We start from the raw sequence: 57,139 nt of genomic DNA on the forward strand, positions 1-57,139 counted from the left end.
TGAACCAGTGCTGGATGAAATGGATGCGCAGCATGCGCTCCAGACCAATCGGCGGGCGACCATTGCCGCGCTTCGGGTAATGCGGCTCGACCACCGCGCACAACTCAGCCCACGGCGTAATTGCATTCATCGTATCGAGAAACTCATCGCGCCGCGTCCGTTTGCGGTGCGTCTCGAAACCCGCACCTTCATCAGCTGCCATTGCCAGCGTCTGCTGCTTCATCCTGTTCTGCCTTCCTTATCCACTCCGAGCTATAACGCTCGGAGTAGCTCTGCGGTGGACTTGATCAGCTTTGCCTTAGAGAAGCCGCCGTCGCGTCACGAGGGATCATTGGTACCTGGATGGGCGACCCCATGGAAGGTCGCCGTCGTCCGGCTGGATTGGCTAGTCGTTCGTAGAATTCTGTCACGACGCCTGTTAGCCAACAAGGTCCTCTTCGCCGAGCTTTGCCGGATGTTCGTTGAGGTGCTTTCGGCATCAAGAGCCCGTGGCGAACTCGGTTCTATCAGCTTCGTGATGGGGAATCGCGCAAAGATTTACGAGCGCAATCAGATGGGCTAGTGTCGGCCAGTTGGTACTGACGCCGAGCGACGTGCTGACTGTGCCGATCGAAGAGACCGAAGTGGATTTTGTTCTCCAATGAAAATACGTGGGGTGCGTTCTGCTTCGCCCTCATCAAACGGGGCGATGTTCCCGTGCGGTTTGCCGCACCTGCAAGACAGACGTATCTGCATGGTCGCAACCGCATTTGTCGCAGTGCGTCATTCCCGATCAGCTAAATATGCAGGACGACCCTAGATGCCGCGACGCTGGGGTAATCATCCTTTTTGTGCTGGATAAGGCTGTTAGTGACCTGTCAGGGCCCGCTCGGACGAGTGAGGTATGGAATTCGTGGCTGCGCTGTCAATGAATCTGACCGTCGTTGCTCTCCAGCCACGCCGGAATATCACGTTTTCCGGTGAGGACGCGCCAGATTTCCACATGAGCCTCGCGCTCAATGTAGAAGATCAGATGCGGATAGCGATCAAGCGGCCACGAGCGCAGACCCGGTATGTCCAGCTCATACGCGTAGCGGGGAGAACCGATGTTGGGGTGCTTGGAGAGACGCTCGTATGCCTGCTCGATCTCCGTGATGAATCCTAGCGCTGCCTGCTCCGAGCCTTCGTCTACTAGGTAGTGCGTCACCTCGTCCTCTACGTCCTGCCTGGCCAGTTTTGTCGGGCTAATTGTGCGGATTCAACCGGTCGACGCAACACAACGAAGTTGCGTAAGCAGCGGGAGTGTTGCAGATGAAGTACAGAACCCGGACCGTTTATAGCGAAAGCCAGAAAGCGTTAATGTCGGAGCTCTGGCAGAAAGGCGAGTCGCTTCAGCATATTGCGCAACTGTTGGATCGGAATCACTCGTCGGTGCAGGGAATCCTGGCGCAGACAGGTCGAATACGGCCGGCACTACGACGTCGTTCCAGACTGGCGCTGACGTTGGCCGATGCGCGACGCGCGCTTGTCTTAAGGTTTGTTCGACGCCTGCCCATGTCCGCAGGCTCGCAAGCACGCGTCAGCGCATGCGGGCAGGCGTTGGACAAACCCAAAGAACTACCTTCTTTGAGACGCCGGTCGGGATGTCCGCGCTGCTCCGTTAGCTGCGCTTCCTGCCATCGTGTGCCTGGCTTTGCAGCGCGGACGCAAGTCAGGGGGTCCTGTGCGCCGTGACCGTTTTCGGGCAACCCGGCCATTCATTGCGTCCCTGTGGTATTTCGCAGTGAGAAGTCCGATGACGCCATTCAAATGGCCGTAAAAATTTGAACCTTGTGCTAAAAATCATGAGCAGGCAACAACACAGCGGAGCAACGCGCAATCTGCACGGCTGAACGGATTGCCGCAGCAGCGGCGGACACTATTTTTTTCGATGTAATCGGCCTTAGCGCGGTTTGGGTCCTTGGAAAGAACTGTTGGTCCACGTGTCAGTGTGAAGCCGCCGGTGCACGCACGAGCGAACGCATAGGACGGTGTCCTCGCGGTTGAAGTAGCGGCCATTGAACAAACGATGTTGTCTATGCAAGTGACGGCGAACCATTCCTTGTCCATTACCAAACTTGGCGCGTCCCACTTTCCAGGAAGCGGCGGTGTCCCGGAAGCGAAGATGTTCCGGAAGCGCCAAATTCAGGGTTCGCCGATGCGCGATTATTTCTGACCCAAGACCCGTGCCACGGAGCACTGAGGTCATCATCGGCTCCGCAGACCCATCTGTCAGCGCGATCGGTGTGCCTGATCGCCGACTCAGGGCATACCCCAGGTAAGACCGGGTTTTTGGAATTCAGCTTGCATCCAGGTTTTTTTTTCAGCATCCTGTCTAGACAAGATGCGATGCGAAGAGAGTCGCGCGCTCATTCCAGAGGTTTCGCAATCACAGGAGAGTCGAGATGCACGCGAAGTACAGCGGGTTGGCGAAGGGATTGATCGGTGCTGCAGTCGGTGCCGCCATGCTCTGCGGGGGTGTCGCGCAGGCAAAAGAATGGAAGACGGTGACGATCGCGCTCGAAGGGGGCTACGCGCCCTGGAACCTGACGCTGCCGGGCGGCAAGCTGGGCGGTTTCGAGCCTGAACTGGTCGCGAACCTGTGCGCTCGCGCGCAGCTGCAGTGCAATCTCGTGTCGCAGGACTGGGACGGCATGATTCCGGGCCTTCAGGCCGGCAAGTTCGATGTGCTGATGGACGCGATCTCGATCACGCCCGAACGCGAGAAGATCATTGCATTCTCGAAGCCCTATGCGGCGACGCCCGCGACCTTCGCTGTGACCGACACGAAGATCGTGCCGAAGACGGCCGCCAGCGCCCCCCCGCTGAAGCTCGATAATGACGCGCGGTCCCAAGCCCCCGCTGTGGACGCGCTGCGCACCGCATTCAAGGGCAAGACGATCGGCATCCAGTCAGGCACGGTCTATACACGCTTCATCAACGAGAACTTCAAGGATGTCGCGTCGATCCGCGTGTACAAGACTTCGCCGGAGCGCGATCTCGATCTGGCCAACGGCCGCATCGACGCCTCGTTTGACGACGTGACCTACTACGCCGCCAATGCCGACAAGAAGGAAACGTCCTCCACGGTGACGGTCGGCCCGAAGATCGGCGGCCCGATCTGGGGGCCGGGCGAAGGGCTCGCTTTCCGCAAGCAGGACGCCGACCTCAAGGCGAAGTTCGACACGGCGATTGCTGCCGCGCTCGCCGACGGCACGGTGAAAAAGCTCTCGCAGAAGTGGTTCAAGACCGACGTGACGCCCTGAGCGGCGCCTACAGACTGGCCGCGCGCCGCGCAGCACCTGGTTGAGGGCGCGCGGCCCCGTTCGCAAGCTTGCGTGGGGTAGGAAAATGTCTCTGCTCGAAATGCTTGGATTTGGTCCTGATGGGTGGGCCGGCGTGCTGTTGCTCGGTGCGCTCATGACTGTTGTCCTGACGCTCGCTGCGCTGGCGATCGGTGCCGTATTCGGCGCGCTCATCGCCGCCGCGAAGCTCTCGCGCTATCGCACGGTGCGCGTGATCGGTGACTGCTACACCACCGTCTTTCGCGGCGTGCCTGAGTTGCTCGTCATCTATCTGTTCTACTTCGGCGGCTCGACGCTGGTTTCGTCGATCGGCCAGTGGTTCGGCGCGGACGGCTTCATCGGCGTGCCGCCTTTTGCAATCGGTGCGTTCGCGGTAGGCATGATTTCCGGCGCTTACCAGGCAGAGGTGTATCGCGCTGCGGTATTGGCCGTCTCGCGCGGCGAACTGGAAGCGGCGCGGGCGATCGGCATGCCTACGCTCACCATGGCGCGCCGCATCCTGATTCCCCAGGTACTGCGATTCGCGCTCACTGGCATCGGAAACGTCTGGCAACTGAGCCTCAAGGATTCCGCACTGATTTCCGTCACCGGACTGGTCGAACTGCTGCGCGCAAGCCAGGTGGCCGCCGGTTCCACACACCAGTACTTCCTCTTCTTCGTGGTAGGCGGGGCTCTCTATCTCGTGATGACGGGCATGTCGAACCGCGTTTTCGGCCGCGCGGAAGCGATCGTCGCACGGTCCTTCAAGCGCAATTTCGCACGTAACTGACACTACGGCGCCCCATCATGCATATCGATTTCGACTTCCTTCTCGACACGATGCGCCAGTTGATCGCGGCTGTCCCGATCACGCTGGGCCTGTTCTTCGCATCGCTGGTGCTGGGCGGCCTGCTCTCGCTCGTGATCGTGACGATGCGCGTGTCGCCGCACTGGTTGCCCAACCGTTTCGCGCGTGCCTACATTCTGGTGTTTCGCGGCTCGCCGCTGCTGATCCAGATGTTTCTCGTGTACTACGGACTCGGCCAGTTCGGTGTGATCCGCGAGAGTTTCCTGTGGCCGGTGCTGCGCGAGCCGTACATCTGCGCCGTGCTGTCACTGGCACTGTGCACGGCGGGCTACACCGCCGAAATCATCCGCGGCGGGCTGATGGCCGTGCCGGTGGGGCAGATCGAGGCGGGCTATGCGATCGGTCTGTCGGGCTTCGCGCTGCTGCGTCGGGTGATCGGGCCGATCGCGCTGCGCCAGTGCCTGCCCGCCTATTCGACCGAGGCCGTATTGCTCGTGAAGTCGACGGCGCTGGCGAGCCTCGTCACCGTGTGGGAAGTGACCGGCGTCGCGCAGCAGATCATCCAGCAGACCTACCGCACGACCGAGGTCTTCACCTGCGCCGCGCTGATTTACCTGTTTCTCAATTTCGTCGTTGTGCGGATTCTCGGACTCCTCGAACGCCGCCTCTCGCACCATTTGCGCCCCGCGCCGTCGGTCGTCCGCCGCCCCGCAGCGAAACTCGAAACCCATCGCGCAGCCTCGTGAGCGGCCGCCCCATCCGGAGAAACTTATGAATGCAGCTGCACCGGTCGCCCTTTCCGTGAGAAACATCCACAAGTCCTTCGGTGACCATCATGTCCTCAAGGGCATTTCGCTCGACGCCCACGAAGGCGACGTGATTTCCATTCTCGGCGCGAGCGGCTCGGGCAAGAGCACCTTCCTGCGCTGCCTGAACCTGCTCGAGATTCCCGACGATGGCTCGGTTGCGCTCGGCGGCGAGGAGCTCAAAATGAAGCGCCGCCGCGACGGCAAGCTGCACCCGGACGACCGCCGCCAGGTGGACCGCGTGCGTTCGCAACTCGGTATGGTGTTCCAGAACTTCAACCTGTGGTCTCACATGACCGTGATCGAGAACCTGATCGAAGGTCCGATGCGGGTGCAAAAGCGCAGCCGCGCGGAGGCCGTCGAGGAGGCCGAGGCGCTGCTCGCCAAGGTGGGGCTCGCGGACAAGCGCGGCCACTACCCGGCCCACCTCTCGGGCGGCCAGCAGCAGCGCGTGGCGATCGCACGGGCGCTCGCCATGCATCCGAAGGTAATGCTGTTCGACGAGCCCACCTCGGCGCTCGACCCGGAACTGGTCGGCGAAGTGCTGCGCGTGATGCGCGCGCTGGCCGACGAAGGTCGCACGATGCTCGTGGTGACACACGAAATGGGATTCGCCAGGCACGTGTCCAATCGCGTGATGTTTCTGCATCAGGGCCAGGTGGACTCGGACGGCACGCCCGAGGAGGTCTTCGGCGATCTGAAATCGCAGCGTTTCCGCCAATTCGTGTCGAGCCATGAAGACCGCAACACCCAATAATCCACCGGCAGGCCGCGTTATGTCAGTTACCCGTTCCGAGCAGCCTCTCGACTGGCGCGACGTTTGCGCAGTCGCGGCGGGCGCCACGCTCGAGCTTTCCGCGCACGCGCGCGGACGGATCCGTGCCGCTCGCGAACTCATCGATCAGATCGTTGCGCGCGGTATTCGCGCTTATGGCGTGAATACGGGCGTGGGCGCGCTGTGCGATGTGGTGGTGTCGCCAGCCGAGCAGCACGATCTGTCGCACAACATCCTGATGAGCCACGCGGTGGGCGTTGGTGCGCCGCTCGGCGCCGAGGAGACGCGCGCGATCATGGCGGCCGCCATCAACAACTACGCGCATGGACACTCGGGTGTGCGTATTGAAGTCGTCGAGCGTCTGCTCGCGCTGCTCGAAGCGGACTGCCTGCCCGAGGTGCCCGCCTTTGGCTCCGTCGGCTACCTGAGCCACATGGCGCACATCGCGCTGGTCTGCGTGGGTGCGGGGCACGTGAAGTGGCGCGGCGAACGCATGAGCGGCGCCGAGGCGCTGCGGCGGCTCGGGCTCGAACCACTGTCGCTCGAAGCGAAAGAGGGTTTGAGCCTCGTGAACGGCACGCCCTGCGTGACCGGCCTCGCGGCACTTGCACTCCGGCGCGCGCAGCGGCTGCTAGACTGGGCCGACGTGGTGTCCGCGATGAGCTTCGAAAATCTTGGCGGGCAGATGGCGGCCTTCGACGCGGGATCGCTGGCGTTTCGCGTATCGCCCGGGCTTGCCCAGGTGGGCGCGCGCATGCGGGCGGCGCTTGCCGGTAGCGGCTTGTTGGGGGCGTCGATCGGACGTCGCACGCAGGATCCGCTCAGCATGCGCACGATTCCGCACGTTCACGGCGCGGCGCGCGACGTACTGGCCGCCACGGCGGAAGTGGTGAATCGCGAGCTGGCCTCGACGACCGACAATCCGATCGTCGCGGGTACACCGCAAGAGCCTCAGGTGTATTCGCAGGCGCATGCAGTGGGCGCTTCGATCGCGCTCGCCATGGACAGTCTCGCCGCCGCGCTGGCTCAGGTCGCCGCGATGGCCGAACGCCGTCTCGACCGGCTCGTGAATCCACTGGTGAGCGGCTTGCCCGCCTTCCTGGCGCAAGCAAGCGGCACGCGCTCGGGCTTCATGATTGCGCAGTACACGGCAGCCTCGCTGGTTGCCCAGAACCGGCGCGAGGCCGCGCCCGCAAGCCTCGATGGTGGCGTGACCTCGGGGCTGCAGGAGGATCATCTCTGCCACGCGACGCCGGCTGCGCTCAAGGCGCTCGCGGTGCTCGAAAACAGCAGCCGCATCCTCGGCATCGAGCTGCTCGCGGCGGTGCAGGCGTACGACCTGCAGCCGGTCAAGGCCGAGCGCGCGCCATACACCGAGGGGCTGCACGCACAAATTCGCGCCATTGTGCCGACCTATCGCGATGACCGCCCGCTTGCCGACGATATGACGCTGGCCTTCCACATGATCGCCGATCGCGATCCGCCGCCGGTGCCCGACCCGTTGCCCGCGAGGTCGGCGCCTGTCTTGTGGACTGCTGCGGCGATGGAGCCCGCGGCGCGCAGTACCGCGCAGCCCGCCAACGACGCCATGCCTGGCGCAGTGGGCAGTTGAGGCACTCGAGTGGACTCCAGCGAAGTGTTGCGCAGCGCCAGCAAGAAATAGATCATGTTGGGAAAATGACGCGCATGAACTCTACCGTGCAGGCAGTGGCAGAAACAGGACGGACGCAGCGCAAGCTTGCGCCCGCATATGAGCAGATCAAGCGCTACGTGATAGAGCGCATCGCGAACGGCACGTGGAAGCCGGGGGACGCGATTCCTTCGGAGACCATGCTCGTCAAGGAATTCGGGGTGGCTCGCATGACGGTCTCCCGCGCCTTGCGCGAATTGACCACCGAGCGCGTCCTGACGCGCGTGCAGGGCTTGGGCACCTTTGTGGCGCCGCGCGAGTACGAGTCCACGGTGCTCGAAATCCGCAATATCGCCGATGAGATTGCCTCGCGAGGCCATCGACACGCCGCGCGCGTGATCGGGCTCGAGACGAGCAACCTGCAGACGGCGATCAGCGAACTCGATCTCGCCAGCGGTCCGGTGTTCCACTCCACCATCGTGCATCTGGAGGAGGGGGAGCCGATCCAGTATGAAGACCGCTACGTCAATCCAAAGGTGTTCCCGCATTATCTGGAGCGGGATTTCTCGTTGGAAACGCCCAATCGTTACATGGTGCGGCTGGCACCGATCCAGCGCGCGGAATTCCGCATCTATGCGCACAAGCCCGACGCGCAGATCCGCCGGCAACTGGAGATGGACATTGGTGAGCCCTGCCTCATGGTGTGGCGGCGCACATGGGTCGGTGAGGCGGTCGCGACAGCGGTCAGGCTATGGCATCCCGCGTCACGCTTTCATTTGGCTGGGCATGTATGAAGCGAGTGGGCTCGTGGACCCCCAAGTGCTTGTTGATCCGGAAGGGGGAAGTACACGAGCGCCATTCGCGTTGAGGGACCACTGGCTAATGTAGCTGGTCGGCGAGCGCGACTGGTCAATCGTCGTGGGCAAGATCAGTGACGACTTGCCAGAGACAATGGCGTCGCGGTCTCACATCGCGGCGAATGTACCCTCGAAAAGGTGAGCCCTGCCGGTGAGAGACCCGGTTCAAGCAGTAGCTGATGCGCGGCCACGTCTTCCAGTGTCCCACGCAGTCGCCATGAATATGTCGTTCATAGAACGGACCGAGGTATCTCCGGAACAGGCGCATTGGATGACCGGAGAAGTCCGTTACCCGCCCTTGAGCCGCTGACAGGGCGACCGGCGAGATTGGGTCGTGTGACGTCTGTTGCATCGCGCAGACGCCGGACACGATCGTGGCACTCGGTCGTCGGGCGCTGATCGGCCCAGAAATGGCCGGTCGACAAGGTTACCCGGATCGTCGAATGTCCCTCCCTTTACGCGTGGGACTCTTCGGTTGCAGGCACCAAGATGCCTAATTCCGTCACCAAACGACGCCCACCCGTGGCGCACGCTTTCCGCCGCTTCCCGATGAACTTGACCGAGCGTTTCTGCAATGAACGTTCGTCGCACGCTCAAGTTTCTCTCTGATGAGCCGTTTAATTTGATACGACTGTCTTTCACATGTGCCTTGAAAAAAAGGTTATGTGAGGCAACGCGTAACTCCGTCTGAGCGACGTTCATTTGGACAGCAATTAACCCTACATTGACACAACATGAAGGCGATCGTCGCGGTTCTCACCTTAAGCGTTGTTCTATGCGGATGCGCTTCGGCAGTCAGCGAACGGGTGGCCACCAATTACACTGCGGTTGGTGCGGCAGCCGAGCGGCGCGGCGATTGGGACACCGCACGGCGAGCTTTTGCCCGTGCAACGCTGAACGCTGATCAGGCGGACTTGCCTCCAGCGAGAAGGGCTATCGCACACTACGAATATGGGCGTTCGTTGGGCGTCACCTGCTTCTTTGACGAATCCGAACGCGAACTTAACGCGGCTTATCAGCTTGACAAACAAGCAGGCCAACCTCTTTTTCTGTCTTTGATCGAACTAGCTCGGTTGAATCTGGACCAGAGGAAGTTTTCACAATCCGCCGCATACTTCGAACGCGCAATGCCGTTCCTGGACGAAGCGAATGCCGCCGACAAAGCACCTGTTGCGTATTCCGACATTCTGAACGAGTACGCACGCGCCCTTGCTGGAGAAGGACGCTCCGCGGAAGCCAAACCGCTGACCGACCGCGCGACGGCGCTTCGAGACGCCGTGCTCAACAAGCGCTCGATTACCGATCGGACGCCGTACGGCAAGTTCTGCAGCAATTCCTAACAGCTGGCACCTCTGCGCCTACGCGGGACACTTCCGAACGTCCGCTTCGGAGAGTGATGAACGGCTCCTCCGGGTCGCCAGATGCGTTTTGCATGAGTCGCGTCCAAGACGATCATCCTGCTCGGTCGTGGGGCGCGGTTCAGCCATCAAGAGGCGTTCGCCATTCCTACAGCCGGGACGTTCCAACGTCGGCGCCGCCGTTGAGATAGGCCACGCGACCGCGCGTCCCGGGCGCAAAATGGGACCTTGGAAAGCAAACGGCTACGACGGTACGGCAACCGGTCAACGCAGTACCGCAGCAGACGTGTCCGTTCAATGGTTCGAACCGGAGGCGAAAGATGATCCCGAGCCGCAAAGCCGCCGCGCTGGTGTTACTCGCGGCATTGTCGCTGCGCATGTATGACGTACACGCGCAACACTCTGACCAGCAAATCGCCGCCATCCTCATGGTCGCGAATCGAGCCGAAATCGAGGCGGGCAACCTCGCGCTAAGCCGAAGCCAGACAAGAAGCATCCGGAATTTCGCTGGAAAAATGATCGCAGAACACAGGGACTTGTATCAGTCAGCCGTCGAATTGACGCAGAGGCTGATGCTCTACCCCGAAAATAGTAGGATGAGCGAGGCGTTTCGGAACGAAGGGGATGACAACCTCGCCAGGTTGAATGCGGCCGATGAGTATGCGTTCGACGGAGACTACCTCTATCAAGAGATCACATATCACCAGCAATTGGTTCACGCGGTGGACAACACGCTGCTTCCGGCCGCGAAGAACGCGGAACTAAAGGCGCTGCTCGTCAGAGCGCGCGTGATTTTCATCTTGCATCTCGACTATGCGATTCGACTGCAATCGGCACGGGTGCGGTAATCCCAGCGGATTCGGGTGAACCAGCCTCGCTTGCGGGTGCACCTTCGTTGATGCCGACAATGCCGGCTTCATGCTGATGTGCGACGCGCTCGATCGCTTGATGCAACTGTCGGGGCCCCACCCCGATGCTGTCGTTCGCCTATGCCAGCCGCCCGCGTTTGCCAGACAAGGTGCTCTGGCCCGCAGCGCTGCAATCGGACGAGCGTGTCGTAAAGAACTGCAACGCTTCACGGCCGCGCGATCGGTAAACGGGGATCGATCTCGTCTCGCCGAAACCCTGGGCCTCACGCCGATTCCGGTACACCTTTCGCGATTGCATTTTGAAACACTTGCAACTGTAAGGCGGCCGCTTTTTTCATATCCTGAAAGGGCAGCGTGCCGTGGCGGATACTGCGGATCATGGGACGCGTGCAGGCATCACTTGGGGAAACCAAATGAAGAAGCTCGTCTCGCTGCTGGCCGTCGCTGCGCTTGGCGCAGGATTCGCCGCGACGGCGGAGGCGCACGTCTCGGTCGGTGTCGGCATCGGTGTGCCGGTCTATGGCGCGCCACCGGTCTATTACGCGCCGCCGCCAGTCTATTACGCACCGCCGCCCGTCTACTATGGCCATGGTTGGCCGGGGTACTACCGTGGGTACTACGGTCGTCCGTATTGGCCGGGGTACTACCGCGGGTACTACGGTCGTCCGTATTGGCCGGGGTACTACCGGGGGTACTATGGTCATCCGTGGGGGTGGCATCACCCTTACCGCCGGTGGTGATTCGAAAGTAGAAGGGTGTCCAACGCGAGGTACGTCACCGAGTAGTTCGGCGCGCGTCGTCTCGCGACGGCGCAACGCAGCTCCCGCAGCCGCGTTGCGCCGTTTCATTTCCGCCGCTCAGTCGAGTCCCCCGGCGCGGTGCGGCTGCGCGCGTGCGGACGCATCAGTCGAAAATCATCTCGATTCCGTTGAGGGGAAACTGACGACGACGAAATGGCACCGAGCCTGCCCGTGTCGGCGATTGACGTGTCGGGCATCACAACGGATGCCGTCGCTCGAACAAACGTGTTCACTGCTCGCTCCGATCAGCTCGTAGACCTTGCGTCCCACTATGATGTTCGCGATTCGCAATCGGTTCTACAGCGGCGCCCAATGCGATCAGCGAAAAGTGTCCAGCCGAAGAAGGCCGCATCGCGTGACGCGCAGGTCGTGCAGGCGGCGTCGATCCGGTCGTCGGGGCGAGGCACGGTGGACGGCATCGTGCGGAAGAGCAGGCGAGGTGATGCTCTGACTCACCTTCCGTCGAAAGCCGTCACCTTCGGCAACACGACTGCAAGATAGTCGACCATCCTCCGCACCGCAGGCAGAAGACCCGTACGATAAGGAATCAGCGCCGTTATGCGTGCGTCTGCGGCTATCCAGTCCGGCAGTATCGGCCGCAGCGCGCCGGCTCTCAGCTCAGCTTGGCAGATATAACCCGGTAGCGCCGCGATACCAACGTTTGCACAAGCAGCTTCCTTAAGTGATATCAGGCTGTTGCTCTGGAATCTCGGTTCAATCGGCACAGTGACGGTGCGGTTGTCCGGACCCTGCAACTGCCACTGTTGCGGCCCCTTGGTGGCCAACGCGATAATGGAATGCGACGCCAGTTCTTCCGGTTGTTCCGGCCGGGAGGTCCGTTCGAGATATTCCGGACCCGCGAACAGATACCACGGCGCCTTCGCGAGCGGATGCTGCACCAGATTCGAATCCTGAAGCTGTCCCGTGTGGCCCCTGATCGCCAGATCGAAGCCTTCTCCGACGATATCCACCATCCTGTCAGTCGCCGTTTCGATGATTCTTACTTTAGGGTGGTTCGAGAGAAAGGTGGGCAACACATGGCGCAGTGCGAACTGCGCAATCTCGGCAGCCACCGTGACGCGGATCACACCGCTCGGCTCCGCAAGACGCTGACGCATCGCTTCTTCCGCAACTTCCGCGCTTCGAAGCAAGGCTGTTGCGTACTGGTAAAACTCCTCGCCCACCTCGGTCACGGCAAACTGGCGCGACGTCCTGTTGATGAGCCGAACGCCAAGCGAGGTTTCCAGTTCCTTGACTCTATGGCTCAACGTCGACTTGGGAAGACGAAGCAGTTCGCCCGCGGAGGTGAACCCTCCACGGTCGACTACCTGAACGAAGTAAAAGACATCCTTCAGATCGAGCATTGCATTGGGTCGTGTGGAGCATTGCCAGCGATGGCAACGGTTTTGAAGATGGATCGGGTACCCGATGTTACTCCGTCAAAAATCCCCGCTGCCATTCGGACGAACCTTGGTGATATCAAGCGCAATCGTTCGAGTTTGCCGAACCCTGTGTACACGACAGAGCAGGTTCGCAATCGAATCGGAGCGCTTAAGCTGTATCAGACGGGCGGCTGTGTGCTGTCTTCGTCTGATAGTTCAACGCCTAATATGTGGAGCGGACAATGTCGATGATTAAGGGATTTCATCACCTGACTGCTGGTGTGAGCGGCGCTCAGGAGGATGTCGATTTTTACACCAAGCTGCTTGGACAGAGCCTCGTCAAGAAGACGGTTCTTCTAGACGGCGAGGACCCGATCTATCACCTTTACTACGGGAACGCGAACGGCGATCCGGGTACTTTGGTGACCTCGTTTCCATTCAGGCAGAAAGGCGTCAAGGCCCGTCAGGGCTCGGGCCAGGTACGTGTCATCAATTACTCTGTCCCCAAAGGCTCGCTCGATTTCTGGCGTAATCGGTTCAACGCGATGAATATCTCTTACAACGCCGCGATCACCGAGCGCTTCGACGAAAGGCGTCAGCGCTTCCATCATCCGTGTGGTATCGAATTCGATCTCGTCGAAACGGATATCGACACACGGCCGCCCTGCGTGACGAGTGACATCCCCGAAGCATGTGCCGTTCGTGGCGTCCACAGCATCACGCTGTCACTGCGTGAAGTCGACGAATCGATTCTCTTCATGAACGAAGCGCTCGGCTTCCGGCAAGTCGGCCAATCCGGACCGTACCACCGCTTCGAAACGCACACGGGTGGCCCCGGTATGGTCGTCGAGTTTCTTCACGAACCCGCCCGGCACCAGGGATCGTCGATCTATGGCGAAGGCACGATTCATCACGTGGCATTCGCGGTGGACAGCGTCAAAGAGCAGATGGTTCTCAAGGAACGTTTCATGGGAATGGGCTACATCGATACTTCGGAATCGGTCAACCGGAACTACTTCCGGTCGATGTACTTCAAGATGCCCGGGGGTGTGATCTTCGAAGCGGCCACGACAGATATCGGCTTCGCCATCGATGAAGAGCCCGGCCATTTCGGCGAGGAATTCCAGCTGCCGCCATGGCTGGTGAATCGCAAGGAGGAGCTGCTCGGACGGCTCGAGCCCATCTCCGTTTAACTGCGTCTCCTTGTCAGGACATGTCATGCAGAAACCCAAAGTACTCATCGTTTTCTATTCACGCAATTGCTCGACTGAGACGCTCGCACGCGCTGTCGCCGAAGGCGCCGTCGAGGCTGGCGCAGAGATCCGCATGCGGCGTGCGCGCGAGGTGGTCGGTCCGGAAGTCATGCAACAGGCGCCCGGCTGGCTCGAGAACGCCACGGCGATGAACAAAAAATACGAAGCACCGACGGAGGCGGATTCCGAGTGGGCCGACGCGATCGTGTTCGGCACGCCGACGCGGTTCGGATCGATCGCGACGGAACTGAAGGCTTACATCGATGGCCTTGGTGGTCTGTGGTTCCAAGGCAAGCTGAATGGCAAGGTCGGCTCGGTATTCGGTTCGACATCGTCGCGGCACGGCGGCAATGAAGCCACGCTGCTGTCGATCTATGCGCCGATGGCGCATCTGGGCCTCATCATCGTGCCGCTTGGCTACGCCGATGCAGTGATGTTCAAGGCGGGAACGCCCTATGGCGCGACCCATGTGTCGAACCTCGACGCCGTGAAGCCCGACGAGGATCACCTCGCGGTTGCGCGTTATCAGGGCCGCAGAGTGGCGACGGTCGCAAGGGCGTTGCACTACAAGCAAGATGCCGTGGCGGCCTGAGAAAATGGCTCGGTAATGAACAAAGGAACAAAGGCGGAGTCTCGTGGCTCCGCCTTTTTCCTTTCGTCCCGTTCATTCCATTCAGTCATCCGGCACCGGCCAACGCCGGTGCCGGCGATACCCGCATCACAGCGCACTACGCAGTGAGCACCGCCTCGCCGCCTGCAATGTCATCCATGTAACTCGAATACGGCAGCGACGCGAGCGTTGCCTGCATCGCTTCCCTATACAGGGACGGCCGCTTGACGAGCGAGTCGAAGTACCGCGCGACGTTGGGCAGTTTTTCCCACATTGACGCAAGCCCCAGGTACGCAAGGCGGACGAGATTTACACCCCAAAGCACGTCGGCGAGTGAGAACGACTCTCCCTGGAGATACGGGAACGAGCTTGGACCCAGCGCACTGTCCAGATCTTTCAACACGCTCGCGACGTGTGCGCGCGCGGCACGCTGAAACGCCGCATCGTGGCATACCGACTTTCCGCCACGTTCCTTTGCGATTTTCGCGCGCCATGCGGCATTCAGCGCAGGGTCTTGTGGATTGGCGGCGATCATCGCTTCGAGCGCCATGACCTTGTAGTCATAGACGGTTTCCATGACGGCTTTGAGCGCATCCGGCCTCAAGTCGCTGTCGGGATGAAAGCCATACAGCAGCGCCCCATTTGGAATCCTGTCGACGATGCTCATCTGACGCAGCACCTCGGCGCGCGCCCTGTCCTCGTCCGGCAAAAGCTGAACCGGCTCGCGTGCAACGGCTTCGAGATAGCAGCAGATCCGCCGCGAATCCGCGATGACCCGGCCCGCTTCGTAGTCCACGAGCAATGGCACCGTGCAGGGGTCGAAGCCCTCCGTTTCCACTGATGTTCGCCCGCTATAGCCCGTAATGAATTCCCGTCCGATCTCCACGCCCGCGATCAGCCGAAGACGGACGTATGGCGGATGGTAATGCTCGGCGGGAACGACACCCTCCGTGCCCATCGAACTCAGGATCATCATGTCGTTCGAACGATAGGCCAGTTGCTTTTCGAAAAGGACCGTGCGTACCTTTTGCGAGCACAAAGAGCTCGCCGCGTGAAAGAGTTCGAAACGCGGGTTCGCATCGTCGCCCACAATTGTGATTCGCGCCGGGTCCGCAATGGCGGCTCGCGCGCCGGCCGCCAGTTTCATCAAACCGTTGTTGCTCATCGCTGAATTCCCCTTTTTTGCCGCTGTTTGATAGAAGACAAGTGCCATTGCGGTTCGCGCGAAAGCGAGCCGGCTATGCAAGTTGCACTTCCCTACTTCCTGGCGTGCGGACACGCGGCGGGCGGATCACCAATGAACCCGCGCGCCGACCAAAGTTCCGGAAAGGGAATTTCGTCCATGGTCGGCTTCAGCCAGGCGATACCCTCAGTGCCAAAGTAGGCGGGTCTCGCACCGAACGTCCGGCGCGTCGCCATGAGGTGAAGGTGCTTCCAGGTGGAGAATCCTTCCGCGATATCGGCAAGCGTCTCGCCGAGCTGCTGAAGTTCGAGATTTCGGCTCGGAGCGGCATAGATGTCGCGCCAGACCTCCTCAACAGCATTGCTGGGTCTATAAGGCACGGCGAAATCACGTTCGAGCACATCGCCCGGGACCGCAAATCCGAGACGGTTCAAATAGGCGAGCACATCGTCGTAAATGCTCGGTTCCGCGAGAGCCTGACTGAGCTGTGCCCAACGTTGGGGCTGAGGCGTGAAATGCTTCAAATGCTCCACCTGTTTTATGCCGAGCAAATAGACCATTTGCCGATAGGCCCAGCCCTGCAGCGCCGTATCCTTGCCATACGTCGCCACTGCGCGGGACAGGATGGCGAGCAGGTCGGTGGGCGTCATCCACGCGATCGAGCGCCACGTCGCATTGAGCGGCTCGTGATGCGCGACGATGCGTTGCAGTGTCCGTTGCGCCTGCGTCAAGTCATTGGCGCGAAACTGCCTTTGCGCGGTCTGCATCTCCTTGATGATGAGCGTCCAGTAAAGCTCCGACACCTGCACCGTGACGATCCATGCGTGCTCTCCCGGATGATCGCTGACGGGACGTTGCAACGCGTGGAGCGCATCTGTCTGCATCCACGCGCTGTAGGGCGTTTGCCCCGCCGCCATGCTGTCCGGTTCAAGGCGTTCAAGACTCGCGCTATCGTTCAACTTGTCGTTCACTTTGACTTCCTCCATGCGTATTGACGTCTATCTGTTCTTCCGGCGTGGTGCCGCCTTTCAGAAACAGCTCCATCTGCTGGGCAATCTGCAGAAGCGCACCGTCGTCACCGGGCTTCGCCACGATCTGCAATGCCGCGGGAAGCGCGCTATCCCCGCATGGCAACGGAATCGAAATCGCCGGAAATCCCGCGACATTGAATGGGGCGGTATAGGTCATCAATGCCTCGCGGACGGTGCCGGACCAATCACCGATGCTGAGCGTGCCGGCACCGACATGCGGCGCAGCGCACGGGCATGTCGGCAGCACCAGGTAGTCCACCGTCGACATCGCCTGATGCAGACGCGCCGCAAATTCGCGCCGGCTCTGCTGGGCCGATACATACGCGCGCAGATCCATCGCTTCGGCTCGTCTGAGGCGCTCGACAGTTTCCGGACTGTAGTGCCTGGTTATTCGGTCCCAGTCGTTGCGCTGGAAATGCACGATGCCGCCTTCGATCAGAACGATGCTCGCGAACGCTTCATAAACGTGGTCGAACAAACAAGACGTGTCGACCTGGTCGCACGCGAAGATCTGTTCGAGCCGTCTGATCGCGTTATCGAATGCCGCCGCAACTTCCTGGCTGAGCGGAACGGGCGCGATCTCGCGGACGACGCCGAGGCGTGCGGAAATCCATGCATCGCTCTGCGGCAAGTCGATGCCGAAAGCGGCTGCAAGTATCGCGACGTCATCGACCTGTTTTCCAAGCAGACCGACGTGGTCGCAAGTGGGCGCCAGCGGAAACACGCCACGCGTAGGGATCGTTCCGTGCGTCGGTTTGAATCCGACGACGCCGCAAAGTGCCGCTGGAATACGGACGGAGCCGCCCGTATCGGTACCCACTCCTGCCCTGACGGTACCGGACGCAATCGCAACGGCAGCGCCGCCGCTCGAACCGCCTGGAATACGCGTGATGTCCAGCGGATTCAAGGTATCGCCGAACCTCGCGCTGGCAGTTGTCACACCCCACGCGAATTCATGAGTGGTCGTCTTCCCGACGATGATCGCGCCCTGCTCCATCAGGACCTTCACCACATCGGCATCGACGGCAGGCACGTGACCGACATAAGCGGCGGAACCATAGCGGGTCTCGATGCCCCTGGTATCGATCAGATCCTTGATGGTGACGGGGAGCCCTTCAAGCAGACGCGGCCTGTTTTCTTCGTAGCGGCGATCGCTCTGGGCGGCGGCCTTCAACGCACGGTCCCAATCGATCGCCGAGAAAGCATTGAAGGATCGCTTGCAGGCTTCGACGTCTTCGAGCGCCTGCTCTGTCAGCGCCGTTGCAGTGGTCTGCTTCGCGGCAAGCGCATCGAGCGTCTTGCGAAGCATTGAGAAAACCGGCGCCACGCCGGATGACGGACGGGACCTGGTCATTACCACATGCTCTCCAGTATGGCCGCGAGCTTCTCGCCGGCCCTCTCGCCAAGATCGGCGACCTCAGATGGATAGCTGCTCTCGAGCAACGCCGCCACCTCGGGCAGTTTCGCCTTGTCGAAGTCGAGCGTGCTGAGCCGCCCCGGCAATTCCAGTGAGGCCACGACACCCGCTATCCGGTCAGCGAGGTAAGCGGCCGCCGTCTTGTTGCCGCGAGCCGCGCAAAAAATCTCGAACTTGTCGCCATACGCGCGTGCACAGGCCCGAATGACCGGCGCCAACGTGATGCACGAGGTCAAGCTGTGCGGAAGGCCGAAGGTGCCGCCCAGAACGTGCCCGATGCGATGGCTCAAGCCATAGATGACCGACGCGGGAAAGAAGTAGCACTGCCATGCCGCAAGCTGAAGTTCCAGCAGATCGTCAGCGCAGACCAGTCCGCGCTTGATCGCCTGATGTGTGTCGAGTTGCTGCGGCCATTTCTCAAGCACGGTGAGAAAGCGCTCTACGCCTCGCGCGGCCAGAATCGCATGCGGGTGGTCCGTTTCAATCTTGCGCATACCTTCGACCGCATGGTCGATGCCTTTGATGGCCGAACTCAACAACAGTACGCGCGGCGTATCGACGATCAGGCGAGGATCGAGGACCACCAGTCTTGGGGCCGTTTCGCGCACGGCATAACTACGCTTGAACTTTTGCGGCCCGTCCGTTTCCGTCACACCGAAGTAGTGAGAGAACTCAGAACCGGACAAGGTAGTTGGAAATGCGGCAATGGGAAGATGGCGGCCCGTCTGCTGAAAATGCAGGTAGGAAACCGCTTTCGCGGCATCGAGAACGGAGCCCCCACCCAAGGCGATGATCGAATCCGCACCACGGTCCATACAGGCGCGTAGACCCTGTTGCACCGCGAAGTCGGGCACGTGCGGCGGCAGATCGACGAAGATGCCCACGGCATCCCGAACCCCTGGTTGGATGTACTCGCGGCTCAAGGCCTCCAGGAACTCCACTGTGAAGATGACCGGACGGCTGATGCCGTAGTCTCCGAGGGAAGCAGCGACGGTCCTCAGGATATCGTGCCCCCAGATAATCCCGTCCTGCGGCAAGCATTTCAACTGGTTCATCCACTCACTCCTGCAATGTCGTAGGCGGGTCGATGCCTCGATCTCGAGTGAGAAGATAGGCGGTTTGAGTTCGCGCGTGAACGGTGCATTCCGAGACATAGCGTCCATGAATATGGACGCTGGGGAAGCGACGTTCACGTATCCTCTTAGCGTCTCATATCCAATGTATTGCAACGTCGCATCTGCTTGAATCGTTCGTCTATCTCGAACGGAGCTTGCAACCACCGGCGCCTTCTCAACCCGAGCGAGATGTCTATGCTGTGCATCTCCAGATGCAATCCGACTACGACACTCGAGACATGGAGATGGATGTGACCAATTTCATTGAACAGCTGATTCGCGGACGTCAAAGCAAACGCGGGTTTCTGGATCGGCCTGTGTCGATCGAAACCGTCAGGGGGATTCTTTCGGTTGCGAAATATGCGCCCAGTTCGAGCAACACCCAGCCCTGGCGATGCTACGTACTGACGGGAAATGCTCGCGACAAGATTTCCAATGCGGCCGTTGAAGCCTACCGCGCCGGCCCCGAGAAACTGGTTCCGGAGTATCCGTTCTTTCCCGAAGAACTGCCGGCGCCTTTTTCGTCCCGCTTCAATACATTCCGCGGCACGCTGGGCGATGCCCAAGGTGTGCATCGGAGCGACATAGTCGGACGCAGGCGGGACGTGGAGCGTCAATTCCGGTTCTTCGATGCGCCTGTGGGGCTCATCTTCACAATGGACCGGCGCCTCGAATGGGCGAGCTTCCTGTGCTACGGCTGCTTCCTTCAGAACATCATGCTGGCCGCGCGAGCCGAAGGTTTGGACACCTGCCCCCAGCAGATCTGGTCGCTGCAATCTGCCGTCCTGCGCGCGGGCCTCGACATTCCCGAAGGAGAAATGGTGGTGGCGGGCATGTCGCTCGGTTACGCGGACAACAGCATTCCAGAGAACAACATGGTGCTTCATAAGCTGGAAGTCGACGAATTCGTCTCGTTCATCGACGCCTGATAGGCGCCGCCCGAGGCATGTCTGAGTGGGCACCGTAGTGCGCCGGCAATTCCAGCGGCACCGTCAACGGCTCGGGTAACAACATAGTCGGCATCTGCGGCTCATGACCACGATGAGCGGTCTGCAGCTGGCTGCCCGTGCGGGAGCGACGATGGTGGACTTGCATAAGCAAGAAGATTTTGTGGTTGGTCGCCTGAAGGCGGCATAGACGCTCCCGTATGCGTCATTTATTGATGGCCATGACGGGAGCTTTTTTGGCTAGTTATTGACTAAACGATCAACAAAGGAAAGACCATGCAAAAACAAAAAGCCTCTCCGAAGACTGCTTTGGTTTTCGGCGGCTCGCGAGGTATCGGCGCTGCTGCGGTCGAACGCCTCGCTCAGGAAGGTTTCAACGTCGCGTTCACATTCGCGAGCAGCACGAATAAGGCAACTGCGCTGGCTGACGCAATTGCGGCAAACGGGGTTGGTAGTCTCGCCATCCAAGCGGATAGCGCAGATCCGACAGCGATCCGGCGGGCTGTAGGGGAGGCCACTGCCCGTTTTGGAAATCTTGATGCCGTTGTGGTAAACGCTGGCATCCTGCGACCGGGGACCGTTGATGCCGTGAGCCTGGAAGATCTTGACCAGATGCTGAACGTAAACGTTCGTGGTGTTTTCCTGTCCATCCAAGCGTCGGTACCTCATCTCAATGACGGCGCTCGTATTGTCACGATTGGTAGCAACGTTGCACTGCATACTCGCACACCGGGATTCAGCGTCTATCAACTGACGAAAACTGCAGTCGCCGGCATGGTCAAGGGCGTGGCGCTAGATCTCGCGTCGCGAGGCATTACTGTCAACAATATCCAGCCAGGCCCGACCGAAACCGACATGACCGCCGGATCGAAGGAAGTTCTCGCCGAAATGAACCCGCTCAAGCGCATTGGCCACCCCTCGGAGATTGCAGGCTTGATCGCCTACCTCGTAGGCGCTGATGCTCGCTATGTAACGGGCGCCAGCATTACTATTGACGGTGGATTCACGCTCTAAGCATGCTGCCATTAACGTCAGTGGAGGGGCGCATAGATCCGCCCCTCTTTCTGGGCATGTTTGGATATTGCTCTGCGGCGGACCGCTACGGCGTCCGCCGGCATGTCATTAGTGGTGACGCGTGTCGGTAAGTGAACTATGTCTCGACCAATCCGTATGCATAAAGCGCTCCAGGCACAAACGGTCGCGACGAACAGATGGATCCGCACATGCACCGATGTCAGGGCGAGCAAAGCCGACAACCGTTGCGATACTTGGTTTGGGAGCGATGGGCTCGGCAATGGCGATGGCTCTCGCAAGCACGGGGCCACGCCTCGTCGTTGGAACCGCACGCAGGATGAATCTTGTTGGTCTGAGAGTGGCGCGGACCGTAAGCGGCGATCGCGGACCCGAATCTGCTCTCGACGTTTCAAATGAAAATACTGACCGGCCACGGTTTGCCGAGGTTCCCGAACGTCTCATCGGATTGCACGACCGACCTGAAGCTGACGTGTCAGATCCGCTTGCGCAAACAACTTTTTCTGCCTTCAACGAACAGGGTACCTCAGACGATGAAGTGCGTTTTGATTCTTGCTGCCATAGCCTGATCAACCTTCTTCTACTCGCAAAGATCAGTCTCGCGCGCGACATGGAAAAGGAGATCGAAGCGATGAACATCGGCGCCTGACCGGGAACCGCGAACAGCTAACTGCGAAACGCGCTTCGCGTACGCCAAGCACGTCGACGTCCACCGACAAGCGGCTCAGATCACGCAGTCGGAACGGTTCCGCCGTCGATGACGTACTCAGTGCCGGTGATGGCGCTGGCCCGCGCGGAGACGAGGAAACCGATGAGTTCTGCGACTTCTCGGGGAGAGCATGGCCGGCCGAGCGGAATGCCCCCGAGCGAATCCATGATGATCTTGCGGGCGCCTTCCGTGTCGATGCCGTTCTGCCGGGCGATCTCAGCAACGAAACTCGCGGCGGCATCCGTCTCGACCCAGCCCGGGGAGACGCGCACGACCCGAACGCCTTTCGGACTGACTTCCTTGGACAAGGCTTTGCTGTAGTTCGACAGGGCAGCCTTGGCGGCGGCATAGGCAATCGTGGCCTCCGGCAACGGTAACTGCCGCTGGATCGACGTGACGTGGACGATGACGCCCGAGCGCTGCTCGACCATCAAGGGCAACAGCGCGCGATCGATGCGCACTGCCGCGAACAGGTTCAGGCTCAATGCCTTGTTCCATTCGTCGTCGTCGAGCACCCTGAAGCCACCCGCCGGCGCAGATGAGCCACCCGCCACGTGCGCGATTATATCGACGCCGCCGAGCCGTTCGAGCACGGCGTCGACAATGGTTTTACAGCCCTCGGCCGTCGTGATGTCCGCACCGATGAACCTTTCTTCGGAAAGGTCATCGGGACGCGAACGTGCCGTCGCAAGGACGTTCGCGCCGGCCTCGCAAAGGTGCGCGACAACGGCTTTACCGACTCCTTTGGTCCCGCCTGTGACAAGCGCCCGAAGGCCCTGAAGTTCGAGTGCGGCGCTCATCAGTGAATCTCCAGAGACGCGATCTTGCCGCCGGCCAGGACAAACGTGTAGGTCAGCTCGACCGGGCTACCGGGGAAGGCGCCGGTGAGCCTGGCGCGCATCGTCACGGCGGCGCCATCTTGGGACAGGTCCAACGGCTCGACGTTGTATTGGTACCGGGCTTTGGCGTCCTTCTTCCAGGCCTGGATGGCTTCGAGCCCCTCGATAGTGCGGCCCTCGTCGCGCACGACGGCATCGGCAGCGAAGCAGTTCGCGAGAGGAGCGGTGTCGCTGGTGGCTTCCGCGTTCAGATAGACATCCAGTGGCGGGGGCAGGGTCATGTTCATCGGACTTCTCCTGAAAGTCACGTTTGCATGTCCCAATGATGGCGCTATAGTTACCACATCGCAAGAACGCACTAAAAAGTAAGTAAGCCCGTGCCCAACCGAAAAGCCTACACTCCCACGACCGCTGCGATCGACGTCGAAGCCGCATTCAAGCTGCTGGAAGGACGTTGGAAGCTGGTCATCCTGTTTCACCTTTTCGGTGGTCAGGTGCGACGCTTTTCGGACCTCGAGAGGCTGATCCCAGGCATCACGCAGAAGATGCTTGCCCAGCAGCTACGCCGCCTCGAAGAGGACGGCATTGTGACGCGCACGGTCTATCACCAGGTGCCGCCGAAGGTGGACTACCGCCTGACCGATTGGGGGCAGGCGCTGTGCCCGGCACTGGACGCGATCCTGAAATGGGCGGAGCGCCGTGAAGACTTTCCATCGGCTGCATCGAGCGTGCGTGCCTAAGGCTGACTGACCTGTTTTCCTGAATTCGAATTCTGTGGGTCGTCGACGAGGTGTCTGCTAATTCAACGGATGCGTCTGCATCGGTTTGGAGTGCTCTCCCAACGTTTTCCGAGTCACGCCGTCGGGTCGCGGTATGGTCGGACCGCGTCAGCGATCCGCCACTTTCCGTGATGGCCGACGAGATAAAGGCCGACGCGTTATCCGCGGTCGTCTCATGTCGCTCCCGGAGCGGACGGTGGTAAATCTTTTCCGAGCGGCTCCATCGGGTCGTCAAGACTCGTTCGCAGTTCCGGGAAGCCGACATTCGAATGCACCGCATCGCGACAGCAAAGCGGCGAGCTGCAGACGCATGGCGGCCGAATGGCGTCGGCAATGGCCGATCTCCACAAAGCTGCCGCCGCCGCATTCTGTGGAAGCTGCGAATCTGCTTATCGATGGTGGATCGCTCGCCACCCGAAATCATGCGTGTCGCCTCGTGAAAAATCGCGTTATCAAGCCGGCTTCTCCGTTCTTCGAGAGCATCTTCGATAGCCTCCTTACGCTTAGCCTTGGGAGATGGCCATAGCGTGCTTGCATGCGGCGGCCCCGCAGTTCGCCAATATTGAGGGCAGCTCTTCGACACTCCTACGCGTTCACAAAACGCGACTGCATTCCCGTCGAACTAGCGGGAAATGCCTCGTTCAATTACTTGCGAAATGCATCTTCTGGCGTCGATCCTGGTCGAGGGTCGGGCGCGGGCTGGAAGATCTGCGGAGCATTTTGCCGCCCATTCTTTGTATCGCAGTGCCGTTGTTTGTCGCGGCAGAAGAGGCTGTGCCTCTGCTGCTCCAAGCCATCCTTCACATCGGGAACAAAAGCCGCACCTGCAATGCCAGGCAGAACGCGGTGCGAGGTCAGGCTCGGGACGCACGCCATGGGGCACGTTGCTGAATTCTACTGTCCGTTATTTTATAGAAAGAAAGTGAAAGCAATATGTAGGAAAGCAACGAATTTCAAACACGGAAGTGCGAGGATTGCGTATAGGATGGGGAGCCACAGGCCAGCCACTCGCAATGAAGGCGGTCAATTATCAAGAAGAACGCTTCCCTCGAACGGGGTGCCGGTATGGAAAGACTTCCCGACGGCAGCAATCATTGTCCGATTATCGTCATGACTAGCCCTCGATCCTGGACGAATGTTAGTAGCATCCGTTAATAACTTTTTGGATACGTTTTTTATTTCCTACACCAACTTTCATTTCCGCTACGTTACCGAATACTTGCGGATGGAAAACTTTCTAAAGCTTTGGGTCGTGGCGGGTAGGGTGCGATTGCACTGCCGCTGTCAGGCTTGCCGAATATGGGACAGGGGAGGCGCAACCCGGTCGGGTTGCGGCACTCGCAGGTATCAGTTTTCTGTTTTTCGTCACGAACGCAAATTTCAAATGATCTATTTTTTGACTGGTGAGACCTTGTCGAGCCATCTGTAGGCGCGCCCTGCAATTTTCGATTTCAGATAATCGATACTTTTTTCGGATGTTTGCTATCGCGATTATCTTTTGATTCGCGCCGGGGCATGATCGTCGGTGGAAACGAACGTTCGGAATCCGGCTGGCAGGTGCGGAAAGGGCTAATTGGACAAAGACTGTCTACGTTCATCGCACTATGACGCGAGTCGCCCAGGCTTTTCAATAACGCTCTCTTTGGCGGCGCCGCTAGCCCCAACCGATTGCCAGATAACTGTCTTGTAGCTGTAAAAAGTCTGTGTTCTAATTCTGCCTGAATTTTTAGGCCGACCAGCATGCACCGATCGTGTGTGAGACCAGGTTGGCCTGACAAGCAAGTCACGGTTTCTTCTTCAAGGGCCATTACCCCTGACCAAGGTAGTGTTCATGGTCCAGCGGAAACCGCGGGGGACGAGCGCTAGAACTGCTACCAGCGCTCTAGACGGTAGCCTGCCATCCGCGCAGGTTCGCCCAGCCCTGCAGTGGGTAGCCTGATTCAAAGAAAACTAAAGAAAGGCGCTCACGTTGACGACAACCCGTCAGCGGGGTTCTGCTCGCGCACATGCTGCGAGCGTGATCCTGCGCGCTCTTCGACAGACTTTTGTACCTTGTGCCATACGCTCGCAAACGAAGCGGGCGCCAGCGTTCGTTGTCCTCATAGTCAAGCATCTCCGGAGAGATCCATGTCGAACAGTTTGCAGAAATGGGTGGGGCGTAACCGTCCGCCGCGTGTCCAGATCACCTACGACGTCGAAGTCGGCGATGCGGTCGAGAAGCGTGAGCTTCCGCTCGTGGTCGGCCTGCTGGCGGACCTTTCGGGGCATCCGGCTACGCCGCTGCCCAAGCTCAAGGAGCGCCGTCTGGTCGATATCGACCGTGACAACTTCGACGAGATCATGGGCAAAATCCGCCCGCGACTCGACCTTTCCGTGCCGGACACGATGAAGGGCGAAGGCAATATCAAGGTCGAGTTGAAGTTCGAAAAGTTCGAGGACTTCCACCCGGAAAGCATCGTGAATCAGGTGCCGCGCCTTGCGAAGCTGCTCGAAGCGCGTCAGCAACTGCGTGATCTGCTCGCCAAACTCGACGGCAACGACGAACTCGATTCGATGCTCGAGCGCATCGTGCAGAGCAGCGAAGAACTCAAGAAAGTTCAAAGCCAGGCTCAAGCCAGCAACGCACCCGCGGCCGAGGCCGCAGGTGACGCACCGGCTGAATAAGCCACGACTGGCGTAACTGGCATAACGGGCGAGACCCAAACCGCCCAGTAGTGGGCGCAATGAACTTTCAAAGGTGATTCACATGGAAAGCACTACTGCAGCCGGCGCAGCCGGTAGCGAAGCCCAGACCCTCGACGCCTCGGCTGGCGCCGAGTTGAGTCTGCTCGAGCGCATCGTTCACGAAGGCAACATGGCCGTCGAGCCCTCGCAAAGCGGCTACGCGAAGCAACTGATCGGCCAGCTCGCGTCACAGATCCTCGACGAAGGCATGCGCACGAGCCCGGACAAGAGCGTCGTCGCAATGATCAATGAGCGCGTCGCCGAGATCGACAAGCTGCTCTCGGATCAGCTCAACGCGATCATGCACGACGAAGCGTTCCAGACGCTCGAAGCGTCGTGGACCGGCCTGCACGACATGGTCTATGGCACGGAAACGGGCCCGCGCCTGAAGCTGCGTCTCCTGAACGTGACGAAGAAGGACCTGCTCAAGGACCTCGAAACCGCAGTCGATCACGACATGAGCGCGCTCTTCAAGAAGATCTACGAAGAGGAATACGGCACGTTCGGTGGCCATCCGTTCTCGATGCTGATTGGCGACTACTCGTTCGGTCGTCATCCGCAGGACATCGCACTGCTGGAGCGCATCTCGAAGGTAGCCGCTGCGGCGCATGCCCCGTTCATTGCGGCGGCGGCCCCGAGCCTGTTCGACCTGAAGTCGTTCACGGACCTCGGTGTGACGCGCGACCTCTCGAAGACCTTTGAGAGTGCCGAACTTGCCGGCTGGCGCTCCTTCCGCGACTCGGAAGATTCGCGCTATGTGTCGCTCGTGCTGCCTTCGTACGCTGCGCGCCTGCCGTATGGCGCGAAGACGAAACCCGTCGAGAACTTCAACTTCGAAGAAGACGTCGACGGCAGCGATCACAGCAAGTACCTGTGGGCCAACTCCGCCTACCAGCTCGGCCTGCGCATTACCGACGCATTCGCGAAGTACAGCTGGGCGACCTCCATTCGTGGCGTCGAAGGCGGCGGCAAGGTGGAGAACATGGTCGCGCACGCGTACAAGACCGACGAAGGCGATGTCGTCCTCAAGTGCCCGACGGAAGTGACGATCACCGACCGTCGCGAGAAAGAGCTGAATGACCTTGGCTTTATTGCACTCGTCAACTCGAAGGGATCGAACTTCGCGACGTTCTTCGGCGGTCAGACGACCAACCGCCCGAAGCTGTACAACAAGGACGCAGCCAACGCTAACTCGCAGCTTTCGGCGCGCTTGCCGTACGTTCTCGCAGCCTCACGCTTCGCGCACTATCTGAAAGTGATGATGCGTGACAAGGTGGGAAGCTTCCAGTCGCGCGGCGATGTCGAGGCGTATCTGAACAACTGGATTGCGGACTACGTGTTGATCAATCCGTCGGCTTCGCACGAACAGAAGGCGCGCTTCCCGCTCGGCGAGGCACGCGTGGACGTGACGGAGGTGCAGGGCAAGCCAGGCGCGTATCGCGCGACCTGCTTCCTGAAGCCCCATTTCCAGATGGAAGAACTGACGGCATCGATCCGTCTCGTCGCGGAACTGCCGGCAGCGGCGGCCTGATGCTCGTGTGTGCGGCGCAAGCCGCACACACGAGATGAATTGATCACCTATTGAGAAGAGACAGCTATGGATACCGTTCTGCTGCAGATTAAGGACATCAAGGGTAATTCGACACTGGAGGGCGCGACCGAACATATCGTCCTGTATTCGTACTCGCTCGGCGTCACGATGCAGATGAACAACGACGTGGGCCGCACGGAACGTACGCTCGGTCGTCCGAACTTCATGGAATTTAACGTCAACAAGGCAACCGACCAGTCCACGCCGGCGCTTTACGCAGCTTGCGCCGGTGGCACGAAGCTCGGGGAAGCCAAGATTTCGATCGGGCGCAACGAAAACAGCAAGTTCATGCCGCTGATCGAGTACACGCTCAGCGACGCGATGATCTCGGCGATCACGACTTCGGGCTCCGGCGAATCGCAGGATAACGTGACGATCAACTTCTCGAAGATCACGACCACGTACACGCAGCAAAACGTCGACTCGACGAAGAAGGGTACCGCGTCGTTCGGCTGGGATCTGGCCGCGAACAAGCCTATTACGGTGTCGGCTTCCTGATTCTCAACTGCGCACCGCCGGCGGAGTCTGGAGCTTTTCGGTCGGTGACACCCGGAGCTTTTGCTTGATGCCCGCAATCGTAATCGGTTCACCGATGCCATTGTTCGATCGCCTCGCCGCCAGCGGCGAGGCGCAGCTACCCGGCGAAGACGGGCTGCGGGCGTCGATCGCGCGTGAACTCACGCGACTGCTCAATACACGCTCTCGTTTGACGTTCGACGAATTTGCCGAAAGCGACGGGAGCGTGATCGATTACGGCGTGCCCGATTTTTCGGACCGGTCGCTGCATTCGGGACCGGACCGTGATCTGATAGCCGCAGCGATCGGGCGGGCTATTTCGCTGTTCGAGCCGCGCCTCGCCAATGTCGAGGTTGCGTTTGCCTTCTCCGCTGCGCACGCGCAGCGGGCAATCCTGACCATCAGTGCTCAAATGCGTGCTGGCCCAAGCGTCACGCACGTGGCATTCGAGCTGGCCGCCAACGGCCATTCGCTCGTCGCGGCGTGAGGCAAGCACTCAAGCTCACATGCCGGCAGACGACATCCTCCAATACTACAAACGCGAGCTTTCGTACCTGCGTCTGCAAGGTGCGGAGTTCGCGCGTCGCTACCCGAAAATCGCTTCGCGTCTCGCGCTGCACGGCACCGAGTCGCTCGACCCGCATACTGAGCGTCTCGTCGAGGCCACCGCATTTCTCGCCGCGCGCGTGCATCGCGATCTCGACCAGGAGTTCCCGCAGGTCGCTTCAGCGTTGCTCGAGAACGTGTGCCCGACGCTCGTGCAACCCGTACCGTCGATGACGGTCGCGCAGTTCGACCTCGATCCGACCCAGGGCAAGGTGACGGCCGGTTTTGCCGTGCCGCGTCACACGGGGCTGCAGGCCCGCACGGAAACGGGCGACGCGTGTCGCTTTCGCACGGCGTGGGATACGGTGCTATGGCCGATTGGCATCCGCCATGCCGCGTTCGGCGAAGACGCCACGCTGCGTCTCACGCTGGAATGCGCAGAGGGCGTCGACTTCGCAGAGCTGGAAATCAGGCAACTTCGCCTGCACCTCCACGGCGACTGGATGGTGACGATGCCGCTCTACGAACTGCTGGTGTCGGGTGTAACGGACGTCTCGGTGCGACCGGAAGGCGCAAGGGCGCCGTCGTTGCTGCCCGCGCGCGCGTGGCGCGAAGTGGGCTATGGCGAAGCGGACGACGTGCTACCGCGCCCACGCCACGCGCAGCCCGCGTATGCGCTGATGCAGGAATACTTCGCGTTTCCGCGCAAGTTTCATTTTTTCGATCTGCACCATCTCGAAGGGCGGCTCGGCAAGGGCCGCCGTTGCGAGATCGTGCTGCATCTGAACCGCACTCCGCGCGGTCTCGGCATGCTGCACGCGGGGCATTTCCAGCTCGGCTGCGCGCCCGTCATCAACCTGTTCTCGCAGACGAGCGAGCCGATCGTCGTGGATCACCGTCACTATGAGTACCGCCTCGTTGCGGACCAGCGGCGCGAGTCGATCACGGAGATTCACTCGATCGAGTCCGTCGTCGCGTCGCATCCGACTCTTGGCGCCGAGGCGGCGGTGCCGTGCTTTTCGGCCATCGATCACGTCGAGGCCGATGGCGACACCGTGTTCTGGTCCGCGCGCCGGGAGCATAGCCTGCGAGAGAACGTGCAGGGCACGGACATGTTCGTGAGTTTCGTCGATTCGGCCAACGTGCTAGCCGATCCCGGCGCACCCGTGATCTACGCGAACGTGCTGTGCACGAATCGCCGTCTTGCCGAACAGGTGCCAGTAGGCGCTCGCATGCTGATCGAGAAGGTCTCGCAGAACGTGCGCGTGCGCTGCCTTTACGAGCCGACCGCTCAGCGCAGCCCTGCACTCGGCAGCGAAACGCTATGGCGGCTGATCTCGCTGCTCACGCTCAACTATCAGTCGCTCGTGAGCGGCGCGACGGGCCGCGCACAGTTGCAGGAAATGCTGCGGCTCTTCGCCTCCGACAGCACGCGCGAGCAGGACCAGATTCGCGGCATCCGCAGCGTGGAGGCCCGCAGCGCGACCGCACATGTCGGCAGCGACGCATGGCGCGGCTATTGCCGCGGCACCGAGGTCGCCGTCGAGTTCGATCCCGAGACCTTCGTGGGCGGCTCGCCGTTGCTGCTGGGGGCCGTGCTCGCGCGCTTCTTCGCGATGTACACGTCGGTCAATTCCTTTGTACGGCTGGTGGTGCGCCGTGGAGACGAGATATGGAAGCAATGGGAGCCGATGACAGGCTGCCAGCAGCTGCTCTGATCGCGCGTCTCAAGGCGAATCCGCAGCGCTTTGATCTGTTCCAGGCGATCAGTCTGCTGGAGCGAGCCGCGCCGTGGGCGCGTGCGCTCGGCCGTGGCAATGGGCTGGGCGAGGCGGTCCGCCTCACCGGCCACGTGTCGCTTGCATTCGAGCCGAGCGACGTCCACAGCGTGCGCGAGAAGACGGCGGCGCAACCGGACGGCATGCCCGCTGGCACCAGTGTGTCGTACGCGCCGCGCGCAACCTGGACGCTGTCCACGCCCGTGCTTACGCTCGCGGGCGCCAACGGCCCGCTGCCAATGGCGTACACCGAACTCGTGCTGGAGCGCCGCGCGCAGCGCGACACGGCGACGGCGGACCTGCTCGACATCTTCAATCACCGCTTTCTGTCGTTCCTGTATCGCAGTCGCAAGAAGCACTCGCCGGGGCTGAACTGGCGCTCGCCACACGCGAGCGCGATCGCGGCCTCTCTCGACGCGCTCAGCAATCTGGGCCTGCGCGACGGCATGCGCGGCCCGCGTGACGCGCGGCTGTGGTTGCGCCACGCAGGGCTGCTGAGCGCCGCGCCACGCTCGATGACGGGACTCATCGCGATGCTTGCCGACCGCCTCGGGCTCGAAGTGCGCGGCGCGCAATTCGTCGGCGGCTGGCGCGAGGTCGACCGCGCCGACTCGCTGCGCCTCGGGCGCGCGGGGGCTGCGCGGCTCACCGGTGTGGCCGTGCTCGGGCGCCGCACGTGGGACCAGGCGAGCGGCATCTGCCTCGAGTTCCCCGGCCTGACCAGGGCGCGCTTCGAGGCGCTTTTGCCCGGCGGCGCCGATCACGCGCTCGCCGCGTGGCTCATTCGCGCGTATCTGCAGCAGGATTTCGACGTGCAGTTCGTGCTGCATCTCGCGTCGCAAACCACCGCCTGCGAAGTCGGTGGCCCGCGCGCGTCCCGCCTCGGCTGGACGACATGGCTGGGCGGCTCGCGCCATACCACTCACGCACCGGCACCGGTGCGCCTCGCGCTGAGCGAGGCCGCCGCGCCCGCGCCGAAGGTTCACTAAGGAATCCGCGCATGGATATCGATATTCGCACGCTGTTGAGCCGGCTGAATCCGGAATGCAAGCTCGCGATGGAACAGGCCGCGCAGCTGTGCGTGCGACAGACGCATTACAACGTCGACGTCGAGCATCTGCTGCTCACGCTGCTCGAATCCGATGCGCCGGACCTCAAGGCCATTCTTGCGCACTTCGCCGTCAAGCCCGAAACGCTGACCGCGCAGCTGCAGAAGACCGTTGATGGATTCAAGCGCGGCAATGGCCGCACGCCGGCGCTTTCGCCGAACTTTTCGCCGCTCTTCCAGGAAGCGTGGCTGCTCAGCTCGATGCTGCTCGGCGAGCAGCAGATCCGCTCGGGCACGCTCGTTCTCGCGCTGCTCGAAGTCGATACTCTGCGCGGCATGCTGCTCGAATCGGCCCCCGCACTGCTCAACTTCCCGCGCGCGGCCCTGCGTGACCGGCTCGCGGCGATTCTCGCGGGCTCGTCCGAAGATGCGGGCGGCTCGCACATGCCCGGCCAGGACTCCGAAGCGGCGCAGCCTGGCGCGGCGTCCGCGCCCGCATCGTCTGTGGCGCGAGAGGCGGGTGCGATGCCGAACATCGCGGGCGGCGCTGGCGGGAGCGGCCGCAAGTCGGCGCTGGAGCTGTACACCGTCGACATGACCGGCCTCGCGCGCGAAGGCAAGATCGATCCGATTCGCGGACGCGACGCTGAAATCCGCCAGTTGATCGACGTGCTGCTGCGCCGCCGCCAGAACAACCCGATTCTCACGGGTGAAGCGGGCGTGGGCAAAACAGCCGTGGTCGAGGGTTTCGCCCAGCGCATCGTGCAGGGCGACGTGCCGCCCGCGCTCGTCAACGTGTCGGTGCGCTCGCTCGATCTTGCGCTGCTGCAGGCAGGCGCGGGCGTGAAGGGCGAGTTCGAGAATCGGCTCAAGTCGGTGATTGCGGAAGTGAAGGCGTCGCCGGTGCCGGTCATCCTGTTCATCGACGAGGCGCATCAGCTGATCGGCGCGGGCGGCAGCGAGGGCCAGGGCGACGCAGCCAACCTGCTCAAGCCGGCGCTCGCGCGCGGCGAGCTGCGCACGATCGCCGCGACCACGTGGGCCGAATACAAGAAATACGTGGAACGCGATCCGGCGCTGGCGCGGCGCTTTCAGGTGGTCAAGGTCGAGGAGCCGAGCGAGGCCGTCGCGATCGACATGCTGCGCGGCATGGTGCAGAAACTCGAAGAGCACCACGGCGTGGAAATCCTCGACGACGCGGTGCGCGACGCCGTGAAGCTGTCGCATCGTTACATCTCCGGGCGCCAGTTGCCGGACAAGGCGATCAGCGTGCTCGACACGGCGTGCGCCCGCGTGGCGATCGGCCAAAGCGGCACGCCCGAGGAAATCGAGGCGCTTGGCCGCACGATCGAAGCGGCCGAGCACCAGCTTCGCATCCTGCGCCACGAGGCGGCCACGGGGGCCGATCGTGCTGACGCCATCGCCGTGACTACGAAGCAGCTCGACGACGCGCGCGCGCAGCGCTCGCGCCTCACCGACAAGCTCGCCACCGAAAAGCGCGCAGTGGAGGAGATCCTCGCGTGGCGCAAGAAGATTCGCGGCTATCTGTCGGACCCGGACAGCGCGGCCGATGGCGAGGATGCCGCATCGCTCGCGGTGAATCTCTCGCGCCTCGAAAAAGGCCTTGAAGCCATGCAGAACGACGAGCCGATGGTGCCCGTATGCGTGGACTCGGAGACGGTGGCCCAGGTCATTTCGGGCTGGACCGGCATCCCCGTTGGCCGCATGCTCGCCGACGAGCTGCACACCGTGCTGTATCTCCAGGACAAGCTTGCCGAGCGCGTAGTCGGCCAGGACGAAGCGCTCGACGCGATCGCGCGCCGCGTGCGCACGTTCCGCGCCGATCTCGACGATCCGGGCAAGCCGGTGGGTGTGTTCCTGCTCGTCGGGCCGAGCGGCGTGGGCAAGACCGAGACAGCGTGCGCGCTCGCGGACATGCTGTACGGCGGCGAGCGCAACATGATCACCGTGAACATGTCGGAGTTTCAGGAGGCGCACAGCGTGTCCGGGCTCAAGGGCGCGCCGCCGGGATATGTCGGCTACGGACGTGGCGGCGTGCTCACCGAGGCCGTGCGCCGCCGACCGTATAGCGTCGTGCTGCTCGATGAAATGGAGAAGGCGCACCCCGACGTGCTGGAGCTGTTCTTCCAGGTGTTCGACAAGGGCGTGATGGAAGACGGCGAAGGCGTGCCGATCGACTTCAAGAACACGCTCATTCTGCTGACCTCGAACGCCGCGCAGGATGTCATCACCGAAGCGAGCCGGGGCGGCCGCCGCCCGCCGCCCGACGAGTTGATCGAGAAGCTGCGCCCGGCGCTGCTGCGGCAGTTCAGCCCGGCTTTTCTGGGGCGGCTCGTGCTGGTGCCTTACTACCACCTCGGCGACGCGCAGATCAACGCGATTGTGAACCTGAAGCTCGAACGGCTCGCGCAGCGCTTCGAGCGCAACCATCACGCTGGCCTCACGTGGGACGATGACGTGGCCACGCTGATCGCGCAGCGCTGCAAAGAAGTGGATAGCGGCGCGCGCAATGTGGACCACATCCTCACGCAGTCCGTGCTGCCGGAGCTCGCGCGCCAGGTCCTCGAGCGCATTTCGATTTCCGAACCATTTGGCGGCGTGCATCTCGCGCTGACTCCGACCGGCGCGATCGAGTTCCGCTTCCTCTCCAGCGAGGAGGCGTAAGCGCATGTCGACGCCCAGCCAGTCGAACTGGTTTGCATCGGTCTCGACGCCGTTCGGCGCGGACGTGCTGTTGCTCGACGGCTTTGGAGGCCATGAAGCAATCTCGGAGCTATTCAGCTTCGATCTGCGGATGCGTTCGACGAACAAGGCGCTCGCTCCCGACGAGATCGTCGGCAAAAGCGTGACGGTGACGCTCAAGGACCAGAGCGGTGTCGCAAGGTATTTCAACGGCATCGTGACGCGCTTCGCACATGCGGGAGCGGACGCGCAGCACGGCTTCTATTCGGCGGAGCTTGCGCCGCGCCTATGGCTGCTCACGCTCGGGCGGGACCGCGTGATCTGGCAGAACCAGTCGGCGCTCGACATCATCAAGAGCGTGCTGGGCACGTTCGGCGTCACCTTCGAGGACCGCACGAAGAGCAGCAGCGCCTATGGCGTGCGCGAATACTGCGTTCAGTACGATGAAAGCGCCTTTCACTTCATCTCGCGGCTGATGGAAGAGGAAGGTATTTTCTATTTCTTCACGTTCGCGGACGGTGCGCACACGATGGTGCTCGCCGACGACCCTTCCGCTCACGACGCAACCCCTGCCGGCAACCTGTATTTCGACGCCGACGCGAATACCGCCAGCAGCGCGAAGCGACTCGATTCGTTCGCGATGGCGCGGGGCGTCATACCCGGCGAGCACATCGTCAGCGACTACGACTACACCAAGCCGGCGACGATGATTTCATCGTCGAAGGGTTCGTCGAGCTTGCCGACCGGCGCGCGCTATACGTTTCCCGGCCGTGTGGCCACGGCCGGGCAGGCGACCCATCTATCGACCACTCAACTCGAAGCGCACAACGTCACGCAGCAGGTGGGGCAGGGCGCCAGCGGGTACTACGGCCTCGCCGCCGGCACCACGTTCACGCTCGGCGGGCATCCGGACAGTTCGCTCAACGTGAGCTATGTCGCGCGCTCGGTGCGGCATACGGCTTCGAATACCGCCTACAGCAACGAATTCGAGGTATTTCCGGTCACCGTGCCGTTTCGCGCGCCGCTCGCGACGCCCCGGCCGCTCGTGGCGGGCACGCACACGGCGAAAGTAGTCGGCTCCACCGATGAGGAAATCTGGACCGACGCGCAAGGCCGTATCAAGGTCAAGTTCCACTGGGATCGCACAGAAGAGGCCGACCAGAACAGCTCCTGCTGGGTGCGCGTGGCGCAGTCGGTGGCCGGGCCGGGTTGGGGGCACCTGTTCCTGCCGCGTGTGGGGCAGGAAGTCGTCGTGAGCTATGTGGATGGAGATCCGGACCGGCCGCTCGTCACCGGGTGTGTCTACAACGGAGAGAACGCGACGCCCGTCACGCTGCCGGCGAACCAGACGCAGAGCGTGATGCGCTCCCGCTCGTCGAAGAAAGGCACGGCTGGCAACGAGATTCGCATGGAGGACAAGCTCGATTCGGAACAGCTGTACTTCCACGCGCAGAAGGACATGACAGTCGAGATCGAGAACGCTCTTTCGACCACCGTGAAGGCCGGCGACGAAACGCACACCGTGACGCAGGGCAATCGCACGATCTCGGTGAGCAAGGGCAACGAGTCGCACACCGTGAAGGGCAAACGCACGCTCGACGTAACAGGCGACGAAACGCACACGAATCACGCGAAGCTCACGCACAGCGTGACGGGCGATCACGCGCATACGGTCAACGGCAATTACACGCTGAAGGTGGGTGGCAATCTGGTAATCGAGGTGACCGGCTCGGTGAGTATCAAGGCGGGCTCGTCGTTCGCGAGTGAAGCCGGCACCACGCACTCGAGCAAGGCCACGACCACGCTGAGCACCGAGGGCATGACGGTTTCGCACAAGGCGTCGGCGCAGCAGACGGTCGACGGCGGCGGCCAGCTCGCGCTCAAGGGCGGCATTGTCCAGCTCAATTGAGGAACGCCATGTCCGCACCTATGCCTGCTACCGCCGTGTTGTCCGTCGCCGGGTCCGCCGAGGCCGTCCAGCCGACGGTGGTCGAGACGCACGATGACGCGGGCCGCATCGTGAGCCGCGCCGAGCTCGTCAACGGTGTGCCGCACGGCGAGAGCGTGCAGTACGCCCCGAACGGAGGTGCGCTGCTGCGCGCGAGCTACGCGTTCGGCCTGCTCGACGGCATGTTGCGCACGTTCGACGCGCAGGGGCGGCCCGTGCAGGAAGCGCAGTACCGCATGGGCCAGCTCGATGGCGCAATGTCGGTGTATCAGGACGGGCGCCTCGCGGGCAGGCAGCAATACGTGGCAGGCGTGCTGCACGGCGAGAGCACGACGTACGCACCCTCCGGTCTCGTGACGTCGCGCATGACCTACGAGGCTGGCAAGCTCGAACGCGATGCGCTCTTCCTGCATGACGGTGTGGTGATACGACGCGCGCGCTTTGCGAAAGGCAGGCTCGAAGGCGAGACGCGCGAGTATGCCGCCGACGGCACGCTCGCGCAGAGCCTGCCGTACCAGGCGGACCTGCTGCACGGCACTGCACGCCGTTACGCACCCGACGGGACCGCGACACACGAGCGCGTCTATCGCCTGGGTAAGCCGCAAGGCGACTGGCGAGCGCTCGACGCATCCGTGGCAAACGGCGACGCCGCGCGTGGGCCGCGCATCGTCAAGCAACTGGAAAAGTGGGTGAGAGGGTAGACATGGGAATTCAGGTGACTTCGGGCGCAACGCTCCAGTGCAGCTTCGGCGCCGCGCCCGCGACGCTGCAGGTGTTGCCGCTCAACCGCGTGATGGCGGGTGCGCCGGCGGCGAACATCATGGACTCCAAGCCGCTCGTCAACATCATGCCGTTCGGGCAATGCAGCTCGATGGCCAATCCCATGGTGGCCGCTGCCACGGCCGCGGCATTGGGCGCGCTCACGCCGATGCCATGCGTGCCCGCGACGGTCGCGCCGTGGGCGCCGGGCTCGCCGACGGTCACGATCGGCGCGATGCCTGCGCTGCAGAACTCCTCGAAGCTGATGTGTATGTGGGCCGGCGTCATCCAGGTCGTCGCGCCCGCGCAATTCACCACGCTAACCGCCTGAGGGCGAGACAGATATGCAATACGTTTTTTCGATGACTTCGCGCATGGTGACGATCGCCGTGAGTTGCGCGCTGCTGCTATGCGTGCTGCTGTTCCTGCTCGGTATGGAGATCGGCGCTCGCATGAGCCGCCCGCCCGCGCAGAGCGCCGCGCCCGTCGTCGTTTCCGTCGCGCCGCAGTCCGGCGCAGCCGCCCAGTCGTCGCTCGACACCGGCGATATGGCCGCTGCACCCGCACCCGCTTCTTCGACTCCTTGAGACCGCCAATTCCATGTCGTCTTTCTTTTCCGCTTTTCTGCCCAATGATGTGCGTGGCTCGCGAACCGCGCTCCAGATGGGCGCCCTGTGGCGCAGGATCGGCGCATCGCTGGCCGGCGCCGCGCTTGCCGTCGCAGCCGGTACCGCTGCTGCGACGCCGGCGAGCCCCAGCGCGCCCGTCGTCGCGAACGCGATCGCGGCTCCGGCCCCAGCCCCGGCCAGTGCGCCCGTCACCACGTCGACCGGTCTCGTCCAGATGCCGGACGGCCGCCTGCTCACGCCCGAGTTCGCACGCATCATCGGCCGCGGCGAACTGGTGGTTGCAGTGCTGAGCGTGGACCAGCCGCCGTTCTTCGAGGAACGCAACGGCAAGCTCGAAGGTCTCGACATCGATCTCGCACGCGATATGGCGAACAAGCTCCACGTGAAGGTGCGCTTTAACCGCGACGCGCATACCTTCGACGACGTCGTGAGCCTGCTCGCGCGTGGGCAGGCCGACATCGCGGTGAGCAAACTTTCGCGCACGCTCACGCGTGCGACGGTGATCGCATTCAGCTCGCCTTACCTGCGCCTGAATCGCGCGCTGCTGCTCAACCGCGTGAAGTTCGCGCAACTCGCGCACGGCCGCTCGGTGCCCGAGGTCGTGCGCTCGTTCGACAGCACTATCGGCGTAGTGGCGAACTCGTCGTACGCAGGCTACGTCGTGAACAATTTCCCGCATGCACAGGTACGCAGCTATCCGACCTGGGACGACGTACTCAAGGCGCTCAACGCGGGGGAAGTCACGGCCGCCTATCGCGACGAATTCGAAGTCAAGCGCGTGCTCAAGGTTGATCCGACCGCTTCGCTGCGCCTGCGTGTAGTGACGCTGCAGGATCTGGAAGACACGCTCGCGATCGGCGTGAACGTGAACGACCCAGCCCTGCTTTCGTTCGTCAACCAGTTTCTCGCCGAGCGCAGCGTCAAGCTCGACGTGAGCGCGGTTCTCCAGGCCGCGGACCACTAATCGAAAAACTCTGCGAAAACAGCACGAGAGAGACCACCATGAATTCCAGCAGGATTTACGCATTCGTTCTCAACCCTTGGGTGGTGATCGGCAGTCTCGCGCTTGGCGGCGCGTTTGGCCTGTTTCTGCCGGACCTGGCGCAAAAGCTCGGCTTCATCGGCGATATTTATGTCGACCTGCTGAAGATGACGACATTGCCGTTCATGATCTCCGCAGTGATTTTCAGCCTGCAGAGGCTCTTTCGCGATGGCGGCACGTCGCGGCTGCTCATGCGCGTGATCTCGGTGTTCCTCGGCGCATCGGCAACGGTCGCCGTGGTCGGTGCGATCGTGCTGCTCGTCATGCACCCGGGCGCCAATATCTCGACGGCGACGATGCAGACCTTCGGCCTGATGGTTGGTAACGACACTTCAACAAGCGACACGGTCATGAACCTGTATGGCGCCGACCTCCCGGCCAAGTCGCTGAATTTGTCCGACGTGCTCGCGAGCCTTGTACCCACCAACATCTTCGCGGCGCTCGCCAACGGCGATGCGCTGAAGGCGCTCGTATTCGCGCTGCTGTTCGGCCTGGCAGTGGGCCGCGTGCCGGAGCGCATCTCGGTGGGCCTGAGCCAGTCGCTCGAAACCATCTATCACGCGTGCCAGAAGCTCATGCACTGGCTTAGCTACCCGCTGCCGCTGATTCTTTTTTGCATGAGCGCGGCGCAGCTCGGCAAGTCGGGCGTGGGGCCCCTGCATGCAATGCTGCAGTTCGTGCTGGCGTTCTTCGTCGCGTCGGCGCTGCTGCTGGTGCTCGCGGCCGTCATCATCTGGAAGCGCTCGAGCCACAGCCTCGGCAAAACCCTCGACGCGCTGCGCGCGCCGTTCGCGCTCGCGCTCGCCACGCGCAACAGCGCGGCCTGTATGCCGAGCATGATCGAGAGCCTCGCGGACGGACTGGGTTTCGCGCGCTCGCGCGTCGAGTTGCTCGTGCCGCTCACGATCTCGCTGTTGCGCGTGGGACCGATGGTCTATTACGTGTGCGCGACGCTCTTCATCGCGCAGCTCTACGGGCATTCGCTCGGGCTGGTCGAGGTGGTGACGGTGCTGCTCGCCTCGGTGCTCGCGGGCTTCGCGTCGGCGGGCATGACGGGTCTCGTGACCGTCTCTCTCGTGGGCATGACTTGCGCGTATCTGCGCCTGCCGTTCGAGGCCGCGTTCATCCTGTTTCTCGCCGTCGATCCGATTTGCGACATGCTCCGCACACTCGTGCTCGTGATCGGCAATGCGGCGGCTGTTTCTGTGATCTGCCCGCGTCCGCTCAAGATCTAGGAGCCTCTGATGGCAATGATCGGCATTCTTGGCGGCATGGGACCGCTTGCGACCGTCGACTTCATGGACAAGATCGTGCGCCTGACCCATGCGAACAGCGACCAGGAGCATCTGCCGCTGCTGGTGGCGAACCTGCCGCACATCGAGGACCGCTCGAGCGCGATCATCGACGGCGGCGCCGATCCGTTGCCGGCGCTGCTCGACGGCATCGATCTGCTGAACCGGAACGGCGTCGGGTTGATTGCGATTCCGTGCAACTCGGCACATCACTGGTACGGGCCGATGCGCGCGCGCAGCAAGGCGCCGGTTCTGCACATCGCGCAGACGTGCGTGGCGGCCGTGCCGCGCGCAGCGCGCCGCGTGGCGTTGCTCGCCACCGGCGGCGCGCTCGTTTCGGGCTTCTACCAGCAGGCGCTCGCCGATCTCGACATCGAGCCCGTGCTGCCAGACGAATCGATGCAGTTGCGCGTCGGGGCGTGCATCCGCGAGGTGAAGGCGGGCAAGCTCGATGCGGCCGGCGCCCACCTCGAAGACGTGCTGATCGCGCTCGCGAGCCAGGGTGTGGGCACGGCGCTCATGGCCTGCACCGAGATTCCGCTGGCAGCGCGGCACATCGCGTCGCCTCCGCTCATCCTCATCGACAGCTCGCTCGAACTCGCACGCGCCACTGTGAAGTACGCGTGCGAGCGCGGCTGGAACCGTCCCGCATGAAAGCACTGCATATGCTCTCGCAGAGCACGCTCGGACTGATCGTCTGCCTCGCGGCGGGCGGGCTGTGCGGCGTGTTCGCCGAGCCGGCCGGCGCGGCCGCGTACTTCGTCGGGCAACTGTATCTGTCTGTCGTCAACATGGCGGCGATTCCGCTGCTGGTCGTCGCGACGTTTTTTGGGCTGCGCCAGGTGATCGCGCTGCCGCGTCCGCGCACACGGGTGGGCACCATCATGCTGCTCGCGCTCGCCCTCGTGGTGTTGAGCGGGATCGGCGGCACGCTGATCGGCGTGCTCGCCATGCCCGGTCAGCATCTGTCAGCCGAGGCGCATGCGCATCTCGGCGAACTCGTGCGCAACAGCGCGAGCGCGGACGAAGTGCGGGTCGCGCTGTTCGACCGCGGCGCGGGCAGCGCCAGCGCCGGGTCGGGCCTGATCGGCGTGGACGATATCTTTCCTGACAACTTTTATCGCGTGCTGGCGCAGGGGCATTCGCTCGGCATTCTGACCGGCACGATCCTGTTCGGGCTGGCGTTCGCGGCGCTCTCGCGCGAGCAGACGCGCATGCTGAGCAGCGTGTTCGAAGGCGTCTATCGTGCGCTGGAAACCATCATTGCGCAGGCGAACCTGCTGATTCCGGTGCTGGTGTTCGGCGTTGCCGCGCATCTCACGTCACACACGCAGGCGGTGACGCTGGAAGCGATGAGCAGCTTCCTGCTGTGCTTCGCACTCTCGGCTGTCGCACTCGCGATCCTCGCGCTCGCGACCATCGCGGCGCGCGCCAGGCAGCCGCTGCTGCAGGTGCTGAGCGGCCTGAAGGCGCCGCTGCTGATCGGCCTGACCTCGGGCAGTGCGACCGCGCCGATCCCGCACACGATCGAGGCGATGAGTGAGCGCCTTGGTTTCAGCCGCGGAGTAGCGGAACTCGTGGTGCCGTTCGGCTCGGTGTTCGTGCGCGCGGGCTCGGCGCTCTATTACGCGCTAGCGACTGTATTCGTCGCCAATCTCTACGAGCGGCCGCTCGGAGCTGGCGAAATCGCGCTCGTGTGTGCCGCGGCAGTCGTGGCGGCCTTCGTTTCGGCGGGGCAGAGCGGTGTGGCCGCCGTAGGGTACACGGGCGTGGTGCTGTCGATGCTGCATCTGCCTACCGAGGCGGCAGCCGTGCTGTTCGTGTCCGTGGATCTGATCTGCGAAGGGCCGCGCAACGTGCTGAGCCTGCTTTCGGTTTGCACGGTGATCGCACTGGTGTCCGCCGGACTGCCCTCCGAGCGTCAGGTAGCCGTGCAGGTGCAAGGCGGCGCGGAGGGGTTGAGCCCCGTGCTGCGCTTCACGTTCACGCGCGGGCAACTCGCGCTGGCGGCGGGCTGCGCGGTGATGGTGGCCTCGCTGATATTGCTGATGGGAATTGGAGTAGGAGCGAGATGAACAAGGTGGGATTGCGTTTGCGCGCACGGCTCGCGCGCGGTGCGGCCGCATTGGTGGCGGCCCTAGGGGTCGCGCTGGCGGTCGGCGGCTGCAGCATGCTCGGCTTGAGCGGCGAGAAGGCGAAATGGTCGCAAGTGACGTTCACCGCCAGTGACGACGTCAACAACAACAGCCCCGTTGCCGTGGATGTCGTGCTCGTCAGCGACGCCGCGATGCTCGCGCGGCTCGCCGAGATGCCGGCGTCGAAATGGTTCACGGCGCGCGACGACCTCGTGAAAACGTATCCGAAGAACCTGCGCTATCGAAGCTGGGAAATCGTGCCGGGCCTGCATCTGGACGTGAGCGGCGACGCATTCGCGGGCTCGCGTGTGGCGGGCGCGTTCGTGTTCGCCAACTATCAGGACCCGGGCGCCCATCGCGCGCGGATCGAGCATTTCAGCGGCCATATGGTGGTGCAGCTGGACAGCAACAACCTTACCGTCGTGGATTCGAAATGATGCATGACCGCAATATGGCAGTACCCGAGCGGATCGAGTGGTTCGAGGGCATGTTGCTCTCGCCCCAGCATTTTCAGCAGATGGCCTCGCGCACCGATGCGCTCGTGGCGTGGCAGACGCTCGCGGCGGCGCCGTTCAGCTGGGGCGTGCGACGCCTCGTGTTCGACAACGGGCTGCTGCCCGCGGGCCTACTGCGCGTGCTGGAACTCGACGCGATCCTGCCCGACGGCACGGCCGTCACCTACCATGCGCAGGCAGCGGGCGCGGAGCGGCTGGAATTGTCGCTGGAGCCGTTCGCCGACGCGCTTTCGAACGGGCCGCTCGACTTCTATCTCGTGCTGCCCGGCGCATCGACGATGCGGCGGGCGGCGCAGGTCAGGCGCTTTCGCTCGACGTCCGTCGCGCCCGTGGAGGACCTGGTGTCCGACGCGCCGCCTGCCGACATTGCGCGCCTCGTCCCAAACCTTGCGCTGGCGGCGGGCGAGTTGCCATCGGCGATGCACGTGTGGCTGCGGCTTGGTTCCCTGTACAAGGACAATGAAGTGGTGCGGCTAGGCGAACACCAGCCGCCGCTTCTAGAAGTCGCCCGTGACAATCCTTTGTGGACGAGCGTGGCCTCGCTGCTGGGTCAGTTGCGCGGCAAAGCGGCATTCGTCGCGCGGCAGACCGCGAATCCTTCGTCGCGGGTTGACGATCGTCTCACGCAGCTGGAGTTGAAGGACCGCTTGCGCAGTCTGCTGAGCGCGTTGCCGCTCGCCGAAGCGGTGCTGCGCACGCCGCATCTGCATCCGCTTGCGCTGTATCACGCGCTTGCCGCACTCAACGGTTCGCTCGCCATGCTCAAGCCCGGTGGACTACCGCCCGTGCCGCCCGACTACGATCACGGCGATCCGCTGTCGGTGTTCACGCCGCTGCTGCGCTCGCTGCGCGAGTCGATGTCGGAGGTGAACGAGGAGCATCGCGAGCACAAGTTCGAATTCCGCCATGGCGCGTTCGAAATCACGTTGCATCCGGACTGGATCGGCGAACGGCTCGTCGTGGGCTTGCGCGGCCAGTCCGATCGCGACCTGCTCGCGTGGATGGACGGCGCGGTGATCGGCTCGCAGTCGGTCTATGCCTCGCTGCGCAGCCGCCGGGTGCTGGGCGCGGCCCGGCGCGGCATTGACTATGCGGAAGATCTCGGTTTGCGCTCAGGCTCGGGCTACCTGCTGTTCGAGGTGACGGCGGAGGCCGCGCTCGTGCTCGCGAGCGAAACGCTTGTCATCGGTAACCCCAACGAAGGAACAAGCGCGCAGCGGCCGCAGGAAATGCTGCTGTTCGTGAAGGGATGATGCAAGCAACGATGAATGCAATGAAGACGTTAAACGCGAAGGCACGCTGAGCATGGCACGCATCCGACCAGAAGCAGAAGAAGACGATCTCGTGACGGAGCAGTTCCGCACCTTCCTCGACGAGCTGATGATGGCTCAGGCGCGCTTCTCCGAACTGCCCGACGCAGACCCGGATCTCGCCGCGCAGGGATTGAGCCGTCACCTGCTGAACCTGCTGGAGATCCAGACGCTGCAATCGCGGCGTGACAGCACGCGCTTCGAAATGGAGATCGTCGCGGACGCGCGCTACCTGAAGGCCGTGCTCGCCGATGAAATCCTGCTGAATACGCCGTGGGCCGGACGCGAGCGCTGGACCGCGTATCTGCTCGAATCGACGCTGTTTCGCACCAACGTGGCGGGTGATCTCGTGTTCCGCCGCATCGAGCAACTGCTGTCCGAGCGCGAAACATCGCGCCGCAGCATCGCACGCCTTTATCTGTTCTCGCTCGCCATGGGCTTCCAGGGCCGCTTTCGCGGCGCCGACGCCGCCGAGCGCCTGCGCAGCTATCGGGAGGAACTCTACGAGTTCGTCTATCAGCGCCGCGCCGATCTGGGCGGCCGCGACCGCGTGCTTTCCGAGATCGCCTATGCGAACACGCTCTCGCATGTCGCGCCGCGCAAGCTGCCGACCGTGAGCCGCTGGGCGATGATTTTTATGCTGGTAGCCGTGTCGCTGCTGGCGATTTCCGAGGTGCTCTGGCTGTGGCAGTCGTGGCCCGTGCGCGAAGCCCTGCATGCCGACCCCGTGACGGGGGTGAGCCGATGAATCCGAGCCATGTGATGCTCGCGCGTTCAATGACGTCGTCGAATCTGTTTTTCTTGGGGGCGCGTTCATGCTGACGAGCAACCTGTTCCTGCTTTCCATCGCGGTGCTTACGCTCGTTGCGTGCGCGGTGCTCGGCGCGGTGATTTACTTCGCGTTGCATGGCTCGCACACGAAGCCCGCGGCGGAACGCAAGATCGTGCGCCTGCGCTCGGACTCGCTGCGTAGCGCCTTCCGCCAGGCCGTTGAACTCATCGAAGGCAACATCGCCACGCGCGCCGAGCGCTACAACATTCCGTGGATCATGATCCTCAACGAGGGCGACGATCCGCGTCCGCTGCCAATCGCCCAGGCGGGCGTGGCGAGCGTCCTCGGCGCCGACGCGGCGAGCCCCGCGGCCACGCAGGGCATCTCGTGGCACTTCTTCGATCGCGGCATTGTGGTGGACATCAAGGCGGCCTATCTGGGCTCGCCAGACGATGATGGCGACGGCAAGCCATGGGACGAATTTCTGAGCCTGTGCCGCAATTATCGCCAGCAGCGTCCGTTCGACTCGGTGGTCATCACGGTGCCGGCCGCCACTCTGCTGGCTGACGATACCGACGCACGCCTCGAGCTCGTACGCCACGCGAAGCTCGCGCACCGCCGCCTGTGGCTCGCGCAGAACCGCTTTGCGATGCGCTTTGCCGTGTACGTGGTGGTGACCGGCTGTGAGTCGTTACCGGGCTTCGCGACGTTCGCTCGCGCGCTGCCCGAGCCGCTGCGCGCGAGCATGCTCGGCTGGTCTTCGCCTTACGATCTGTCGACCACTTACCAGCCAGGCTGGGTCGACACGGCGATGAACAGCATCATGCGCTCGGTCTCGGACGCGAGCGCCGAGTTGTTCGCGCTCGATTCCTCGCACCTCGATGCGCGCCAGTTCCTGCAACTGCCCTCGCGCATCGACGCGATGCGCGCTCAGCTTCAGCTTTACGTCGACGAGCTGCTGCGCGCGAGCGCGTATCACGAGCCGTTCTTCTTCCGCGGCATTTACCTGACCGGCGACGCGAGCGAATTCGCGCAGTGGAGCGTGACGCAGGCCACCAGGCCGACGGTGGAGGGCGACGCACTGCCCGCGCTCGAAGCGCCCTCCGGCGAGTCGCACGACGCGCTCACGGCGTATGCGGGGAGCGGCTCTCTCCATGCAGCGGAAAACGCGGACAGCGCGGAGATGGGCGACGGCCGGCGCGAGCCTGGCGGCCAGTTCAACGATCTGATGCTGCAGCCGGCATTCCTGCGCGATCTGTTCGAGAAAAAGATCTTCCTCGAATACGGCCTCACGCGGCCTTCCCGTTCGCAGCACCTCACGCGTCCCGTGCTCAACCGCGCCCTACGCTGGGGCGGCATTGCTCTGCTGGGAGCCTGGGGGCTCGGGCTCGTCATCGCGACGGTGCAGCTAAGTCATCGCAACGGCGAGCTGGTCGCGGCACTTGGCGCCCTGCGGCGCGACTCGGCTGAGCGAGCGAACGCCGCGCAGCAAGGCCAGGACCTGCCCGCCGACTGGTATCGCCGCAAGGCGCTCGCGCTGATCGGCATGAATCAGAACCTCAGGACGAGCAGCGGCTGGACGATCTTCATGCCGGGCTCGTGGGGCTTCGTCGATGACCTGAACGCACGCGTGAAGGATCGCTTCGAGCGCGAGTTCGGCGAGATCGCCGTCGCCGCACTGGAGCGCGAAATGTACGCGCACGTTAGCCAGCTCACGGGCGTGGGGCGCGATCCAAGCTCGGGTCAGCTCATCATCGGCGACGACTGCACGGCGCCCGATGCTGACCGCGTCGGCGCGCCGCCCGGTCTTGCGGTCGACGATCTGCCGCAGATGCACGCCCTCCAGCTCTACGTGCACAACGTCGATCAGCTCGACGCCGCGCTGCAGGCGCTACAGCGATTGCAGCAACCCGCGCCCGACAACGCGGACTCGTTGCGGCTCGTGGTGCGCTACGCGCTCGGCGCGGACCTTCAGGGCAACGTGGCAGGCAGCGTGCCTTACTTCTACCGCGATCAGGACCGCCGCAGCGTAACCGGCAACGGTACGGCCGGCGTCAATCTCGCGGCCGTGCAGCAGGCGCTGCGCTGCACGCTCGACAAGGGCGCGCAGCAACTCGACGCCGCCATGTTCACGGGCAATCCACTGCTGGTCGCGGAGCGCTCCATCTCCGATCGACTGGGTAGCCTCACCGTAGCCGACTCGGGCGCAGGCGACTTTACGAAGCTCACGGACGGCTATCGCGCGGTGGTGGCAGGGATCGACACGCAGCGCGACCTGCTCGCTTCGGGTAAAGGCGGGTGGATTCACCAGACGCAATTCACCCCGGGGCCGACGTACGACCGCACGCTCGCGCACGTGGCGCAGAGCCGCCTGCTCGGCACTGACCTCGCGGCGCAGATTCGCCACCGCGACGACAGCGCTTTCCAGGCCTTCCGCAGCGAGTTTGCGCTGCGCTTTGGCAGTGCGGACAGCGGCATCGTCTGGATCGACAAGGACGCGCGCTACAGCATCTCGCCGGGCCGGGCCGCATTGCGCGACGGCTTGTCGGGACTGTTGAGTCAGCCGTTCATGATCGCGCCGCGCAACCGCGAATTGCCCACCCTTACCGACGGCTCGACGATCGTGTGGGACCGCGCACAGCTCGACCAGGCGCTCGCGTTGGGCGACGTGCGCAAGCGTTTCCTCGCCGAGGGTCTTGCGAATCTGCCGGCCGCGGCGCTTCCCGGCATCGAGACCGCACTCGATCTGCAGTTCGCGCGTCTGATTCTCGACCAGACCGCGGCGGCCGCAAACGTGACCGCGGCGCCGGCCGATCTCGACAGCGCGGCGTTCGAGGCGGCGCGCGCGCGACTCACGCGTATCGACGCGCTGCTGACTGAGCTTCACGCGAACGCGCAACTGGAGGATATCGACACGCTCGTGTCGAACGACGCCATGGCGCACCTGCGCCGCGTGGACGACGCGCTCACGCAATCCGAGCTGTACGCGACGCGCCAGGACGTGAGTGCCGACAGTGCGCACAACTCGCGCTCGCCGATTCTCGCGGCGTTCGGCGTGGCCGATGCGGCCGCGCTCGCGCCGTATCTGGACCAGCAGTCGTCGCGCGCGCTGATGCTCGGCAAACAGGCTTCGGTGTATCTCGCCGCGCTCGATCCGAGCGGCGCCGCTTCGCCGCTCGCGCAGCGCTGGCAGGCGATCAACCGCGACCTGGAGCGCTATCGCCTGAAGAACCCGAACAGCAGCCTGTTGCGTCTCGAACAATTCGCGCTCTCGGTGGCGGCCGATCCCGGTCCGGCGGGCTGCATGTCGAAGTTCACCGGCCGGCCCACCACGAACGGCGGTGATGACTACTTCGCCACGCTGCACGCACGGCTGTACGATCGCCTGCTCGCGCGTTGCAGCCAGGGTTATGTGTTCGACATGCGTCGGCAGTGGGGCAATTTCGCCACGGCGTTCAACGAGAGCGTGGCAGGGCGCATGCCGTTCGACAACGGCGACATGCTGCGCGTGGCCACGCGTAATAGCGGCATGCCGGGGGTGGCCGACTTCGGCGAACTGGGGCAGGTGCTCAAGCGCTACGAGCCGGTCTCGGAGACGTTCCATGCATCGGGTGCGGGTGCGTCGTCGGCGATGACGAACAAGGTGCGCCAGTTCATCGAGAACTTCGACCAGGTGAAGACGCTGCTCGCGCCGCTCTATCCGTCCGACGATGGAGCGGCCACCGGCTACGACGTGAACGTCGAGTTTCGCGCGAACCGGAACGGCGAAGTCGCGGCGAACCAGATAATCGACTGGACCCTCACCATCGGCTCGCAAAGCCTGTCGATGAATGAAGCGCCACACGCGCTGCACTGGGACTTCGGCACACCCGTCTCGCTCGTGCTGCGCTTCGCGAAGGACTCGCCGCTGGCGGCGGCAGAGGACGCACAGCAGCGCGCCTACTCGACGGATGGGCGCACGCTCACCTGGCAGTTCTCCGATCCGTGGGCGCTCATCACGTTCATCAATCGCCAGCGCGCGGCCGACGCCAGCGGTCGCGGCGAACGCGCTTCGCAACTGCTGAAAATCGAGTTCCCGCTGGGCACGGCGAACCCCGCCGACCTTTCGTTATTGCCGAAGCAGGCCCATGGGCGCGTGTATTTGCGCATCGCGCTGATGCCCGCCGGCAAGAAGACACCGCTGCCGTGGCCCGGCAGCTTCCCGGTGCGCGCGCCGGAATGGAGCGCACTATGAAACAGGCATTTCCCATGGATGTCGAGCCGGGCCTTCACGTGGATTTTGACGCGTTGTTGGCGCCCGTTCCCGATAGTGAAGACGGCGCGGGCGTTTCGCTGCGCTACGACCCGGTGTACCAGCAGATCCGCGAAGCGCGCCACCAGGACGATGCGAGTGTGCCAATGGGCGAATGGGAGCGCCCGCTCGTCAAGGCCGACTGGAAGCGCGTCGCGGCGCTGAGCAGCGACGCTCTCGCGACGCGCAGCAAGGACTTTCAGCTCGCCGCGTGGCTGTGCGAGGCATGGACGAATTTGCATGGTGTCGAAGGCCTGATGACTGGGACACGCTTGCTGACGGCACTCGTCGAGCGTTACTGGTCGAGCGCATGGCCGATGCTCGAAGCGGGCGATGCCGATGCGCGCGTAGCGCCGTTCGTCTGGCTCAATGACACGCTGGCGCTCGTGCTGACGCTGCACGTGCCGTTACTTGTCATCGACGAGCGCGAGCCGGCGCAGGTCAACCTCGACGAGTGGCAGCGTGTCGTGCTGGACGGCGGCGATGCCGGAGCGGCGAACCTCACACGCGATCTACTCGACAAGCACGTGAAGAGGGGGCGCAACCTTCCTGCGCTCGTATCGCTTCATCAACAACTGGAACTGGCGCGAGCGGCGTGGGGGAATTTCGGGCATCTGCTCGATGAATTGCTGCTAGACGACTCGCCGCATCTTGGCCGGGTCGATGACGTTCTGCTGCGTCTGACACGCGCCGTGAGCAGCCTGTGCGGTTCTCAGGCGCTATCCGCCGCGCCGCAGACAATCGCGGCGGACGACGCCGGCGAAAACTCCGCGCGTGCGTCAAGCGCGGCTACACACCTCGCATCGATGGAAAACGCCATGAGCAATGCCACGCTGGAATTACCGTCGCCGAACGCTGCTGTCAGGTCTTCGCCCGCGAGAGTGGAGAGCCGCGCGCAGGCCTATGACCTGATCGAACTCGTGGCCAGTTACCTGGCTGAGCACGAGCCGCATAGCCCGACTCCGTATTTGCTGCGGCGTGCGGTGTCATGGGGTGCGATGTCTCTACCGGAGCTGATGCGCGAAGTCTTGCGCACAGAAGGGGATACCTCACGATTCTTTGCGATGCTCGGACTCGAATAACGGATTCATTTTGAATTTTCCGAACACACAACTGTGCGTTCATATCATGCTTGATCGGGGGATGACATGGCTGAGCGGTTTAACGCAGATCCGTTTGTGCAGGCTGAGGCGGAAGTCAATAACAAAAGCTGGGATGAGCAGATTCTTCATTCAAGGCTCTTTCACAGCACCCGCAGTGCTTTTACGAGCCTCTTTTCGTCAGATAGGGGATCTGCCGCCAGCAAGGGTATTGGGGCTGCCATTGGCATCGGAAAGCTGTTTCTGTCCTTGATCCCTGTGCCCGTTGTCGGCTCGGTTGCGGGAGCGATCATCGAGGGCGTCAGTGACTTCGCTCGCGGGAAGAGGCTCGAAAGTAACCTCGATGCCGCTAAAGCTGCCGGGGATAAAGCCAACCTGGCAAAATTCGAAATCAAGGATCTGACGGTAGAGAACCTCGACCGGTATCGATGGAAGGTCGCACATGCGTTCGAGTCGCTGAACGGTGGCATTGCGGAGTTCAATAAAAAGCCGCCTGCGGACCGGACCTGCGACGACATCTATGCGATGGCGCTTCTGATTCAACAGGTCGAACGTCGAAATCAAAAACTTCGGGACGAACTGGGGAAATTCAAAACAGCTCTGGATCACGTGGAAGAATGGATCGGAGATCTGGAAAGAAAGCAGTCCGTCGATATGCATAAATTAAAGGAAAGCCTTAAGAAAGGCACCAGCGATACCGTAAAGGAATACGGGGGGCACAAGGGTTCGAACGAGGCCGAGGCCACGAAGATTTTGGCGGCGCATGCCACCTGCGAAAAATGGTGCTGCGTCAAGGAAACGGCGAAGTACGATCCCACCAGCTGGCCAAAGCTCAAAAGCAGGATAGGCGCAGTTTCACTGGCGGCGGCGCCGGTGGCTTTTTCGGCGGTCACGGTTAAGGCTGGCGACTATCGAAACGACTCGAGTAACTCGAGTATGAAATAGGGTAGTGGCGGGCAAGCGTGATTGCGCATCGGCTCGCTCACCGAGCATCCATGTTCGACCGTTGCTGAAGTTGCTGCACGCGGAAACCAGCGTGCTGCTGACATGGCGGCCGGCTACCTGGCCATCAAGCAGAGAAAGTACACCGATCCGTACCGATCCGACCCGACGCTATCGGATCGGTACAACACGAACGTCGAGAAATGCCTGGACCACATCGCCAAAGTCATGGCGCAGTTGGGCGATCGAAGCGCTCAGCCGTTTGACGAAGCCAGTTGGATTCGTCCTCTCCGGAAATGAGCGTGCTCATTCAGGAAAATGATGCACGCCACGCAGGCTGGTCGATGTTCCGTTTCAGCCCAGTCCTGCCAACGCTCACGTGCGTCGACCCTAACGAGTCAGACTATGTCCGACGGGTAGTCATGGTCTCAGCCAGCCACGGCTGATCGGCCATGCGAGCAGCGTACGATAGAGCGTGACCACCAGATCTGTCATCGCCGTGCCGCCCGTTTGCCACAGCCGCGCAATCGCCGCATAAGCGATGCACGAGACGGCCACTGCCCCGATCATGTCGAGCGGAAAATGCACGCCGAGAAACACGCGTGCCCACGCGACGATGATGCCCGCAACGAGCGTCATGCCACCGAGCCAGCACATCCGTCCGAACAGCAGCGGCAGCGCAATGCTGGCAAAGATGGTGGCGTGATCGCTCGGAAACGACGAATCGGGCGCATGCGCCAGGAACGTGTGGCCGAGCCCGATCATGAACGGCCGGGGGTGCTGCCACACGAGACCGATCAACTGGTTGACGCCGAGCGCCAGCAGCGCGACGCAGCAGGCACGCAGGGCCACCTCGCGCCGCTGGCCGTCCCCGGAAAGCCACATCATCACCAGTATCAGGGGCACCAACCAGATCAGATAATTTGCAGAGACGAGCGCCGTGCTGACTACCCATCTGGGCGTCGCCGGCGTGCCGTTGATCATCAGGAAGAGCGCGTGATTGAATGCTTCGATGGTATTCATTGCGTCGTTTCGTGCTGAAGATGATGCCTGCGTCAGGCGCCGTGTGTTTGCGGCTGCGGCGCCTGGCTACACATGACAAGCGGCACCACACGGCGAAACCTTCCCGACGCAGGCCGGGTCTTATTCGATTGCCGATCAGCGGATCGTCCTCAACCAGCCGTATTCGCATCCGTCATCATGTTCCAACCGGTTCCCTGACACGGCGTCGCAAGCTTACCGACCGGACGCTTAACGCAACATTAAGGGGTGGACACCGCGCCGCGTCGCCTTCACTCTGGCGTTAGCCTCGGGTCCGTAGACTGCTTGATGTCGCAACCACGATGTCGCCCGTTTAAGGAGAACCCATGAAAAAGCTGATTATTGCGTGCCCGATCGTCAGGTCCGCCGCAGAGGTCCACGCGGTATACGCAGGCCCTCGTGCCGAAGCGGCGGTCACGACGGTCCACCAGCTTCGCGACGCAGGCAAGGACGACCAGCACGTCGCACCGCGCGGCCATATCGTGAAATTGGCAGAGATCCCGCTCAAGATCGACCACAAACTCTGGCCGGCCGGACAGCCGCTGAACGAGACGAGCACCATCGAGCTGACCGGCAAGCACGACAAGGAAATCGTCGGCACATCGAAGGTCAAGGCCCAAGACATCAAGGTGGTGCAGTAATGGTTGCCGGCCCCCTGCACACGTCCCGGCTGTTTGCACGGGAATGGGCGACGGCGCCCTGGTCGGTCGGTGCCATCTGCCCGAGCTCACGGCGACTCGCCGCGCGCCTTGCGCGGGAGGTGCCGGCAGGCAACGGTGTTGTCATCGAACTGGGTGGCGGTACCGGCGCAGTCACGCACGCGTTGCTCGAAAACGGCGTGCGAACCGACCGGCTGATCGTCGTCGAGCGCTCTCCTACCTTCGTGCGGCATCTGCGCGGGCGATTCCCGGACGTGCCGGTCATGCACGCCGACGCTGCCCGCCTGGCCTGGTGCCTGCCGCTAGACCTGCGCGTCGATGCGATCGTGTCGTGTCTGCCGTTGCGCTCATTGCCTCATCGCGAGGTGGATGAGATTGTCGACCAGTGGCGGCAGGTTCTGCGTCCAGGTGGTGTCGTCATTCAGTTTACCTACGATATCCGGCCGGACCGGAACGTCGTGAATGCCGGTGGTATGGGCGACTTTGTCATGCTGTCGAGCCGGATTATCTGGGCTAACCTGCCGCCGGCCCGTGTTGTGACGATGCAACTATGAGCGGCACAACGGGCGTCCGGTCGTTTCTGCCGCCGCCTCGCACCTGCATCGCCCGCACTAGCCTTCTTCCGCTTCCCGCACGACGAGCGGCGGTAGCGGGCAGTCGAGCGTATCGCAGATGGCGCGGAGCAGCTCCGCTTCGCGGACGGTGACCTGCTCGTTTGCCAGGATGCAGGCCGCGCAGGCGGCGACGATCCGGCGCTTGATGGGCGGGACCGATTGATTGAGCGTTTGCAGGGCCGCGTCGAATCCGGCGAGCGAGCATTCTTCGCGAGGCCGCAAGCGGTGGGCGTGCTCGCCGCCGATGTAGCCGCGCATGCCCGCATCGAAAGCCCGGGCGGCCTGGTCGGTTTCCGGCTGGCCTTCCCAGGCCAATAGCGCCAACACGGTCGCCACCGGGTCCGCAAGGCTCTGCAGCGAACTGCGCACTGGACGCGCCCGGCGCTGCGGGAGGAATTGGGCGTCGAGATGGCGATGCAGCACACAGCGAAGCGTGTACTCGAACAAGCTCAGCCGCTGGTCGGCGATCATCAGCATCTCGACCTGAGCGCGGAATGCATGATGCTGCCGCGGCGACATCTGCCGCAGTGCTGGCAGGCTCAGGTCCAGAAGGGGCAGCCGATGCGTGTCCGGCAGAGCCTGGACAGGGGCGATCAGCCGCTGTGTTTCGGCGTAGTCCCGCGGCTCGGCGCCGGCCTTCAACCGGGTCAGTTGGAGTTCGCGCAGGTCTGCCCCCGGGTCCATGAGAAGGGCGTATACCAAGGCGCGTGCACTAAACGGCTCCTGTGCGGCGACCCGGAGCACGTCTGGCATGCCCTCGTGTAGCCCCTGCGCATAGCTAATCAGATCCGGATCGATGTGGCCGACCCGGGATGCCGTTTCGTCGGCGAGCCCCAGGACCGGCACCGGCACCTGCGGGAGCCCCGGTAATGTAGGAGCCCCGCCGAACGGCGGAGCGTGGCTGAGCCGTGGGCCTTCAGCTTCTTCCCGATCGACACCAACCGGCCGCACCTCCGGAAACCGGCCGTCGAACTGAGGATTGAGACGGCGGATGCGCTCGACGAGGGGCGGGTGGGTCGCTAGCAGTCCGGCGAGTCCCTCGCCAGCGAAGGCGTTGGCGAAAAACATGTGACCGGCCTCTGCGGCTTGGGGGTTGCCGATGCGTGACCCCTCGGCCAGACCGCCGATCTTTTTTAGCGCCCCGCCGATTCCGTCGGGGTTGCGCGTGAACTGGACGGCACTGGCGTCGGCCAGGTACTCGCGCTGCCGCGACACCGCCGCCATGATCAGCCGACCGAAGAACGCTCCCACGAGGCCGAGCACAAACACGCCCAGGCCCAGCAGCACCATGCCGCCCTGGGCATTCTGCCTGCCCGACGAGCGTCCTCTGGAAGCGAACATGAGGCCGCGGCCGATGATGGACAACACCATGATCCCGAAGATCAGGCCGATCAGCCGGATGTTGAGCCGCATGTCGCCGTTGAGGATGTGGCTGAACTCGTGGGCCACCACGCCCTGGAGCTCGTCGCGGGTCAGGTAGTCGAGGCAGCCCTGCGAGACGGCGATCACGGCGTCTCCCGGAGCGTAGCCGGCCGCGAAGGCATTGATCCCGGGCTCATCCAGAATGTAAACGGGAGGCACCGGCACTCCCGCAGCGAGGGCTATCTCCTCGACGACGTTGAGCAGCCGTTTCTGCCTCGCGTCGGTAGTCGTGCCTGGCACCTCCACACCGCCCAGCATCAAGGCGACGGCCTGGCCACCGGAAGCGAGCTGGGTCACCTTGAATGCGCTGGCACCGCCGACCACAAGGCCCACCCCCAGCGCCGCGAGCAGGAGCATCTCCGGCTGCCACCAGGACACCGGCGCGTCGACGCCATACATGCCGAGCGCCACCAGCAACCCGTAGACCAAGGCGATCAGTATCAGGATTGCCAGGACGAAATAGACCACCAGCTGAAAGGTCTTGCGTCGGGCCGAATCCTGCTGCTGAAAGAAATTGGTGGTCACGGTCAGAGCGGCTTGGGGAGCATGAGACGCACAGAGCGGTGGCGGTCCCGGCTTAGCGGAACGACACTTTGGGCGCTGCGCGCTCGGTCTCTGCGGCTTCCAATAGCGTCGCCTCCTTGAAGCCGAACATGCCGGCCACCGTCACCGCCGGGAAGACCTCACGCCGGATGTTGTACTCGGTGGCGGCATCGTTGAACGCTTGCCGCGCAAAGCCGACCTTGTTCTCGGTCGAGGTCAGCTCTTCCTGCAGGGCGAGCATGTTCTGGTTGGCCTTGAGGTCCGGGTACGCCTCGGAGAGGGCAAAGAGCCTGCCCAGGGTGCCGCCCAGCAGAGCCTCGGCCTGGTTGAACCCCTTGATGGCCGCCGGGTCGCTGGGGTTGGCGGCGACTTTCTGCTCGGCCGCCATCGCGCTGTTGCGGGCCTTGATGACGGCGTCGAGCGTCTCCCTCTCGTGGCCCATATAGCCCTTGACCGCTTCGACCAGGTTCGGAATCAGGTCGTAGCGCCGCTTGAGCTGCACGTCGATCTGGGCAAAGGCGTTCTCGAAGCGCTTCCGGGCAACCACCAGCCCGTTGTAGATGCCCATTAGCCAGAGCGCGAACAGCAACCCGATGCCCAGGAGCACGAGCAGGGTGATGATGACGGGACTCATTGGCCGTGACCTCCGACGAGAGCACTGCTGGTTTGGACCATCGTATGACTATGGAAACAGGATAAACGAAATGGCGTTCAATTCAATCAAGTCGGGATGCCGATATAAGTAAAACGGCGGAGATTCAAGCGCAATGCACGAATTCCTTTCCTTCCATGGTTGTTTCTTTCATGACCGCTTAGCCAGGTCGACGATAACTAACGAACTCGAGCTGACGATATGCGCTGAACTGGTGAGCGGTCGGCTGGCTGCGAGGCTGGGACGTGATTTTCTGTTTGGGGATATTTGCTTCTGCTCAAATTCGGATAATTCGGTAAAACACCATCAAAGCTTTGATAATTTCGGAAACGCCCCGAAAAATTTTCCGAGACCTTCCTATTCTTCAAGTCGTCGGCTCTGCGGCCACGCTGTCACGAGCGTACGTTTGCGTCTGTCGCTTCGCGCAGGTCTTTCCGCGTCCGTTGCACCGTCACGATGGCGCGACTGCACCGCTTCGTCACTGCGTCAGCGCCGATCCGGCTAGCGACCGTGATTCACCAGAACGCACGCATGGCCTTTGCGTTTGGCGATCGCGGCAGCATAGTCCTCGGAAAACGCTCGCTGCGCGAAGCAGGGCGCCGAGGTCGCGAGCAGTGCATCGACCTGCGCGGACTGTTTGTCGAACACCCATGGCCGGCGTGCGAGCGTGCGGTCATTGAGCCAGTAGGGACTCCAGTCTCGGGTCGTCTCGATGACCTCGCGTGCGAATTCAGGCCCGTACTCGAGCGCACCCTCGATAACCACATCGATATACGACTCGACGAGCGGAAATCTCGCGTCAGGCACCGGAAGCCCTTCCCCGGGAGCTTCGCCTTCGGTCTTCGGGACGTAGACCCAGACAGTTCCCTGCGTCGGCAGCGGCTGCCATGACACCGCCTCGATAAGCGCCCGCGGCACCTCGACGCGCACGTATCCCTTCTCGCGCTCGTCGAACGCAGACATGTCGTTGCCGGCAACGGGGTAGATCACTCCATTGATCGTCATCGGCGTCTCGCCCTCGAACGGACGCCGCAGGCCGAGCGCCGTGAAACCGGAGGTTGCGCG

The 57,139-nt window shown here is 62.7% G+C and carries 52 protein-coding genes and 2 pseudogenes (1 of these 54 cut by a window edge); 40 read left to right on the forward strand and 14 right to left on the reverse strand.

Annotated elements, in window-relative coordinates:
* Positions 1 to 223 (reverse strand): annotated as a pseudogene (locus GCT19_RS13560) (IS5/IS1182 family transposase); the annotation flags it as partial.
* Between the two features lie 681 nt (positions 224 to 904).
* Positions 905 to 1,237, reverse strand: a complete 333-nt coding sequence (locus tag GCT19_RS13565; protein ID WP_321576810.1) for a type II toxin-antitoxin system RelE/ParE family toxin — start codon at positions 1,235 to 1,237, stop codon at positions 905 to 907.
* Between the two features lie 53 nt (positions 1,238 to 1,290).
* On the opposite strand from GCT19_RS13565, the pseudogene GCT19_RS43315 reads away from it, so the two are divergent.
* The 10 genes and pseudogenes from GCT19_RS43315 to GCT19_RS13615 form a co-directional block, all read left to right on the forward strand.
* Positions 1,291 to 1,491: pseudogene (locus GCT19_RS43315) on the forward strand (IS30 family transposase); the annotation flags it as partial.
* 932 nt (positions 1,492 to 2,423) lie between these two features.
* On the forward strand, positions 2,424 to 3,284 hold the full coding sequence (locus tag GCT19_RS13575; protein ID WP_018437502.1) for a transporter substrate-binding domain-containing protein: 861 nt from the start codon (positions 2,424 to 2,426) through the stop codon (positions 3,282 to 3,284).
* An 85-nt stretch (positions 3,285 to 3,369) separates the two neighbouring features.
* Entirely contained in the window at positions 3,370 to 4,092 is a 723-nt protein-coding gene (locus GCT19_RS13580; RefSeq protein ID WP_152852249.1) for an ABC transporter permease, read from the forward strand.
* 17 nt (positions 4,093 to 4,109) lie between these two features.
* Entirely contained in the window at positions 4,110 to 4,856 is a 747-nt protein-coding gene (locus GCT19_RS13585; protein ID WP_018437500.1) for an ABC transporter permease, read from the forward strand.
* 25 nt (positions 4,857 to 4,881) lie between these two features.
* On the forward strand, positions 4,882 to 5,673 hold the full coding sequence (locus GCT19_RS13590) for an ABC transporter ATP-binding protein (RefSeq protein WP_018437499.1): 792 nt from the start codon (positions 4,882 to 4,884) through the stop codon (positions 5,671 to 5,673).
* Between the two features lie 19 nt (positions 5,674 to 5,692).
* On the forward strand, positions 5,693 to 7,303 hold the full coding sequence (locus tag GCT19_RS13595) for an HAL/PAL/TAL family ammonia-lyase (protein WP_152852250.1): 1,611 nt from the start codon (positions 5,693 to 5,695) through the stop codon (positions 7,301 to 7,303).
* A gap of 65 nt (positions 7,304 to 7,368) precedes the next feature.
* Positions 7,369 to 8,115 carry a histidine utilization repressor gene (gene hutC / locus GCT19_RS13600; RefSeq protein ID WP_018437497.1) on the forward strand — a complete coding sequence of 249 codons (747 nt, stop codon included), beginning with the start codon at positions 7,369 to 7,371 and terminating at the stop codon, positions 8,113 to 8,115.
* Positions 8,116 to 8,912: 797 nt separating this feature from the next.
* Positions 8,913 to 9,518 (forward strand): tetratricopeptide repeat protein, encoded by a 606-nt coding sequence (locus GCT19_RS13605; protein ID WP_026229082.1) that lies wholly within the window; start codon positions 8,913 to 8,915, stop codon positions 9,516 to 9,518.
* 338 nt (positions 9,519 to 9,856) lie between these two features.
* Positions 9,857 to 10,384 (forward strand): DUF4142 domain-containing protein, encoded by a 528-nt coding sequence (locus GCT19_RS13610; RefSeq protein ID WP_018437495.1) that lies wholly within the window; start codon positions 9,857 to 9,859, stop codon positions 10,382 to 10,384.
* Between the two features lie 434 nt (positions 10,385 to 10,818).
* Positions 10,819 to 11,145, forward strand: coding sequence for a hypothetical protein (locus GCT19_RS13615; protein ID WP_152852251.1), 327 nt, complete (start codon positions 10,819 to 10,821; stop codon positions 11,143 to 11,145).
* Between the two features lie 512 nt (positions 11,146 to 11,657).
* On the opposite strand, the gene GCT19_RS13625 is transcribed toward GCT19_RS13615, so the two are convergent.
* Positions 11,658 to 12,569 carry a LysR substrate-binding domain-containing protein gene (locus tag GCT19_RS13625; protein WP_152852252.1) on the reverse strand — a complete coding sequence of 304 codons (912 nt, stop codon included), beginning with the start codon at positions 12,567 to 12,569 and terminating at the stop codon, positions 11,658 to 11,660.
* A 260-nt stretch (positions 12,570 to 12,829) separates the two neighbouring features.
* On the opposite strand from GCT19_RS13625, the gene GCT19_RS13630 reads away from it, so the two are divergent.
* The gene (locus GCT19_RS13630; RefSeq protein ID WP_152852253.1) at positions 12,830 to 13,780 is read left to right on the forward strand and encodes a ring-cleaving dioxygenase; all 951 of its coding nucleotides are present in this window, start codon (positions 12,830 to 12,832) and stop codon (positions 13,778 to 13,780) included.
* A gap of 25 nt (positions 13,781 to 13,805) precedes the next feature.
* Entirely contained in the window at positions 13,806 to 14,432 is a 627-nt protein-coding gene (wrbA, locus tag GCT19_RS13635) for an NAD(P)H:quinone oxidoreductase (RefSeq protein ID WP_018437490.1), read from the forward strand.
* A gap of 136 nt (positions 14,433 to 14,568) precedes the next feature.
* Here the strand turns inward: wrbA and GCT19_RS13640 are convergent, their stop codons facing one another.
* From GCT19_RS13640 to GCT19_RS13655, 4 genes are all read right to left on the reverse strand, one after another.
* Positions 14,569 to 15,615 (reverse strand): glutathione S-transferase family protein, encoded by a 1,047-nt coding sequence (locus tag GCT19_RS13640; RefSeq protein ID WP_152852254.1) that lies wholly within the window; start codon positions 15,613 to 15,615, stop codon positions 14,569 to 14,571.
* 92 nt (positions 15,616 to 15,707) lie between these two features.
* A complete protein-coding gene (locus tag GCT19_RS13645) occupies positions 15,708 to 16,550 on the reverse strand; it encodes a tryptophan 2,3-dioxygenase (RefSeq protein ID WP_408582385.1) in 843 nt (280 codons plus the stop codon).
* A gap of 31 nt (positions 16,551 to 16,581) precedes the next feature.
* Entirely contained in the window at positions 16,582 to 18,018 is a 1,437-nt protein-coding gene (locus GCT19_RS13650) for an amidase (RefSeq protein ID WP_152852255.1), read from the reverse strand.
* Positions 18,018 to 19,136, reverse strand: coding sequence for an iron-containing alcohol dehydrogenase (locus tag GCT19_RS13655; RefSeq protein WP_018437486.1), 1,119 nt, complete (start codon positions 19,134 to 19,136; stop codon positions 18,018 to 18,020). The genes GCT19_RS13650 and GCT19_RS13655 overlap by 1 nt, the downstream gene beginning before the upstream one ends.
* Positions 19,137 to 19,441: 305 nt before the next feature.
* On the opposite strand from GCT19_RS13655, the gene GCT19_RS13660 reads away from it, so the two are divergent.
* The 3 genes from GCT19_RS13660 (at position 19,442) to GCT19_RS13670 (ending at position 21,824) form a co-directional block, all read left to right on the forward strand.
* Positions 19,442 to 20,125: a nitroreductase gene (locus GCT19_RS13660; protein ID WP_018437485.1), complete on the forward strand. Its 684-nt coding sequence runs from the start codon at positions 19,442 to 19,444 to the stop codon at positions 20,123 to 20,125.
* Between the two features lie 294 nt (positions 20,126 to 20,419).
* Complete coding sequence (locus GCT19_RS13665; RefSeq protein ID WP_018437484.1) at positions 20,420 to 21,157, forward strand: SDR family oxidoreductase; 738 nt, start codon at positions 20,420 to 20,422, stop codon at positions 21,155 to 21,157.
* A 337-nt stretch (positions 21,158 to 21,494) separates the two neighbouring features.
* Positions 21,495 to 21,824 (forward strand): hypothetical protein, encoded by a 330-nt coding sequence (locus GCT19_RS13670; RefSeq protein WP_152852256.1) that lies wholly within the window; start codon positions 21,495 to 21,497, stop codon positions 21,822 to 21,824.
* Between the two features lie 80 nt (positions 21,825 to 21,904).
* On the opposite strand, the gene GCT19_RS13675 is transcribed toward GCT19_RS13670, so the two are convergent.
* Together GCT19_RS13675 and GCT19_RS13680 are read right to left on the reverse strand one after the other, a co-directional pair.
* Positions 21,905 to 22,684, reverse strand: a complete 780-nt coding sequence (locus tag GCT19_RS13675) for an SDR family oxidoreductase (RefSeq protein ID WP_018437482.1) — start codon at positions 22,682 to 22,684, stop codon at positions 21,905 to 21,907.
* Entirely contained in the window at positions 22,684 to 23,010 is a 327-nt protein-coding gene (locus GCT19_RS13680; protein WP_018437481.1) for a nuclear transport factor 2 family protein, read from the reverse strand. The genes GCT19_RS13675 and GCT19_RS13680 overlap by 1 nt, the downstream gene beginning before the upstream one ends.
* A gap of 90 nt (positions 23,011 to 23,100) precedes the next feature.
* Here GCT19_RS13680 and GCT19_RS13685 point away from each other — a divergent pair, with 90 nt between their 5' ends.
* The gene (locus GCT19_RS13685; protein ID WP_018437480.1) at positions 23,101 to 23,463 is read left to right on the forward strand and encodes a winged helix-turn-helix transcriptional regulator; all 363 of its coding nucleotides are present in this window, start codon (positions 23,101 to 23,103) and stop codon (positions 23,461 to 23,463) included.
* 1,490 nt (positions 23,464 to 24,953) lie between these two features.
* On the opposite strand, the gene GCT19_RS13690 is transcribed toward GCT19_RS13685, so the two are convergent.
* On the reverse strand, positions 24,954 to 25,244 hold the full coding sequence (locus GCT19_RS13690; RefSeq protein ID WP_152852257.1) for a hypothetical protein: 291 nt from the start codon (positions 25,242 to 25,244) through the stop codon (positions 24,954 to 24,956).
* Between the two features lie 385 nt (positions 25,245 to 25,629).
* Here GCT19_RS13690 and tssB point away from each other — a divergent pair, with 385 nt between their 5' ends.
* From tssB to GCT19_RS13800, 22 genes are all read left to right on the forward strand, one after another.
* Complete coding sequence (tssB, locus tag GCT19_RS13695) at positions 25,630 to 26,166, forward strand: type VI secretion system contractile sheath small subunit (RefSeq protein ID WP_013093163.1); 537 nt, start codon at positions 25,630 to 25,632, stop codon at positions 26,164 to 26,166.
* A gap of 82 nt (positions 26,167 to 26,248) precedes the next feature.
* Entirely contained in the window at positions 26,249 to 27,757 is a 1,509-nt protein-coding gene (gene tssC / locus GCT19_RS13700) for a type VI secretion system contractile sheath large subunit (protein WP_018437479.1), read from the forward strand.
* Positions 27,758 to 27,823: 66 nt separating this feature from the next.
* Positions 27,824 to 28,315: an Hcp family type VI secretion system effector gene (locus GCT19_RS13705; RefSeq protein WP_018437478.1), complete on the forward strand. Its 492-nt coding sequence runs from the start codon at positions 27,824 to 27,826 to the stop codon at positions 28,313 to 28,315.
* Positions 28,316 to 28,382: 67 nt separating this feature from the next.
* The gene (gene tssE / locus GCT19_RS13710) at positions 28,383 to 28,820 is read left to right on the forward strand and encodes a type VI secretion system baseplate subunit TssE (protein ID WP_152852258.1); all 438 of its coding nucleotides are present in this window, start codon (positions 28,383 to 28,385) and stop codon (positions 28,818 to 28,820) included.
* A 19-nt stretch (positions 28,821 to 28,839) separates the two neighbouring features.
* Positions 28,840 to 30,597, forward strand: a complete 1,758-nt coding sequence (gene tssF / locus GCT19_RS13715) for a type VI secretion system baseplate subunit TssF (RefSeq protein WP_018437476.1) — start codon at positions 28,840 to 28,842, stop codon at positions 30,595 to 30,597.
* Positions 30,552 to 31,646: a type VI secretion system baseplate subunit TssG gene (tssG, locus tag GCT19_RS13720; RefSeq protein WP_152852259.1), complete on the forward strand. Its 1,095-nt coding sequence runs from the start codon at positions 30,552 to 30,554 to the stop codon at positions 31,644 to 31,646. The genes tssF and tssG overlap by 46 nt, the downstream gene beginning before the upstream one ends.
* 11 nt (positions 31,647 to 31,657) lie before the next feature.
* The gene (gene tssH / locus GCT19_RS13725) at positions 31,658 to 34,390 is read left to right on the forward strand and encodes a type VI secretion system ATPase TssH (protein ID WP_152852260.1); all 2,733 of its coding nucleotides are present in this window, start codon (positions 31,658 to 31,660) and stop codon (positions 34,388 to 34,390) included.
* A 4-nt stretch (positions 34,391 to 34,394) separates the two neighbouring features.
* On the forward strand, positions 34,395 to 36,317 hold the full coding sequence (gene tssI / locus GCT19_RS13730; protein WP_018437473.1) for a type VI secretion system tip protein TssI/VgrG: 1,923 nt from the start codon (positions 34,395 to 34,397) through the stop codon (positions 36,315 to 36,317).
* Positions 36,318 to 36,325: 8 nt separating this feature from the next.
* Positions 36,326 to 37,057 (forward strand): toxin-antitoxin system YwqK family antitoxin, encoded by a 732-nt coding sequence (locus tag GCT19_RS13735; protein ID WP_227749254.1) that lies wholly within the window; start codon positions 36,326 to 36,328, stop codon positions 37,055 to 37,057.
* Positions 37,058 to 37,059: 2 nt separating this feature from the next.
* Complete coding sequence (locus GCT19_RS13740; protein ID WP_013093172.1) at positions 37,060 to 37,446, forward strand: DUF4280 domain-containing protein; 387 nt, start codon at positions 37,060 to 37,062, stop codon at positions 37,444 to 37,446.
* A gap of 13 nt (positions 37,447 to 37,459) precedes the next feature.
* The gene (locus tag GCT19_RS13745) at positions 37,460 to 37,702 is read left to right on the forward strand and encodes a hypothetical protein (protein WP_018437471.1); all 243 of its coding nucleotides are present in this window, start codon (positions 37,460 to 37,462) and stop codon (positions 37,700 to 37,702) included.
* Between the two features lie 13 nt (positions 37,703 to 37,715).
* Positions 37,716 to 38,708 (forward strand): substrate-binding periplasmic protein, encoded by a 993-nt coding sequence (locus GCT19_RS13750; RefSeq protein WP_152852261.1) that lies wholly within the window; start codon positions 37,716 to 37,718, stop codon positions 38,706 to 38,708.
* 38 nt (positions 38,709 to 38,746) lie between these two features.
* Positions 38,747 to 40,021 (forward strand): dicarboxylate/amino acid:cation symporter, encoded by a 1,275-nt coding sequence (locus GCT19_RS13755; protein ID WP_013093175.1) that lies wholly within the window; start codon positions 38,747 to 38,749, stop codon positions 40,019 to 40,021.
* A gap of 9 nt (positions 40,022 to 40,030) precedes the next feature.
* Entirely contained in the window at positions 40,031 to 40,732 is a 702-nt protein-coding gene (gene cuyB / locus GCT19_RS13760) for a cysteate racemase (protein ID WP_152852262.1), read from the forward strand.
* Positions 40,729 to 42,153, forward strand: coding sequence for a dicarboxylate/amino acid:cation symporter (locus tag GCT19_RS13765; RefSeq protein ID WP_152852263.1), 1,425 nt, complete (start codon positions 40,729 to 40,731; stop codon positions 42,151 to 42,153). The genes cuyB and GCT19_RS13765 overlap by 4 nt, the downstream gene beginning before the upstream one ends.
* Complete coding sequence (locus GCT19_RS13770; RefSeq protein ID WP_018437467.1) at positions 42,150 to 42,650, forward strand: hypothetical protein; 501 nt, start codon at positions 42,150 to 42,152, stop codon at positions 42,648 to 42,650. The genes GCT19_RS13765 and GCT19_RS13770 overlap by 4 nt, the downstream gene beginning before the upstream one ends.
* Positions 42,647 to 43,981 carry a type VI secretion system baseplate subunit TssK gene (tssK, locus tag GCT19_RS13775; RefSeq protein ID WP_013093179.1) on the forward strand — a complete coding sequence of 445 codons (1,335 nt, stop codon included), beginning with the start codon at positions 42,647 to 42,649 and terminating at the stop codon, positions 43,979 to 43,981. Before GCT19_RS13770 ends, tssK begins: the two co-directional genes overlap by 4 nt.
* Positions 43,982 to 44,033: 52 nt before the next feature.
* The gene (locus GCT19_RS13780; protein WP_013093180.1) at positions 44,034 to 44,786 is read left to right on the forward strand and encodes a DotU family type IV/VI secretion system protein; all 753 of its coding nucleotides are present in this window, start codon (positions 44,034 to 44,036) and stop codon (positions 44,784 to 44,786) included.
* 67 nt (positions 44,787 to 44,853) lie between these two features.
* Positions 44,854 to 49,044, forward strand: a complete 4,191-nt coding sequence (locus GCT19_RS13785) for a type VI secretion system protein (protein ID WP_152852264.1) — start codon at positions 44,854 to 44,856, stop codon at positions 49,042 to 49,044.
* Positions 49,041 to 50,183, forward strand: coding sequence for a type VI secretion system protein TssA (gene tssA, locus GCT19_RS13790; RefSeq protein ID WP_018437464.1), 1,143 nt, complete (start codon positions 49,041 to 49,043; stop codon positions 50,181 to 50,183). The genes GCT19_RS13785 and tssA overlap by 4 nt, the downstream gene beginning before the upstream one ends.
* Positions 50,184 to 50,249: 66 nt before the next feature.
* A complete protein-coding gene (locus GCT19_RS13795) occupies positions 50,250 to 51,146 on the forward strand; it encodes a hypothetical protein (RefSeq protein ID WP_018437463.1) in 897 nt (298 codons plus the stop codon).
* 21 nt (positions 51,147 to 51,167) lie between these two features.
* Positions 51,168 to 51,443: a hypothetical protein gene (locus GCT19_RS13800; RefSeq protein WP_152852265.1), complete on the forward strand. Its 276-nt coding sequence runs from the start codon at positions 51,168 to 51,170 to the stop codon at positions 51,441 to 51,443.
* 120 nt (positions 51,444 to 51,563) lie between these two features.
* Here GCT19_RS13800 and GCT19_RS13805 read toward each other — a convergent pair whose 3' ends face one another.
* Positions 51,564 to 52,166, reverse strand: a complete 603-nt coding sequence (locus GCT19_RS13805; RefSeq protein WP_152852266.1) for a phosphatase PAP2 family protein — start codon at positions 52,164 to 52,166, stop codon at positions 51,564 to 51,566.
* 344 nt (positions 52,167 to 52,510) lie between these two features.
* Between GCT19_RS13805 and GCT19_RS13810 the strand changes: the two genes are divergently transcribed.
* A complete protein-coding gene (locus tag GCT19_RS13810; protein ID WP_152852267.1) occupies positions 52,511 to 52,825 on the forward strand; it encodes a hypothetical protein in 315 nt (104 codons plus the stop codon).
* Entirely contained in the window at positions 52,825 to 53,397 is a 573-nt protein-coding gene (locus tag GCT19_RS13815) for a class I SAM-dependent methyltransferase (RefSeq protein ID WP_013093187.1), read from the forward strand. Before GCT19_RS13810 ends, GCT19_RS13815 begins: the two co-directional genes overlap by 1 nt.
* Positions 53,398 to 53,454: 57 nt before the next feature.
* Here the strand turns inward: GCT19_RS13815 and GCT19_RS13820 are convergent, their stop codons facing one another.
* From GCT19_RS13820 to GCT19_RS13830, 3 genes are all read right to left on the reverse strand, one after another.
* Entirely contained in the window at positions 53,455 to 55,404 is a 1,950-nt protein-coding gene (locus tag GCT19_RS13820; protein ID WP_321576802.1) for a M48 family metallopeptidase, read from the reverse strand.
* A gap of 52 nt (positions 55,405 to 55,456) precedes the next feature.
* Complete coding sequence (locus GCT19_RS13825) at positions 55,457 to 56,056, reverse strand: LemA family protein (RefSeq protein WP_152852269.1); 600 nt, start codon at positions 56,054 to 56,056, stop codon at positions 55,457 to 55,459.
* A gap of 519 nt (positions 56,057 to 56,575) precedes the next feature.
* Positions 56,576 to 57,139, reverse strand: the 3' portion of a protein-coding gene (locus GCT19_RS13830) for a gamma-glutamylcyclotransferase family protein (protein WP_152852378.1). It continues 240 nt past the right edge of the window; the window shows 564 of its 804 coding nt (coding positions 241-804); its start codon lies off the right edge, out of view — the gene reads right to left on this strand; it ends in the stop codon at positions 56,576 to 56,578.

Source organism: Paraburkholderia atlantica, assembly GCF_009362785.1.
Classification (GTDB): domain Bacteria; phylum Pseudomonadota; class Gammaproteobacteria; order Burkholderiales; family Burkholderiaceae; genus Paraburkholderia; species Paraburkholderia atlantica.

Bases quoted from the DNA above. Each gene is read 5' to 3' on its own strand.
- GCT19_RS13575 (WP_018437502.1), top strand. From the start codon at position 2,424: ATGCACGCGAAGTACAGCGGGTTGGCGAAGGGATTGATCGGTGCTGCA.
- GCT19_RS13580 (WP_152852249.1), top strand. From the start codon at position 3,370: ATGTCTCTGCTCGAAATGCTTGGATTTGGTCCTGATGGGTGGGCCGGC.
- GCT19_RS13585 (WP_018437500.1), top strand. From the start codon at position 4,110: ATGCATATCGATTTCGACTTCCTTCTCGACACGATGCGCCAGTTGATC.
- GCT19_RS13590 (WP_018437499.1), top strand. From the start codon at position 4,882: ATGAATGCAGCTGCACCGGTCGCCCTTTCCGTGAGAAACATCCACAAG.
- GCT19_RS13595 (WP_152852250.1), top strand. From the start codon at position 5,693: ATGTCAGTTACCCGTTCCGAGCAGCCTCTCGACTGGCGCGACGTTTGC.
- hutC (WP_018437497.1), top strand. From the start codon at position 7,369: ATGACGCGCATGAACTCTACCGTGCAGGCAGTGGCAGAAACAGGACGG.
- GCT19_RS13605 (WP_026229082.1), top strand. From the start codon at position 8,913: ATGAAGGCGATCGTCGCGGTTCTCACCTTAAGCGTTGTTCTATGCGGA.
- GCT19_RS13610 (WP_018437495.1), top strand. From the start codon at position 9,857: ATGATCCCGAGCCGCAAAGCCGCCGCGCTGGTGTTACTCGCGGCATTG.
- GCT19_RS13615 (WP_152852251.1), top strand. From the start codon at position 10,819: ATGAAGAAGCTCGTCTCGCTGCTGGCCGTCGCTGCGCTTGGCGCAGGA.
- GCT19_RS13625 (WP_152852252.1), bottom strand. From the start codon at position 12,569: ATGCTCGATCTGAAGGATGTCTTTTACTTCGTTCAGGTAGTCGACCGT.
- GCT19_RS13630 (WP_152852253.1), top strand. From the start codon at position 12,830: ATGTCGATGATTAAGGGATTTCATCACCTGACTGCTGGTGTGAGCGGC.
- wrbA (WP_018437490.1), top strand. From the start codon at position 13,806: ATGCAGAAACCCAAAGTACTCATCGTTTTCTATTCACGCAATTGCTCG.
- GCT19_RS13640 (WP_152852254.1), bottom strand. From the start codon at position 15,615: ATGAGCAACAACGGTTTGATGAAACTGGCGGCCGGCGCGCGAGCCGCC.
- GCT19_RS13645 (WP_408582385.1), bottom strand. From the start codon at position 16,550: ATGGCGGCGGGGCAAACGCCCTACAGCGCGTGGATGCAGACAGATGCG.
- GCT19_RS13650 (WP_152852255.1), bottom strand. From the start codon at position 18,018: ATGACCAGGTCCCGTCCGTCATCCGGCGTGGCGCCGGTTTTCTCAATG.
- GCT19_RS13655 (WP_018437486.1), bottom strand. From the start codon at position 19,136: ATGAACCAGTTGAAATGCTTGCCGCAGGACGGGATTATCTGGGGGCAC.
- GCT19_RS13660 (WP_018437485.1), top strand. From the start codon at position 19,442: ATGGATGTGACCAATTTCATTGAACAGCTGATTCGCGGACGTCAAAGC.
- GCT19_RS13665 (WP_018437484.1), top strand. From the start codon at position 20,420: ATGCAAAAACAAAAAGCCTCTCCGAAGACTGCTTTGGTTTTCGGCGGC.
- GCT19_RS13670 (WP_152852256.1), top strand. From the start codon at position 21,495: ATGAATCTTGTTGGTCTGAGAGTGGCGCGGACCGTAAGCGGCGATCGC.
- GCT19_RS13675 (WP_018437482.1), bottom strand. From the start codon at position 22,684: ATGAGCGCCGCACTCGAACTTCAGGGCCTTCGGGCGCTTGTCACAGGC.
- GCT19_RS13680 (WP_018437481.1), bottom strand. From the start codon at position 23,010: ATGAACATGACCCTGCCCCCGCCACTGGATGTCTATCTGAACGCGGAA.
- GCT19_RS13690 (WP_152852257.1), bottom strand. From the start codon at position 25,244: ATGCTGGTCGGCCTAAAAATTCAGGCAGAATTAGAACACAGACTTTTT.
- tssB (WP_013093163.1), top strand. From the start codon at position 25,630: ATGTCGAACAGTTTGCAGAAATGGGTGGGGCGTAACCGTCCGCCGCGT.
- tssC (WP_018437479.1), top strand. From the start codon at position 26,249: ATGGAAAGCACTACTGCAGCCGGCGCAGCCGGTAGCGAAGCCCAGACC.
- GCT19_RS13705 (WP_018437478.1), top strand. From the start codon at position 27,824: ATGGATACCGTTCTGCTGCAGATTAAGGACATCAAGGGTAATTCGACA.
- tssE (WP_152852258.1), top strand. From the start codon at position 28,383: ATGCCCGCAATCGTAATCGGTTCACCGATGCCATTGTTCGATCGCCTC.
- tssF (WP_018437476.1), top strand. From the start codon at position 28,840: ATGCCGGCAGACGACATCCTCCAATACTACAAACGCGAGCTTTCGTAC.
- tssG (WP_152852259.1), top strand. From the start codon at position 30,552: ATGGAAGCAATGGGAGCCGATGACAGGCTGCCAGCAGCTGCTCTGATC.
- tssH (WP_152852260.1), top strand. From the start codon at position 31,658: ATGGATATCGATATTCGCACGCTGTTGAGCCGGCTGAATCCGGAATGC.
- tssI (WP_018437473.1), top strand. From the start codon at position 34,395: ATGTCGACGCCCAGCCAGTCGAACTGGTTTGCATCGGTCTCGACGCCG.
- GCT19_RS13735 (WP_227749254.1), top strand. From the start codon at position 36,326: ATGTCCGCACCTATGCCTGCTACCGCCGTGTTGTCCGTCGCCGGGTCC.
- GCT19_RS13740 (WP_013093172.1), top strand. From the start codon at position 37,060: ATGGGAATTCAGGTGACTTCGGGCGCAACGCTCCAGTGCAGCTTCGGC.
- GCT19_RS13745 (WP_018437471.1), top strand. From the start codon at position 37,460: ATGCAATACGTTTTTTCGATGACTTCGCGCATGGTGACGATCGCCGTG.
- GCT19_RS13750 (WP_152852261.1), top strand. From the start codon at position 37,716: ATGTCGTCTTTCTTTTCCGCTTTTCTGCCCAATGATGTGCGTGGCTCG.
- GCT19_RS13755 (WP_013093175.1), top strand. From the start codon at position 38,747: ATGAATTCCAGCAGGATTTACGCATTCGTTCTCAACCCTTGGGTGGTG.
- cuyB (WP_152852262.1), top strand. From the start codon at position 40,031: ATGGCAATGATCGGCATTCTTGGCGGCATGGGACCGCTTGCGACCGTC.
- GCT19_RS13765 (WP_152852263.1), top strand. From the start codon at position 40,729: ATGAAAGCACTGCATATGCTCTCGCAGAGCACGCTCGGACTGATCGTC.
- GCT19_RS13770 (WP_018437467.1), top strand. From the start codon at position 42,150: ATGAACAAGGTGGGATTGCGTTTGCGCGCACGGCTCGCGCGCGGTGCG.
- tssK (WP_013093179.1), top strand. From the start codon at position 42,647: ATGATGCATGACCGCAATATGGCAGTACCCGAGCGGATCGAGTGGTTC.
- GCT19_RS13780 (WP_013093180.1), top strand. From the start codon at position 44,034: ATGGCACGCATCCGACCAGAAGCAGAAGAAGACGATCTCGTGACGGAG.
- GCT19_RS13785 (WP_152852264.1), top strand. From the start codon at position 44,854: ATGCTGACGAGCAACCTGTTCCTGCTTTCCATCGCGGTGCTTACGCTC.
- tssA (WP_018437464.1), top strand. From the start codon at position 49,041: ATGAAACAGGCATTTCCCATGGATGTCGAGCCGGGCCTTCACGTGGAT.
- GCT19_RS13795 (WP_018437463.1), top strand. From the start codon at position 50,250: ATGGCTGAGCGGTTTAACGCAGATCCGTTTGTGCAGGCTGAGGCGGAA.
- GCT19_RS13805 (WP_152852266.1), bottom strand. From the start codon at position 52,166: ATGAATACCATCGAAGCATTCAATCACGCGCTCTTCCTGATGATCAAC.
- GCT19_RS13810 (WP_152852267.1), top strand. From the start codon at position 52,511: ATGAAAAAGCTGATTATTGCGTGCCCGATCGTCAGGTCCGCCGCAGAG.
- GCT19_RS13815 (WP_013093187.1), top strand. From the start codon at position 52,825: ATGGTTGCCGGCCCCCTGCACACGTCCCGGCTGTTTGCACGGGAATGG.
- GCT19_RS13825 (WP_152852269.1), bottom strand. From the start codon at position 56,056: ATGAGTCCCGTCATCATCACCCTGCTCGTGCTCCTGGGCATCGGGTTG.